The following is a 57,671-nucleotide window of genomic DNA, read 5'->3' on the forward strand; positions in this document are numbered from 1 at the left end:
GCGGGCCGCAAATAATAAAATATGAAACTGACAATCATAATAGAGAAAGGCGATAACGAGCTGTGGGGACGAATTGAAAACGTTCCAAACTATCTGCCCGTAACCAGTGGCAGCACATTAGAAGAGATTACGGAAAATTTGAAAGATTTACTGGAAGACTTCATTCAACACGAAGGACAGGAATATGAAATATGGAGAAATCTAAAAAACTCGGACTTCGCTTTTGATTACGCTTATGACCTGAGCGCCTTTTTTGAATTGTTTGATGACATTAAAGTTGGAGCATTAGCAAAACGAGCTGGCTTAAATCCTTCATTGGTTAGACATTACGTTGCCGGAACCAAGTTTCCATCTGAACAGCAAGCAAAAAAGTTAGAAGATGCAATTCATGACCTTGGGGAAAAGTTGAAAGAGGTTGTCTTGGCTTGACTATTTTTCTCCCAATCATCAGGAATTCCGCCGCGGTAATGCTCTGCGACCTCCCCATTCTCATCTAAATAACCGATTTCTTTTAAATGGTCAATAGACGCTTGGCGAGGATCGGGAGAATTGTCTATTTGATCCCGCCTGGCCTTAACATACGCTCTAACTTTATCAACAAGTTCCTGAGTCATAGTTACAAGTGTTTATGTATAGAATCCCAATTTCAAAACTTCCCAACACATTCACAACTCAAATGTCCCTCCGGTAGCCATCATAAATTTTCCGGCTGCAGCGCTACGTGCTTCCACCAATCCGTAAACACATTGTCTCCCTTCAAATTAACCTTCTGCCCGATCATAGGCGTTACAAGCGGCATATCCTGCTTCTTAGCTTCGATTGTGGCCCTTTGAATTGGTTCGTTCCAGTCGTGGAGGGCTAGGGAGAATTTGGACCAGTGGACGGGCATTAGTTTGGTGGCTTTCAGCTCGCGGGCTGCTGTTACGGTTTCTTCGGGCATCATATGGATGTATTTCCAGGCTTCGTTGTATTGGCCGCATTCCAGGATTGCGAGGTCGAATGGGCCGAATTTTTCGCCGATTCTTTTGAAATGCTGGTCATAACCCGAGTCACCGCCAATGAAGATTTTCATGGTGGGTGTTTGTAATACAAATGAAACCCAAAGTGCCTTATTGCGGCTGAGGCCACGGCCCGAAAAATGCCTTCCTGGCGTCATATCGACCCTAAATCCGCCGCCAAGGTCTGCTCCCTGGTTCCAATCTTTTTCAATCAACATGTTTTTGTTATAGCCCCAATGTTCAAAATGCTCGCCTGTTCCGAGGCCGGTTAACACGGTTTTGACTTTTGATTTCAGCTTCAAAATGGTCGTGTAATCCAAATGGTCCCAGTGATCGTGCGAAATCATGAGATAATCAATGGCAGGGAAATCTTCGACGGTGTAAACATCGGTTCCTTTGAAACTAGGCGTTGTGAAATGCACCGGAGAAGCGCTGCCGCTGAAAACGGGATCGACGAGGAATGTTTTGCCATCGATTTGCATGAAGTAAGAAGAATGTCCAAACCATACTAAAACATTCTCACTGGGGTCTAAATGCAGTAAATCGGTCTTTTGAGAAGGAATGGTTGCGCCTGGAATGTTGTATTTGCTTTTGCCAAAAAAGAACTTCACCAGCACTTTTGAATAACTGGAACCTTCTGCCAAATCGGGCGTATAACTTTCGTTTTGAAACTTGCCGTCTTTGTAGTTCGGGGAATTTTTGATGAGCTCCAATCTTTCGCCCGAAGGTTGTCTCCCAAACTGTGGGCGCTGCAAAAAAATGTAACCGGCCATGACGAGCAAGGCCAGCAAAATAAATAATATCATAAGGGATTTTTTAAGAATTCGGATCATTCAAAATGTGGAAATGCAAATGTTCGGGAAGGTAAAAAGTTTTATGTTTGACAAACACTTTCTTCTGTATTTTTGGTCAGTAAATTTTCATTATCAACAGCCAGCCATGCATAAACGTTTTCTATTGCTCATTTTGTTGCTTTCCACCTGCGTTTGTCAGGCCCAAAATACGGCAGCGCCCGACACGAATTGGATCAGGGAAAATTACATTAAAACGGAACAATACATCACAATGCGCGATGGCGTAAAGCTTTTTACTGCCATTTACTCCCCCAAAGATTCGTCTCAAACTTACCCGATCCTCATGCAGCGGACGCCTTATTCGGTGCGGCCATATGGGGTGAATAAATATCGCCGCAGTATTGGTCCGAACGTTTATTTAATGCGTGAAAAATACATTTTTGTTTACCAGGATGCGCGTGGCCGTTATAAAAGCGAAGGGAATTTTAGAGAAATGACGCCTGCGATCGAGAAGAAGTCGGGTAACAAGGACGTCGACGAGTCGAGCGACACTTATGATACGATTGAATGGCTTTTGAAAAACACTAAAAACAATGGTAAGGTGGGCCAGTCGGGCATTTCGTTTCCTGGATTTTATTCCTCCGCCGCATTGCCTGATGCACACCCTGCATTGAAAGCCGTTTCGCCGCAAGCGCCTATGTCAGACGAATTTATTGGCGACGATTGTTATCACAATGGCGCGTTTTTCCTGATGGATAATTTCGGTTTTTACAGTGGTTTTGATGGACCCAAGAGCGCGGATGGAGAAAATTATAAGTCGTTTTTCAACGCGGAATATAAGGATGCCTACAAATATTTTCTAGACTTCGGCCCTTTAAAAAAGGCAAATACGGATGATTATTTTTCCGATCCCAACAGCATTTGGAGGCAAACTGTGGCGCATCCGGTTTATGATGAATTTTGGGAAATCAGGAACATTAAGAAGCATTTAAAAAACATCAAACCCGCCGTGCTGGTCGTTGGCGGGTGGTTTGATGCGGAGGATTTGTATGGAGCGTTGAAAACGTATGCGGCCATTGAAAAGCAGACGCCGGGGAATAATAACCGCCTTGTAATGGGCCCTTGGACGCATGGCGGTTGGGCGGCGCCGCAATGGAAGTCGTTTGCGCAATATCATTTTGGCGGCGATTTGAACAAATATTTTCAGGAAGAGATCGAGACGAAGTTTTTCAATTTTTATCTCAAAGGAAAAGGCAGCTTTGACCAGCCTGAGGTGACGGTTTATGAAACGGGCTCCAATCAGTGGAAAAACTATGATGTTTGGCCTCCTAAGAACAGTCAGCCAACGCCTTATTATTTGAATGTGAATGGCTCATTAACAACAGCTAACCCAAATGAAAAAAAGGGCGAAACAGCTTACGAAAGCGACCCTGCAAACCCGGTTCCTTACACGAGCGTAACAGGCTCTCATAGGAATAACGCATACATGGCCGAAGATCAGCGGTTTGCATCCAAACGGGCCGATGTGCTAAGTTTTCAAACCGATTCTTTGACGGCCGACGTCACATTAACCGGTGAGATCATTGCCAATCTGATGGTTTCCACGACAGGCTCAGATGCCGATTTTATTGTTAAAGTGATTGATGTCTGGCCTGCCAATACGACGGTTCCGGGTGCAAAAGAAGGTGATAAACCGGTGGATATGAGCGGTTACCAGCAAATGGTTCGTGCGGAAGTGCTTCGCGGCAAGTTCCGGAACAGCTTTTCAAAGCCGGAGCCATTTACAAAAGATAAAGTGGAAAAAGTAACTGTTAAGCTCAATGAAACGGCACATACATTTAAAAAGGGACATCGCATTATGGTGCAGATCCAGAGCAGCTGGTTTCCGCTGGTGGACCGGAATCCGCAGAAGTTTCTGAACATTTTTGAAGCCAATGAATCCGATTTTCAAAAATCGAAAATCACGATCCACCATGATGCCCAATATAGCAGCAGCATAACATTGCCCGTCCTGAAATAAGGACGGTTTTATTATTCCTAAACACTTGAAACTCATGAAAATCTTCACCGGGAAACTTCCCGTTTATTTGCTTGCGTGCTTACTTTTCTGCACCTCAGAAACCGCATTTGCTCAAACAAAAAATCCGCAATTCAAAGTTTTAGCAATGGCCGAGCCGGGCGGGCATCACATTGAATATTCAAAGCGGGCGCGGATTTGGCTGGATTCATTGGCCGCGAAGGAGAATTTTGCCATTGACTACATTGATAAAACTGATCCGATCAATGAAGCTTACTTGGCTAACTATCAACTCATTATTCAGCTCGATTATGTTCCATATGCCTGGAAACCGGAAGCTTCGGCCGCATTTGAAAAATACATGAATGAAGGAAAAGGCGGCTGGATTGGGTTTCATCATGCTACATTGCTAGGCGAGTTTGACGGTTACAAAATCTGGCCTTGGTTTGCGGATTTTATGGGCGGCATTCGTTACAAAAATTACATTGCTGACTTTGCAGCGGGGACTGTGAATGTTGAGAAGAAAAATCATCCCGTTATGAAGGGCGTTCCGGCTTCTTTTCTCGTCAAAAAAGAGGAATGGTATATTTATAACAAGAGCCCGCGGCCGAATGTGGATGTAATTGCGAGCGTCGATGAATCAACCTATTCGCCTGATTCTAAGGTCAAAATGGGCGATCACCCTGTCATTTGGTCCAATCCGAAAATGAAGGCAAAGAACATTTACATTTTCATGGGGCATTCACCGATTTTGTTTGAAAGTGATGTTTATAAAACCATTTTCAAAAACGCCATTTTCTGGGGTGTTAAGAAATAATCGCAAGCTTATGATTAACAAAATATTTGCTCTTTTTCTGCTCGTGATGATGTGTGTTATTTCAGCCCTTTCCTTTTTTTGTATTCCTGAAAACGCTCATTATAATGCCTTAAATCAGCCTCTTTAAATGTTTTCAGATAACGCTCCGGCAATTCCAATCGCTCCTTCATTTGCAATGTTCCTTCCAATTCAACCAGCGTATTTTTGCCCTTATCATCCTTATTAAGCTCAAAGGAATCGTACAAATCACCATTGACTGTGAACGCCTTAAATGTTAGTTTGCTCGAATCAATCGTGATCACTTGATATAATTGTGTATTGGAAGCAGCTCGGTCCATCCAGTCTTGCAAACCAATGTCATACATTTTCGGGCCACTCACTGAAACGACGTAAATCGGCCCGTCCGGCGTTTGGCGGCTTTCGCCGACTGGCATGTTTAAGCCGCGACCATAAGAATGATCATGCCCTTGCAGCACGATATCCACATTGTATTTCTTGTAAAGCGGCTCCATTTTCCTGCGCCAGCGATCATTGCTGCGGCCTTGTTTTGTAGAATAAACAGGATGGTGATGCACTACGACCGTCCAGCGGTTTGGATTGTTTTTTACAACATCCTCAAACCATTCGGCTTGCCGGTTCATGGCCCGAATGCTGTTGTCAGCTTCTTCGGAATTTAAAAAAATGAATCTATTATTTTGATAATCAATATAATAAGCTGTTTCTGTTAGTCCTTCCGGGCCATTCTCAGGCAATGCAAATTGAGGCCGCCAATGGAGGGAAACTTTGTAATCGTGGTCTGTATCTTTAAAATATTCATGGTTTCCAGGCGTCGAAAGGTTCGGAATCATACCATTGATCCAGCCGCCTGCCTCAAACCATTCGCCCCATTCGTGATCCGCATTGGAACGGTTGATCAAATCGCCCGCATGAATCATGAAATCGGCTTTGGGCAAAGTCGAGTAAGCGCCCCGGATCGCCCGCGACCAAAGCGAACGCACTTCCGTTTGCGCATCTCCAAAATAAAGGAAAGAAACCGGCTCATTCTTATCCGAAGCTGTCGTAAAATGAAACCACTCACTCCAATTTTCCCCATCCCCAACCCGGTAAACATATTGCGTCGAAGCCTTCAAATCCGTAAAATTCACTTCGTGATAATGCACTTCCTTGCCATCCAACTTAACCGACTGCGTCAACGCATTCACAATCTTAGCATTAGGCACAAAATCAGGCGAAGGATCAGCCTCATGAATGGCAGCGATTCCCTTTGCAACCGTTGAATCTGTGCGCCAGTTAACGGCCTGAGAAGTAGCAGGAGCGCCCTTGTAGCCGAGAATGATGCGGTCGGGGAATTGGGATGGGGGATAGAGTTTATTCTTTTGCGCAAAGACAGCAGAAGTGCTGATTATGAAAAGTGATAAGAGAAATTTCAAAAAATAGCTCGAAAAAGCAGCACGCATGTGAAAGTTGAATGGTTGAGACATTTAAAATACTGGATGGGAAAAGAATCGGGCTATTATGATTTAATGGCACGCGGCAACATTGACAAAAACGGCATTGCCTGTCCATAATCCAGCTGATCGTAAAAAACGCCGAGGCGATTCAAATTCTTATAATATTGATCAACATGCTGATAATAGTATTTTTCTGATTGAATAAACCACGCCGTTTCCCCCAGGTTATCTGCCAAAAACCATTTTTCCAGTAATCTTCCTGCGCGTCCGTTTCCATCATTAAATGGATGTATCGCAACAAAAACCATGTGAATGAAGGATGCGTAGTAAAATGTTTCTGCAATCGATAAAGTCTTTCTCGATAGTGATTCAATGTCAGTCCATAGTTTGTCCATTTCCAGCTCGACTTGCTGATATTGGACAGCTTCAAACTGAATTTTCCCTGTATTATGCTCCATCACAAGCATATTATTTTGCCTAAGAACGCCTCGCCATTTCACAGGCAGCAAATGCTCCGAAATAAGTTTGTGGCTTTGCAGAAAGTTGGAGCGGGTCAGTTTGTTTTCTTTGGCAAACAGATATGCGCGAAACAGATCGTTTGGTTTTTCCGTCAGCTCTGGCAAATATTCGATGTGCTGAACTTTATGTTTTACATAACTGTCAACTTCAAGCTGTTCGCCCTCAATTTTTGAAGAAGAGATGACCGCAACGGAAGTGTAAAAATCAAAAGCGCTTGTTGTAAATGGCGTGTTGGTAATTGCTTCCAAATCATGATCGAGATCAGATTTATTTTGATCCAAATATTGTTGAAACAGAACGTCCGAGAGAATTTGCATAAATGGTTGCGCCAATGATGGCCGAACTTACGGAAACTATCAGGGATGCGCAACAAATCCTGAACGGTGCGATTTTTCTGTAACAGTCGTACCTTTGCATTAACAAATAATACTTCACCTTGCACCAGAAAACACTTTTCATCACGCCGCCTTTTACCCAGCTTAACACGCCTTACCCGGCTACGGCTTATTTGAAGGGGTTTTTGAATACGCTTGGGAGGGAATCTTATCAGGCGGATTTGGGGATTGATGTGATTTTGAAATTGTTTTCTTCGAAGGGGTTAAGGACGCTTTTTGCGCAGTTGGACGAGTCGGATATTGAGCTTTCCGAAAATAGTTTTCGGATTTATTCGCTGAAAGACGATTATATCACGACCATTGATCCGGTTATCCGTTTTCTTAAAAATCAGAATCCAACATTAGCCCACAGCATTTGCGACCGGAGTTATTTGCCGGAAGCAGGGCGTTTTCAGCAGTTGGAGGATATGGATTGGGCTTTTGGGACGATGGGGATTCATGATAAGGCGCGGCATTTTGCGACGCTTTACCTCGAAGATCTGGGTGATTTGATTCAGGAAGCCGTTGATCCGCATTTTGGATTTAGTCGTTATGCGGAGCGACTGGGAAGGTCGGCAACGAGTTTTGATGAAATGGAGGCGGCGTTGGAATCGCCTGATACGCTCTTATCTCAGACATTAAAGGATGTTTTAGAACAAAAAATACAAAAATATCAGCCTAACATTGTCTGTATTTCAGTTCCTTTTCCGGGAAACTTATATGGCGGTTTCAAATGTGGGCAGTATTTGAAAACGCATTATCCCAACATTAAAATTGTCATGGGCGGCGGCTTTCCTAACACGGAATTGCGCACGTTGAAAGAGCCACGCGTTTTTAATTATATTGATTTTATTTGCTTGGATGACGGCGAAGCGCCTTTGCTTTCACTTCTGGAATATCTGGATGGAGAAAGGGAGATTACGCAACTCAAACGCGTTTACTCGCGCGTGAATGGTGCGGTGATTTATCACAACGGCGCGAAGGAAAAGGATGTGCCACAGCGCGATACGGGCACGCCGGATTACAGCGATTTACCTTTACACGATTACTTGTCGGTGATTGAAATTGTCAATCCCATGCACCGGCTTTGGAGCGATGGCCGCTGGAATAAGCTGACATTGGCGCATGGTTGTTACTGGGGTAAATGCTCGTTTTGCGACATTTCACTGGATTATATCAGGCGTTATGAGCCCATGACCGCCGCATTGCTCTGTGATCGCATTGAAGAAATCATTGCGCAAACGCAGCAAAACGGCTTTCACTTTGTTGACGAAGCTGCGCCGCCAGCATTGCTGAGGGATTTGGCGTTGGAAATCATTCGAAGGAAGTTGACTGTCGTTTGGTGGACCAACATTCGGTTTGAAAAGAATTTTACGCATGACCTTTGTCTGTTATTAAAAGCATCCGGCTGCATTGCGATTTCTGGCGGTCTTGAAGTGGCGTCTGATCGGCTTTTGGAGCGTATGAAAAAGGGTGTGACGGTTGCACAAGTGGCGCGCGTGGCGGATGCATTTACGCAGGCGGGCATTATGGTGCATGCGTATTTAATGTATGGTTTTCCGACGCAGACCGCCCAGGAAACGATTGATTCACTGGAAATGGTGCGGCAATTGTTTCAGGCTGGCATTGTGCAGTCGGGCTTTTGGCACCGGTTTGCGATGACGGCGCATAGCCCTGTTGGATTGCATCCGGAGGAATTTGATGTGATGCGGATCGGGCCTGTTGATGGGACATTTGCTAATAATGATTTGGAACATCAGGACCCGACGGGCGCAAACCATGACCTTTTTGCGGAGGGTTTGCGGAAGTCGCTGTTCAATTACATGCACGGCGTTTGCCTGGATTTTCCGCATTCGCGATGGTTTGATTTTAAAGTGCCGCCGACTTCTATTCCACCGAATTATATTGAAAAGAGCATTAGCGAATTGCCGGATCTGGCAAACAGGTCAAATGCAGTTGTGACCTGGCTCGGAAGCTTGCCTGAAATGTCTGTTTTTGAAGAGCAAAAAGGCCGAAAGGTTTACGAAATCGCCGAATTGGTTTTTTATAATAAGAAAAAAGAATGGGCAGTTGAAACGGATGTGGCTGTGGGCGAATGGCTTGTGGAGATTATGCCTAAACTGCTGTCTTCCAACGCAGAAGCTTATCCTTTGGAAAAACTGAGAAGTGATTTCGAAGCCGCCGGATTGGGCAGCTTCGAAACTTTTATGACTTCCATGACCTGGACGCAGCTTCGTGCAGGCGGAATGTTGGTTTTGTAATTACATTTTCAAAACCGAGAAATTGTCAAGGTTATCGTCAAATGTGGTGAATGTTGCGGGGTAGCCGATGGCAATGCTGCCGATCTGCTTTTCCAATCCCAATGCTCTCGCAGGCCTGATCGTGGCCATTTCAATCGCTTCTTGTAAAGGAATACCAATTACATTGACTGCATTACGAACCGCATCTGGCAAAGAAATGGTGGCTCCGGCCAGGTTACCATCCGAGTTTGTGTATCGGCCATCTTTCAGATAAGCATCAAATTCTCCCCATTTAAATTCCGTCACTTTTTCTCCCAAAAACAACGCGTCTGAAATCAGGAACAGCTTGTCTTTCTTGATCTTATAAGCCACGCTGGCCGCTCCGAAGTCACAATGCACACCGTCGATGATTAGAGGCGCATATACATTTTCATTGTCGAATGTGGCTCCAACCAACCCTGGCGCGCGGTGGCCGAATGCTGACATAGCATTGTATAAATGCGTTACGAGCTGAATTCCCTGTTTAAATGCCGCCATCGCTTCATCATAAGTAGCGTTGGAATGGCCTGCTGACACGGTAATGCCGGATTCAAGCAGCATTTGGATCTGCTCGGTCGTGAACATTTCCGGGGCAATGGTGATGAGCTTGATAATGTCTTTTCCGTGGGTAATAATCTCTTCTAAATCAGCATTTGTCGGCTTGCGGACATAACCTGCCAAATGTGCGCCTCGTTTGATTGGATTCAAGAACGGGCCTTCCAAATGCATCCCCAAAACGCCAGATTGCGGGTTTTTTTGAATGTAGTTGCGTGTAGCTTCAATGCCTTTCAGGATATTTTCTTGGGGAGAAGTGATGAGCGTAGGCAGCACGTAGGCTGTTCCGGTTTTTACGCTGGCTTGATAAATGTCGTCAATGGTCTCTTCGTCAGCGCGTTCGGTGAAATAAAACTTCTCGCCGCCGTTAATATGGCTATCGAAAAGGCCGGGTGCGAGGTTGGCAACACGCGTGACAGCTGGATCCGGTTCTGTATATTCCATTCCAGCAATTTGGCCATCTATGACTTGTATAAGCTGGTTTCTAAGGATTTCCTGACCGGTGTAAACGGTTTCGGCAAACAATTGAAGTGACATAATTGAAAAGGTAGATTTAGACGCGCCAAGAAACGAAAAATGCGCAGGCGTTCAAAATGCTACTTGATAATAATGTCAAATTTGGTCAGCAAACCAGCCAGATCAGAAGAGAGAAATTTGGCTTTGCGAATGTTGTTGCTGGTTGGGTCAATGGTGAAATTCTTGCTGTTTGAGAAATCTACGCCAGCCAGATTGGTGTTGGCAAAAACGGCGTCCCAGAAGTCGCAATTGTAGAACTTGGACTTAGATAAATCGGCTTGTGTGAAGTCTGCACCATGAATTTTGCAATTGTTGAATGCTGATTTGTTTAACTTCTTTTGTTCAAAAATGGCATAATCCAATATGCAGCTTTCAAACTTAGCGGCGAAAGCGAAGTCTTTGGTCTCGGAAAAATTGATGCCTAAGAGCTTGCAATTGATAAATTCTATGTCGGAAATCTTACAATTTTTAACACTGGCATTGCTCATATTACAATCCTGAAAAACGCAGTCGATGAAGTCAATGCCTGAAAGATCGGAGAATGTGCAGCTGAAGAATTTGACCTGTTCATAACTGGTTTCAGTCAGATCTTCAATGCTAAAATCTTTGTTTTCAATGACGTCTAAATTGCTGCTTCTCAAAACTGCCTGGTTTAATGTACTTAAATGTATTTCTGAATAATGGATTTCAGCTGATCTGCCTGGACAACGCCTGATTGTCTCCACATCGGTTTGCCGTGTTTGAAAACGATCAATGTAGGCACGCCCTGGATTTTATAGGCATTAGCTGCTGATTTGTTCTTGTCAACGTCCACTTTAATGATCGTTGCGGAATCTCCCAGTTCTGATTTTACCTTTTCCAAAATAGGTTTCATCATTTTACAAGGTCCGCACCATTCTGCTGAAAAGTCGACTAACACGGGCTTATTGCCCTGGATAAGTTCTGAAAATGTGGCCATGATTTCTGCTTTGGTTCGTTAAGATAACCATTCAAAACTGTGAAAGGTTTATCCGATTTCATCAAATTTCATTCCAACATTTTCTTCAAAAGCTTTCCCGCCCTTTTCTCGATAAATTCATAAGTGAAGTGAGAATAAAGAATGGTCAGGGATATGGATATCACCAGGGAAATAGCGATCATACCCTCGTTAACGGGCGATTTCAATGCGCGAAAAAGGATCACATTAACCAGAATCAGGACAATGGCATGGTTTAGATAAATGGAATAGGAGATTTTACCCAAATATTGAAAGGTCTCACTTTTAAGTAGTTGCGTGACAATGCCCTTGGAGCTGGCGAAGATAATGATGCCCGCTGCGAAGATGAACGGAAAAATGAGTTTCCATAAATTCATCTCCCAATGATGGACTATGTACATGGCAGCAATCAGGATTATTAGAAATGGAATTTCGAATGCAGACAAGCTGAATGTGCGCTTACTAAGCACCAGATTCGTGAAAATGCCCAGTGAAAAGCACAGCAATCCCCGAACAAAACCGTACTCATAGGCCAGCAGATATTCCCCTTTTGAAATTATAAAAAGGCCTGACAGCAAAGCAATTACAGCAAAGGAAATGTATTTGATTTTTGGTAACAACAAAATAACAAGCCCAAAGACCGCATAGGAGATCATTTCCGACGATATGGACCACGCCGGATAGTTGTTGCTGACCCAGGAGCCGAAAACAGGTGCGGAACCCATAAAAGTAAGCGTATCAAACGCGGTATAAGCGTAATAGCGCAGACCAAGCTCGCCCACATTCTTCATCGGACTGTTTTCACCGATCAGACTGGCGATGATGAAGACGATTTCTGTATAAAAAAGCAGCGGAAACAGCCTGATGAAGCGCTTTTTTAGGAATGTACCGAAATCTTGCGCTGTACTGATCCTACCCACGTAGTTCATCGCGATAACGAACCCACTTAATACGAAGAAAAAATCGACAAACAGGCTGGAATTGATGACGAAAAAGTTATTATAAAAAACCGATTCCTTGAACGCATTGTGATGGTGGGCGATTACCAGAATGGAAAAAATGCCTCTTAGTCCATCTAATTGTTCAACGCGGTCTCTCATGAGCAGGGTTTCTCGCCAAATAGCGCTCGTACAGCAGCGTGACGATTTGTTGTAAAAAAGGAATTAGCTGGTAACCGTTGTAAGTTGGGCTGCAACCGGCTTTCTGGAAATGTTGTCGAGATATTTGATTCCCAAAAACCGGATCATGACCAAATAGGGGAACCAGAATGCAATGTCGAAAGGCCTGCCGCCGGTGAAGAGCAACACCATTAAAGACAAAAAGAAATAAGCCAGGAATGTCGTTAATGGATTGGTATATCTTCTGATTTCCCTCATGGCGTAGATGAACAGGAAAAAATTAAATCCTGCGAAAAATACAAACCCGAAAATCCCATGGCTTACCCAGGATTCAAGAATTGGAATATCCAGATAATCTGATTTAAAGCCTCGGCCGAGGAAAACATCCCAGGAGAAAAAGGTTTCTGTAAACTCAGCAAAACCGCCCACACGCCCCATTGCAGACGCATCCGTATCGGCCGTATCAGTAATCCGAACCCCGGTTGAGGTAAAAATCACGTCCATAATCCTGTTCTGGAACATGTCCCAATAACCCAGGAGCATATCCAGAATATTGCCGTAACGGATTAAAAAATAACGGAGCCCAACCAAGATCAGCGCAATGAAGGCCATATTCCGCAGCTTGAAGGCGCTTCCAACGGCACTATAGACACTGGAAATCTTAAAATGCAGAATAAAATAAGCGCCTACCATTAAGCCCACAGCCAGATAGCTGGATTTGGCGAGTGAAATGACAATTACACCAAGGCTGAAAAGGACGGAAAAGAAAAGAAATAATTTCGTAATGATCCCGGGTGTCCGGTTTAGCATGACTATGCCGGTGAGCATGCAAATGATCCCGTTTCGGGCCGTAATATGTGGATTTCCGCCAGGTTGTGCGCCTTCGTTGGCGAAATTTACGGCCGCACGCATCCCGGGCGTCCAGTTCGGGTCGGTCAGGATGGAATAAACCAGGGTTATGTTGGTGAATAATGACATTAAGAACAGGATCATCACCAGCGTATCTTTCACATCATTAGGGACGTGCAGCAAGAGCACGAGGAAGCCGAAAATGAACACGTAGTTTCCAATATCCGCAACCGCTTTACCCTGTTTATTAATGAAAAAGAAATAATATAATGTGAGCAGAAGAAAGCCAAGACCCAGATTGAACAATATCACATTAGGCTTGTAGAGTCTTTTGAAAAGGTGCATAGGCACCATTAATGTGAGTGCCAACGAGAAAAAGATGGCGGTAAATACGCTACTCGCCGGCCCAATTCCCAAAGTATCCCGGATAAAAAATATCAGCGGAAAACCGTTGAACATCATAGCGATGCCAACGGAATATCTGAGATTGTTAAAGTTTGTGGCTATGTTTAATAGACTCCAATTCATCTGGAAAATCTGAAACGGATATATTGTAAATCTAGTCGCACCGCGAAATAGAGAATTTTACGAACTCGGCACCAAAGATACCTTATTTTGTTGAGAGCTGCTGAACCATTCGTTGAAATGTACAATTTCTGAATTTTCGCATGCTCCTCTTTTCCGATCGACGCAATTGTGGACGACTTTGCATCGGGATGAACCCGCAGTGCGCCGCCTAAGCCTTCCACTTTCCGTACTTTCGTCGATTTCTGATATGTATAACGCGTTATAAATTCATAATCAAAGGCAAACCGGTATGACTCATCGAATTTGCCATATTTTTCTACCAATGCCCTTTTGAAAAAAAGTGTTTGATTATGAATCTGCATTCCTTCCAGGATCTGGCAATCAAAGCTGTATGATGTTGTTTTCAGGATTTCTGTTACTTCATCATCCGGCGTGATCATATAGAGGTCACCATAAATAATGTCGTCTTCCTGGCTCATCGCTGCTTTTCCAAAACGAGCAAAAGTGTCCGGAAAATATACATCATCAGAATTTTGGAAGCCAATGTAGTCTCCCGTTGCTCTTTCCAGCCCTTTGTTAATAGCGTGAACCTGTCCTCTGTCCTTTTCAGAAACCCACCAGGAAAGGTATTTTTCGTATTTTTTGATGATCTCAACGCTATGATCTGTGGAGCCACCATCGACGATAATGTATTCGAGATTGGGATAATTTTGGTTTAAAACACTCAAAATCGTCCTTTCCAGGTAATCTGCCTGATTGTAGGAAGGCGTTATAATGGTCAATTTGGGGTAATCCTGCTGATCAGCCGTGTTCTGAGCGCCGTTGATTTTTAGTTCAGATATAAAACTCCGCAAGTCCTGCGTATTTTTTTCTAGGAAGTGCATATAGTCCTGTTTCGGCTGTTTAATTAAAATTGGTCGATGAATGCAGTAATTGACTTCAATTTTGCTGCAATGTTATTTCTTAAAATCCTGTTTTCCCTGATTTTTGCTGGTTTACCATAACCAGGGGCGCGGTTGGCAGGAATTGAATTCTTGTATTTGATCAGCGTTTTTTTATAACTGCTAAACAACGCTTGAAATGCAGTGTTAGCCGGCAACAGACCAACATGATCAGACCATACGGGATCAAAATAATCCAGTCCTGCAAAATCGAGTGATATCAATGGTTTCCCATCAATGTAGTAATCTCCGTTTTTCATTTGAAGATCATGATTAAGGATAGCATGCAGTCCGTAATGCCATCCCGGATGTGCTATCTGCGTTGTTTCAGGAATCCAGACCAATGTATAATTGAGCCATAACTGATCCATATTCTTTCCGTTGCAAAGATCAAATTCGGCCCGGTCAATGGTCCTTTCAGCCCACCATTTCAGCATTTTTAATGTTTTCTCGCCTGGTTTCAACATCCAGCTGCCCGAATGGAACATGCCAATGTTCAATATCCGCTTATCATCCAGCACCATTGAAGGAGCAAGCGGCTTTCTGATGTTCGGGGTCAAATGAATGTCCGAAGCCGGATTGATAACTTCTTCAAAGGATTTTACTAAAAGGACCGTTGGGGCCAGGAAAACGAGATTTGTGCAATCCTTATGCAGGCTGAGCAGCGCTAATGCAAACCAGGGACGGCAGGCGGCCGGTAATTCGAAATGATAATATCTGGCCTCCATACTTTTCCAGGATGGAATTTCTGCTTGCTCAATGGTCAGTAACTTAATGTGCGCTGGAACCTCTATGGGCGTATTGTCGACCCAGCAAAGGTAAAAAGTGTAGTTCGGCTGGTGAAGCAGAACCGAATCCGCCAAAGCAAGTGCATGGGCAAGGTTGATTCTGTTACAAACCGTATAAATGATATTCATGTGCAATTAATCCGCTTCCGGCAATGATTTGAAATAAGGCAAATGATGAATATTTTCCTTCAATATGCCGGTTAATGCAAAAGGTAACGTTTTGTTTAAATTGATATTGGCTGCGTCCATTGCAAAATGATTGCGAACGATGGCAGTAGGCTTCCTTAAATGTGGCCAGAAACGATTTGCTTCCATGTCCCAGAAAACAGAATCGGCATGCAGAAAATCTTCGCTGTGCCGATAAGTGTAAACCTCCTTTTGCTTTGCTTTTATTGTATTGATCATGCGTTCAATGCGGCAAAGATAAATCCCATTATTCGCATATGCTTGACCAAAAGCTCGTTTTTCATCTTCCTTCAATCCGGAGATCCGGGAAACGACTCCCGCCAGCCTCTTGATATTATCGTCTTCGAGTGGTCCGGCTTTTAAATAATCATAACCTTGTTTGCACCAGTAATAAAGCTCATCGCGCACAACCCAGCTGTTCAGTTCATGGATCAGCAGAAAGTCGCACCAGCTGAAACGGTCGTAAAAATCTTCCATTAATAGCAATCCCGCGAGCGCAGCTCTGGATTGGAAATATTTTTTTGGAAAATAAATGACATCGATATCCTCGTTGTGCTCCTTTACAATGGACAGATCGGCCCCTTCGAAAGTGATAAAAATGACCGGGTATTTATCAAGCATATTGAGGCAGTGATGCAAGAGCCGCTCCTCTGTGGGATTGATCTCTGGATCCAGAATGGGCACAATAACAGATACAAGCTCTTTCATTAAATGGTTTCCAGCTGATCAATGACATAATTAAAAGGCATTTTCAGCAATTTGCGTACCCGCTGATAACGACGGACAGGAGTAGGCTTAATGTATGCGCAATGAAACTGGCGATAGTACGCATTGCCATTCGTTAGCAAACAATTCCGGTATAAATCGAACAATGCCGTAAGATCCGGGCGGGCCGATAATTCAAAGCGATCCTGGTATTTGGACAAAACGGCAGGTTTCTGAGGATCATAGCCGCTGTAATGGAAGAAAATCAAAGGGTTGGATTCGTTAACGTAGAATGTGCCGTTGGATTCAGAAAACAGTCTTTCGTGCAGGTTCCAATATGCTGCATTATAGCCTGAGTTTCGTTCCAAATGCGTATCAGGAACAAAAACCGGCAGGAAGTTCATCCAGTTTTGATCTACAAAAAGACCGTTACACAGATCAATCAGGCATTCATACCGCAATTTTTCTTCCCACCAATTGATAAATGCTGTGATTTCGGCGGATCTGCTGAAAGCCACAAAGCCCAGGTTATAAACGCCTGTATTCAAATGGTGAAGCTCATTCGGCGTAAGCTGGTCTTCGATGGGCGTATTAATGTGCGGTGTCAAAACAGCTTTATGCGCTGATAATGAAGACAGTAATCCCGATAATGGCTGAAATACAATAATGTCGGGATCGAAATAAATGACATTATCTGCTTCGGGGTAATGTTTGAAAAAGTAGGTAAAATAAAAAGGCTTTACGGCCGTGTTTAGCTCCGTAATGTTGTATCTGTCAGCCATTTCCTGAAAATCCCGGATCTCGATCTTATCGATTTCGATCATTGGAAAATCAGTGTTGTATCCTTTTTCAAAAACCACACCTTGTAAGGAATCAACGAGACCGATGAAGAAAAGGACGTCGGGATTGGTGGATTTAAGTGAATCGCCTAATGTCCTGGCCTGCGCTAAATAATTGATGGAGCAAATGGTGAAGGCAATTGTCATTGATTTTGCTTTTCCGAAACCGGTAAGGGTAAATATTTTTGAATAATGGCTTCGACGCTCGCAATGCTTTTGTCTGTATTATGCCTTTCCAACACTTTCTTTCTGCCGACACGGCCCATTGATTCGCGAAGTGAAGGATCGAGGGCCAACTGTATGATTGCCTCGGAAGCCGCAGATATATCCATATAAGGAACTACGAATCCGGCGTCAGATTCGATCAATTCAGGTGCGCCACCGGCGTCTTCAAAACACACCACAGGAATTTCCTGTAAAGCGGCTTCCAGAACGACAAGCGGATATGGGTCTTCCCGGGAGCTTAGTAGCAATACGTCAAATCGGTTGATATAATCCAGTGCACGCGGCGTCGGAGGAATGAGAATGATCCTGTCACTCAGCCCCATTAAGCGAATGTCGCTTTCAATAAGCTCGTAAATTTCGTGCTGAGGCCCTGCGCCAACCCATACAAAATAAACGGGCAGCGGACTTGTTTTATGGATTACGCGCTTCGCGATCCAGTTAAAAATGTCATTTCCCTTGCGCCATTCGGCATTTCCACATCCGCCGATTACAATAGCATCTTTGGGAACATTATAGGTTTTTTCAAGAATATCATGCTGCACAGATTTCAGTTTGCGATCAATGTGCTCATGATCAATCAAAGTGAATGTGCTGACCTGACTTTCTGGATAGTTGTATTTTCCAATATAATAATTGGCAACTGCATTTGAAACCGCAATAAGATGTCCGGTCTTTTTCAGCATGAAATTCAATTGCTTTTCATGCGAATAAAGCTTCACGGCCATGCCCAGCTCATGCACAAACGTCACAAGCGGTAAGTGATGCAGGAATTTCAGGAAATCGCAGTAAACCGCGGAATTAGCAATAGAATTGACGAAAACCAGCCCAATGTTCTGATGCGAGAGCTCGGCAGCAATTCTTTCATTAATTTTTTGGGCTGAATGCTGCTGATAATATTTGTATAAAGGGACTTTTTTAAGCAGCTTTCCGGTAAGTGGAGTAGGGGTTACACTGATGTTTTGATAAAGTCGTGTGGTGCTGACAACCGCCTCAAACTCTTTTTCCAGCTCTCCGCCGCTGCAAAGCAGCAAATGCATGGGAACGCCCCGCTCTTTCAATAGTCTAAGCAGTTGCAGCAGCAATAACTGGCTTCCTGCCCGATTGGCGTCATGACTCACAAATAAGATTTTCTTCTGCTCCATTGCCCAGTAAATTACTGTCTCAAATTCGGTTTACCCGATTACATTCCTCTCCCGCTCAATAAGCCTCGAAACTTTTCTTTCCAGGCACTTTCTTAGCCGGATTTCCAATGTAAATGCCCCATTCTTCGGTTTCGCGGGTTATAGCAGAAGCCATTCCCACCAAAGTTCCCTGTGCGATCGTCGTATAATCACGGATTGTGCTGTTAACGCCAAAGAAAGAATAGGGTTCAACAACGCAATGGCCGGAAAGCACTACATGAGAAGTAAAGAATACATGGTCTTTGATCTGGCCGTGGTGGCCGATATGGTTTCCGCTCCACATCACCACATTATTTCCAACCGTCGTAAATGGCTGGATGGTGTTGTCTTCCAGGATAAAGCAGTTATCACCGATTAAGCTCCTGTCGAAAATGGTGGCGTGTGAACTGATATATGAGATGAATTGGTAGCCTTTGGATTTGGCCTCATTGTAAATCCCTTCCCGGTTCCGGTTCATATTTCTGCCGGTCATAGGCGCGAAAAAAGCGTGATCGGCAGGTGGGAAAAGGGTGGCAACATCTTCAAAGGCTACAACGGGCAGGCCTTTAAATGATTCATCCTGAATATATTGCCGATTGATAGTGAAAGCGACTATTTCATGTTCTGAGTCGTGAGTCAGATAATAGTGTGCCAGTTCTGCTGTGTCGAGTATTCCAAAAACGATAACCTTAGCCATCTTAAATCAGTTCGTAAGCTTTTAAATGTTCCTTAATGTCCGCGGGGTCGTTAAACATCAGGATATCTATAATTGACAGCCAAGGTACGAAAGCATTTTTAAATTGGGGATAAGGGCTCGAAACACTTTTAATGAAGTCAAGTTTTATCCCCTCCTTTTCAAATTTCTCTTTATCATACAATTCCATTCCTCCGATCGGATTAATGTAATGGCTGGCGTTTTCCTGTTTACAGATATCCAAAATTCTTTCCTGACCTTTCAAATGTGTGTTTTGGTAAATCGTTGACGAGGGAACAATCTCCGTCGTGATTTCCATGTACGCACAAGTTCGTTTTAAGGCCTGAAAGGTCAGTTCGTATATGGTTTGAACATCTAAATTTACAATTTCTTCTATCAGAACAAAAACCTTCTGATAATTGGGGGCCTTTTGGTATGATTGCTGAAGGGTTTTCAGGAATTTCTTCTGCCAGGGTTCGCTTTTCGAAAGTTCGACCTCGTTGATGAGCTTATTTTGGCTTGCATCTTTCAGGGGAATTGTAAAAAGATGGGGCTGACCGGACACCAGGACATTATTTCTGTTGATCCAGCCTTTGTTAATAAAATTCACATCATCATAAATAATGAATTTATCAACGGCGTTGATCAGCTGAAAATAGCCTATATACGGAAATATATAGGGCTGCATAATGGCGATGGTCATGGATGGCTATTTAAGCTTTCTGAGATAATAATCTTCTCCCCGGACTGCCACGTTGGTGATCGTCGTATCGCTTCCTAAACGAATGTCTGTGGGTAAAGATTTGATGCGGCTGGTGTCATTAATCACGCTTTTGGCATAAAAAAGATAATCTGCATTCTTTGGAATAGGTTTTAGGCCCTGTTCAAAAGGGTTAATGGTGATCAATTTGCGAGAAAGATCTTCACCATAAAGCGGATATTCAAAATCATCATTAATAGTAGCCAATGCCACCGTCGCATCCTTCGGAACGATGGAATCAAATGTCTGGTAAGCCTTCGTAATGTCCGGACGGGCGAATGTTTGCAACTGGATTCGCTCCGTTTGCAATGCTGATTTATATCCATAAGCCGCGATAGGAAGACAGCGGATATTAAGATAAACCGACATGATTGCCGAGATACAGGCCAGTCCTGCCACAACCATAATATATCCTTTCCAAACATTCCTGCGTGGTTTAAGGATCGATAAGCGATGGTTTGAAAACAAAAGCAAAAGGAAAAGGACGCCGAATAAGCCGGTTTCTATAAAATATCTTCCTTTGAAAGGGTCATAAACGGCAGAGTAGGAAATTGCTGCAAAGTGCAAACAGAATGCAATTGCCAGAAACCAGTGCACGCGTGAGCGAAAAACACGGATTAATGTTAAAAAAATTAATGGCAATATCAGCGCAAAACCAAATACGCCCCAGTAAGGATTCGCATTGAAATTATCAAAACGGCGTTGAAAGGAAAACGGGACGATCGCATACTCAGTCTCTTCATCCAGTCGCATGCGTAATTTATCTTCCAGAACCACAAGTGGTTTTCGGATAAATGTATTCAAATCATATCCCCACTGCGCATTACGGATGCCATCCAGGTTGCAAAACTCATAAGTATAGCGCACCACGTTACGGCTTCCCTGCTCAAAAAGGTTCGGTAACGACCCAAAACGCTCCACAGACTGATGTTTTAATGCAGTAGGCGGGCCTATCGGGTGCCCGAAGACCATGATGTTCTTAATGTAGCCTGTCGGGAATGTATAAACGAGCATAGCAACAGAAATCGCAACTGCGAGTTTTACGAACCGGTTGAAAAATACTTTCAGGTCCGGCGCCAGGAACACCGTGTAAAGCATGATGACAAAAACGGATGGCAGTAACAAAGCAAATGTCACCTTATGACCAAACACAATGCCGAATGCGAGCCCTGACAAATAAAGATATTTGTTGTTTCGCGTGCTGTAATAAGTGAAAAGGAAATAAAGCAGACAGCTCAGGTAAGCTGTCAGAACGATGTCCGTTTCGGTTGTCACCGCCTGCATCAGGAAGTTCAGGAACATCCCGTAAGCCAGTGCGCAGAAGAAGCTGGCCGATAAATTCCGGCCAATGCGTTGCGCAATTCCAAATACGCAAACAAGCGTAATATAGTAGGAAGTATGGTGAATCAGTTTGAATGCATTCTCGATTTTTCCGCTGATCAGATAACTGTAAATCTGAATGGTGGTGAGACTTTTGGGATACGTATCCATATTCCAGTTCGTTCCTCCGAAATGCGCCATCGTGCCGTTCTGAATGTATCGGATGGCGCGATTCAAATGCCCTGTCATGCTATCCCACTCATTAGGAGCTGTAAAAAGCACGAGAATGAGGTTGGTCATTGCAATCACTGCAATGGTCCCAAACATGAAAAAGAATATCGTTTTAAGGTAAACAGAAAGTTCTTTTGACCAGGATCTGAAAGTGTCTGCCCGGCTGGAAATGACCGCGCGGATGGAGTAGGAGGGCTGTGACTGTATTAACGAAGTCCAAATGAAATAGTGCAAGCCCAAAGCAACGAATGTGGCGACAATCCATGCCCAGGTTTGTGCAGTCAGGTCTAATGCTGAAAGTACAAAACCTGCCGGTATGATACTTCCTACGAACAGCATGAAACAAACGATAAGCCACTCTGCCAGTGAAGGCTGGGCTATTCTTTTTGCAACAAAACTGATGCTGTATAAAAACAGCAGGAAGGCAAGCCAGTAAACAAAACTCATGCTACTCTGGTGATAAATGACCATTAATGATGCGGGAAATCCGTTCGATGTCCGAATACGGAAGGCCGACATATAAAGGCAAACTTAACACTCTTAACGCGATATCTTCCGAAACCGGGCAGGCAATTTGCCTTGGCATGAAGGACAGCGTGTTCAATGAAGGATAAAAATAACGCCGCGGAATAACATCTTCCTCACGCAATGCATCCATAACGCGGAACATAACCTGCTCAGAAGGAAATACAACCGGGTAATAAGCATAATTATATTCAATGTCCTTACTGATGACCGGCTTATATAATACGTCCCAATTTAGCAAACTATCATAAGCATCAAAAACTTCCTTGCGGGCAGCAATAATGTCTTTCACAAGCGGAAGATTGACCAATCCCATGGCTGCATGGAATTCGGAATTCTTGCCGTTGATCCCTGCATAGAGATAATGTTCGTCGCCCTGATGTCCGAATGCACGCAGGAGGTGCAATTTTTTGTCAAGCTCTGGATGATTGGAAATCAATGCGCCGCCTTCTATCGTGTGGAAAACCTTGGTCGCATGAAAGCTGCAAGTGCTCAGATCTCCGAACGACAGCAACGATTTGCCCTTATAGGTAACGCCGAATGCGTGCGCCGCATCGTAAATGACTTTCAGATTATGCTTTTTAGCAATCACTTCAATGGCCTCGATATCACATGGATTGCCATAAACGTGTGTTGCCAGTATTCCGGTGGTTGCAGGCGTAATGGATGCCTCGATCAGCGCCGGATTTATATTGAATGTTTGAGAATCAATGTCAACGAAAACGGGCGTGCAATTTTCCCAAAGGATTGCATTCGATGTTGCAACGTAGGAAAATGGCGTTGTGATCACCTCACCGGTGATTTCAAGCGCTTTGATCGCAATTTGAAGAACGATCGTTCCGTTACCGCAAAAATAGAGGTGTTCAACCCCCAGGTATTTTTTTAGTTCTGCTTCGAGCTCCTGAAGGACCGGGCCGTTATTGGTAAGATATCCGCGTTCCCAAATTTCCCGAACATATTGCAGATATTTCTCCTGGTCTGGTAAAAAGGTTTTAGTGACGTTAATCATTCACTACATGTTCAGTTTGGCGAATGGAAAAATTAAGTTGAGGGCGAATATAACCGGGCCATTTGCCATACCAGGTCACATTTTCACGATAATCCTCAATATCAAAAATAAGGGCTTCTTCCATATTGTAAAGAACAGTGCTGGTGTCCTTCACGATCATCATCGAAACCACATAGGAGCCATCATTAAGGAAATGGCCGGGAATCTCACATACGCCGCTCACAAGGCCTTTCGAAAAAGTTTCTGCTTGCGTGCCCACATTAAATATACATTCACCTGTAAACGTATACAAATGCATGCTCAGGTTCAGGCTCGCACCTTCCACAAGGTTCCAGAATTCAAATTGGAAATTGATGGGCGTCCGAACGTCGATGTGGTTCAGATCATCCTGATATTCAGGGAAAAGCTTGAACCTTTTCACGCGAACCTGGTCATTGCCGGGGGCACTCTCAATGTTGTCCCAATGCTTCTCGAGACTTTTGTGAGAAACCTTGCTCAGGTAATTTGTAACAATATGTGTAGTCTCGCCCTGATCGATCAACATCCCTTTTTCAAAATAAAAGGACTTGTTGCAAAGCGCCTGAATGGCGGTGAGGTTATGACTTACAAAAAGCAATGTTCTTCCGCTTTCGGAAACATCGCGCATTTTGCCCAGACATTTTTTCTGAAATTCGGTATCGCCAACTGCTAAAACTTCGTCTACGATCAGGATTTCAGGGTTAAGGTGCGCTGCGATGGCAAAACCAAGCCGCACATACATCCCCGAAGAATATCTTTTAACAGGTGTATCCAGGAATTTTTCAACGCCTGCAAAATCAACAATCGCGTCAAATGACTGCCGGATCTCGCTTTTGGCCATACCCAATATCGCTCCGTTCAGGAAGATGTTTTCGCGGCCTGTGAGTTCCGGGTGAAAACCAGTCCCTACTTCCAGCAAGCTGGCAATACGGCCGTCGATTTTGATCTGGCCTGTTGTAGGTTCTGTAATGCGGCTGAGAATTTTCAATAAAGTCGACTTTCCCGCGCCGTTATGGCCAACTATGCCGATGCGGTCGCCCTGATCGATCGAAAAATTTACATCCCTTAATGCCCAAAACTCTTCTTTCTCGGCAAAGTCGGAATTGTCCTGCTTGCGTGAAAATAATTTGTCAACCTTTTCGGAGACAATATCACGCAGGCTTGGAGAACCACTTTTACGTTGATGGTCTATTATATATTTCTTGCTGATGTTTTCAGCTACGATTACAGGCATGCCTAAAGGTAATTATTTCAGATATGATCGACGAAAGTTTTTTCTTTTTTACGGAAATAAATCAAAGACAATATCATTATAACAAAGGAAATGATTGTTGTTGAGTAAAGACTTTGGGGATTGAAATACGCTTTGTCACCAAGCAGGCACCAACGAAAACCATCGATGATACCAACCAGCGGGTTCAAATTATAATATTTTTCAAACCACGTTCCTTTTGCAAGCGTACTGCTGTAAGCAACCGGCACCGCGTACATCCCAACTTGTACTAAAAATGGAATTAACTGACCGATATCCCGAAAACGCACATTCAACACCGCAAAGAACAGGCCAAAACCCAAAGAAGTAATAAATGTAAGTAAAATGAAGCAAGGAAGAAATATGATGTTCCAGCTTATAGGATGCTTAAAGAAAATGGTCATTACCAGGAATATCCCGAAAGCGATCATAAAGTCCACAAAACCGACTGCTATGGAGCTTAACGGCATCAGCAACCTGGGAAAGTAAACCTTCGAGACCAAATTGGAATTGATCAGGATACTGTTGCTGATCTGGGTGAATGTGTTCGCGAAAAATGTCCAGATCGTCAGTCCGCTCAAAACCATCAACGGATACGGAACACCCGGATCACTTTTGATTTTTGCAAGATAACTGAAAACAAAAACCATGACGGTCATGGTCATAATTGGCCTTAATACGCTCCACGCAACACCTAACAGGGTTTGTTTGTAACGAACTGAAATGTCTCTTTTTGATAAAATCCAGAGTAACTGCCTGTTGAGCCAGAGATCTTTCCAGTAATCCTTCTCGGATCCGCCTGCCTTAATGGTAATTGAGTGCTGAGATGCCATTTTATTGCTTAACTACTACTACTGTTGGCGTTGCAAACACCGTTCTGAAATAGGTAAAGATCAACGCGAGCATTACGCCTACTAATGCGCCGATTTTTGCATTCCTCTTATCTTCTGCTTTTATATCCAAAGGGACTTTAATGCCTTCAATTTCTGTAAATAATGGAGCTTCACGAACCATTGTAACACGCATTTTTTCAGCACTTCCCATTGCTTCATAGTAAAGCGTTTGGAGAAAGGACGATTTTCTTTCCATGCTGTTAGCCGAAATCTTCGCTTCCGGCAGCATGATCTGCGCACTGTAATCCAATTGTCTTGCAAGCTTGTGTTCCGCAATGCCAAGTACAGCAGCCAGAGAGTCGGCGCGGTGTTGAAGTAAATTTAATGTTTTACGGGACTTTTGGGTCTGGTTTTCCGTGTACATTTCTTCAACGGTCTCCAAAAGTTTCGTCACCCAAAGTCCTGCCAATGTGCCGTTTTCCATGCTGGTTGACAGCGAAATGAAAGAAGATTTCCGGTCCAGAGAAGCGATTTCAGTCGAGGCCGCTGCTTTGATCACCAGCTCATTCAAAATTCTTCTCGACCGCATGTCAAGCTTCTTAATGTCGCGACTGGCAAAATGGAAGTTCTGGTTCTGCGGAATTTCTTCCCATTCCTTTTTCTTAATCCCGCTTGAATCAATGAAGAAGTTCGCCAGGATCATTTTCTGACCGTTCACATCAACTTCTTTCATCAGGTTCCTTTCCAGAACCGGACGAGATTTTACGAAATAGAAGAAGTTTTCGCCGGTGAAGATGTTCGCATCGGGTGCATTTCCCAGTCCCAATAACCCAGCCATATCGCCAAAACCTGACGATTGCTGACCTGTTCCAAGGTTAAAAACAACCTCAGCCTCGTACATATTTGGTTTATCAATGAACGTGTCCAGACCATATCCAATCCCAAAACCAAGGATAGGCAATAGCACCAGCATTTTCCAGTTACGGATAAGTGCCGTTTTAACAACCAGAACCTTTTCGATAACCTCTTTCGGGGTCAACTCATCTTCTGGCACTTCTTGTTGCGGATGTAGCGTCGTTGTTGACATTAGTTGATTGATCGGAAAGCGAGTACTGCTAAAATTAAACTCATTACGGAACCCAAAATTCCTGTTGCGGTCTGAAGTGCCTGCTGCGGATTCAATGCAGGGGCAGCTCTCAGGGGAACGAAAATTTCGGAGCCAGGTTCAACTTTCGGGTATACGTTGAAAAACAGGAATCTCCTTGTTCTATCAACATTTCCGTTTGGATATTTGATATAAGAGCTTTTTTTCAATGACTGCGTTGTGAATCCGCCGGATTGTGAAATGTAATCAGAGAATGCCATTCCCTTGCCATATTTAACCGTTGTCGGATAAAGCACAGCGCCGTTAACCTGGACTGTTTCCAGTCGTTTCGGAATGCGGATAATGTCACCTTCCTGAACGATAAGATCCTCAAATGAACCAGGGCTTTTCAGGATGTTTTTCAATTTAATCCCGATCGACTCTTCTTTTACGTTTGGAACATCACCAATGATTGTTCCTGATTTAATGCTCTTTTCAGTTTGTTCCGCCTGATCAAAGTCAGTAGGTTCATCAAGCTCTCTTACCAATGTTCTTCTCAGTAATGTTGCTCCTTCAGGATAAGCCAGTTCGGTTAAACCACCAGCTCTTTTGATCACATCACTGATCTTATCATTTTTGTTAACAATCGTATAAGGACCGGCGATAAGCACTTCCCCTTCCACAAACACACTTTGTTGCTCCACGTAGTTCGGCGATTTGCGAACAGTAACCTGGTCGAATGGCATCAATGTGAAATTGCTTCCTTTGCTGTTCAGCGACAGATCACGGTCAACATCAAATTTGAAAACCTCTGATATTTGTGCGTTTGCAGCACCTGCAATGCTATTTCTTTTTCTTCTGATTACTTCGATTTCCGATGTGTAAGCAGATTCTTTAAGTCCACCAGCCTGAACCAGAAGATCTTCGAGGGTCATATTCACCGTATAAGGGAATTTACCTTCGTTTTCACCAATCTTGGTGTTGTTGACTTCGCCGTTCACACTTACGTAAGCTTGTTCGGCCATATCAAATTTAGAGGGGACAATGACCCTGTCGAGCCTGGTCAGGATCAGGTCCGGGGTAACATTGTTTAAAATATCTGTATAGTTGATAGAAATGCTTTCCAAAACCAGGTCCTGGCGTGTTCTCAAAACGCTTACACGTCCTACGAACGCATCTTCGCGCAGGCCTTGCGCATTTTCAATCAATTGCTTCAATGACGGGCTGTTGTCCAAAGCATAATCTCCCGGACGCATCACAGCGCCTTCCACTGTTACAATGTTTTCAAAGCGGTCTAAAACAGTTTCAACATTAACAGAGTCACCTGTTACGATTTCAAAAGAGTCATAATTCGTTTCTGCAACGTCCAGGATCTTACGTTCCTTCGAAGTAATCCTTTGCACTTTAAGTCTTGCCCGGTATGCTTTGTCATTGAAGCCACCCGAATAACGAAGCATATCACCTAATTTCTCTTCCGGTTTAAGCTCGTAAATCCCGGGACGTTTAACCATTCCCGCTATTTCAGCCCTTTTCAGATAGTAACCAACAACAACATTATCGTTGTCCTGAACCCTGATATCACCGTCGATTTTACCATTAACAAGGTAATCGTAGATGTCAATATGCGATACAACTTTCCCAGCCCGCACTACACGAACATCACGGAAAGATCCAATTTCGTTAGGCCCGCCAGCTTGGTAAAGCGCATTAAATGCAGACGATAATGAGGACACCTGATAGGTTCCGGGATTGATCACTTCTCCTGTTACAAAGACCTTTACCGTGCGTACATCACCCAGGGTTACCATCAGTTTGGTACGCGCAGTTTCGCCTCCGCTGCCGATCAGGCCGGGTGTGAACTTCGAAAACTTGTCAATCAATATCTTACGGACTTCTTCTATTGTACGTCCGGCTACATACACATTACCCACCCGAAGCAGCGAAATGAAGCCGTCTTTTGTAACGGTGACCTCGTAAGTGCTTTCTGCGTAGTTATAGATGAAGATTTTAAGCTCATCACCAGGGCCAACAATGTAGTTGGTAGGCGTTGCAACCTGCAAATTTGGAATAGGATCAAGACTTTTATTTGCAAAAAGAGAATATCCGTAGATTTTTTGGCGAAATGCCTCTTTTTCCTGTTCAGCGGGTGAAAGCTGAGCAGATGTCGTGTCATTTACCTTGCTCTGATCACCCTGATCGGCGTTCTGACCATTCTGGTCACCAAGAACTTTTCCCTTGTTATCGCGTTGAATATCAGCTTTTTGCTGGTTCGCTTGCTGCTGTTGCTGCTGTTGTTGCTGAACATTAGCGCCCTGCTGATTCCCTTGCTGGTTTGTGGTGCTGCCTGGATTCGCTGCGTTACCAGTATTACCAGTTGTTCCCCTTGGCGCTCCTGATGTGCTGCCGCTTTGAGGTACACCGCTTGTGGGAGCCGTAGGGAAGGATTGTGGGATTACCTGGGACAGGGATGGTAAGGAAATGAATAAACAGAGGAGATAAGGAAGTATACTTTTATAACTTTTTGCCAATTTGAATCTGTTCATATGAAGTAATATTGTACTATTGAAATGCCTGCAATTCATTAAAACTATGTATAAGACTAGTGTTTCTGAATTTTGGATATGAGCATACTTAATATTTGCACGTGTATAACATGGCAAAGTAAATTAGATTTTTCCTATTTTTAAAGAATTTCTATTAATCGTGCCCAAGCTATTTTCGTGTAAAGTTATAACAGGGTAACGACAAATGTCTTAAATTATTAAAATACAATATTTAAAATCAACAATAGCCTCCAAAGGGATCATAATTTATGGAAAGTACCAACGTGCAGTATGATGAGGATAGTATAAGGTCACTCGATTGGAAAGAACATATCAGGTTAAGGCCAGGGATGTATATTGGCAAGTTAGGCGACGGGTCTTCGGTGGACGACGGGATCTATGTTTTAGTAAAAGAAATCGTCGATAATTCCATCGACGAACATATGATGGGCAACGGAAAAACCATAGAAATCAAGATTTCCGAGCATCGCGTTGAGGTAAGGGATTATGGTCGTGGAATTCCGCTTGGAAAGGTTGTAGACTGCGTTTCCAAGATCAATACAGGTGGAAAATATGATTCCGGCGCGTTTCAGAAATCGGTGGGTTTGAATGGGGTAGGGACAAAAGCAGTCAATGCACTTTCGCAATATTTCAAGGTTCAGTCGTTCCGGGATGGGAAGAGTAAGAATGCAGAATTTGCGCAAGGCGCGCTTGTGAACGAATCGAAAGAAATCCAGACAAATCAGCGCAACGGGACACACATTGCTTTCGAGCCGGACGGGGTGATTTTTAAGAACTTTCGTTACATTCCTCAGTATCTGGATAATATGATCTGGAATTACTGCTATTTGAATGCGGGCCTCACCATCAATTTCAACGGACAAAAATACATTTCGCAAAATGGCCTGCTGGACCTGCTGCAAAGCAAATCGGATGCGGAGTCGCTGCGTTATTCCATTATACATTTAAAGGGAGAGGACATTGAATTTGCTATGACCCACGGCAATCAATACGGGGAAGAGTACTATTCTTTTGTCAACGGGCAGTACACAACGCAAGGCGGAACACACCTGGCGGCTTTTCGGGAAGCTATTGTAAAGGCGGTCAGGGAGCATTTTAATAAGGATTACGCGCCGGAAGACATTCGTTCGTCTATCATTGCCGCAGTTGCCATCCGGGTGCAGGAGCCAGTTTTTGAGTCTCAAACCAAAACCAAATTAGGCTCAAATACCATCACACCGGACCCGAACAGCACCACGGTGCGCACGTTCGTCAATGATTTTGTAAAAGAAAGACTGGACAATTACTTGCATATGCACCCGGAAGCAAGGGATGCATTGAAAAAACGGATCGAACAATCTGAGCGGGAGCGGAAAGAGCTGGCGGGCATTAAAAAGCTGGCCAATGACCGTGCAAAGAAGGCCAATTTGCATAATAAGAAGCTGAGAGACTGCCGTTTGCATTTGACAGACCTTAAAAACGAATTCCGTTATGAAAGTACATTGTTCATCACGGAAGGGGATTCCGCCAGCGGTTCGATCACGAAATCGAGGAACATTCAAACGCAGGCTGTTTTCAGTTTGAGGGGTAAACCATTGAATTGCTTTGGCCTGACTAAAAAAATCGTTTACGAAAACGAGGAATTTAACCTGCTACAACACGCATTGGACATTGAAAACGGGGTCGAAAACCTACGTTTCAACAGGATCGTGATCGCAACAGATGCGGACGTGGATGGCATGCACATTCGTCTCCTGCTGATGACCTTTTTCCTTCAATTTTTCCCGGATCTGGTTCGTAACGGGCACCTTTTTGTATTGGAAACACCGCTTTTCAGGGTTAGGAATAAAAAAGAGACCATTTACTGTTACAGCGAAGAAGAAAAGCAGAATGCCGTGAATAAGCTGGGCAGCAAACCGGAGATTACCCGCTTCAAGGGACTGGGTGAAATATCGCCTGACGAGTTTGGCAAATTCATTGGCGAAGACATGCGTGTTGAGCCCGTTATCCTGCAAAAGGAAACTTCGATTCAGAAATTATTAAGCTATTTCATGGGTAAAAACACCCCTGAACGCCAGCGTTTTATCATTGATAACCTTAAAACCGAAAAGAACATCGAAGAGCTGGCACTCGCAGTGTAGGCGTCTCTTTATTTATCTTTGAGAACATAAAAGTAATATTTGGAGGGTCGGGTCTTTGAATTCTGACTCGACCTTCCGATACATATTAATCACGATTTAGTGGAATTACAAGACCTAAGAAACAGAATAGACACGCTTGATGATCAGCTGCTTAGCATTTTGAATGAGCGTATGGAGCTCGTCAAAAAAGTAGGTGACCTGAAACGTTCGTCCCAATCCATCATTTACCGTCCGGAACGGGAAAAGCAGATTCTGGACCGCCTTGAAAAACGCAACGACGGCCTGCTTACCCGGCAAGCGATCGATGCCATTTTTTTTGAGATCTTCGCCGTTTCCCGTAACCTGGAACTGCCGGAAAGAGTGGCTTACCTGGGACCGGAAGGCAGTTTTACGCATCAGGCAGCCGAAGGGCGTTTTGGTGGAATGAGCGAATATCTGGTGTTGCCTACCATTCATTCTGTTTTTGAAAGTGTCGAAACGGGACGGGCCAAATTCGGGGTCGTGCCTATCGAAAATAACCAGGAGGGAATTGTCATTGAGACCGTTGATTTTCTGCGCGAAAAAAACCTTTCCATTGTGGCCGAAGTGCTGTTACAGGTACATTTCACATTCGCATCGCAGTCCGATTCGCTGAAAAATATCAGGCGCATTTATTCCAAAGACATTGCTTTCCGGCAATGCGGGAAGTTTATCAGCGAATATCTGGAAGGAATGGATATTGAATTGATCCCGGTCGAATCGACTTCCAAAGCGGCAAAAATGGCTGCGCAGGAAGAAGATGCCGCAGCGATCTGTTCATCAATCTCCGCCAGGCTCTTCGGCGTTCCGATCCTTTATGATAACATTGAAGACAGCGACCAGAACCGGACCCGGTTTTTAATTTTGGCCAAAGATTTTGTAAATATTAAAAGTGATGATGATAAAACGACCATCATTGCCAATCTGCCCAACACAAACCGACCGGGTGTTTTATACGAGTTTTTGAAAGACTTTAACGACCGCGGAATTAACCTGACCAAGATCGAAAGCCGTCCGTTAAGAGGAACCTCCACATTCAGGGCGTGGTTCCTAGTGGAGTTCCTGGGACACGTCGACGATCCACCGGTGCAGGAAGTGATGCATAAATACGGGTCGCACCTGAAATGGCTGGGAAGCTATATCAGAGTTTCATAACCAAAAAAACAAACAATTGCCGGGGGCTTAAGCCCCCGGCAATTGTTTGTTTTTGTTTTATTTTAATGTCCCTCTGTAAAGCGAAGGCCAGTTTCCATACAGCTCAATATTAGTTTCGGAGCCATCCGGCAGCTTCACTTTTACCATGCGGCTGGCAGTAGGAGATTGAAACGAATCGACACCCAGAACAACGATCTGATTTCCTTTTACGATGGAAGTTATAAATGGCTCTTTTCTGTCAATGGCCAGTAGAACCTGTTCTTTCTTAGGCTCGACCCAATTTCCATTCAGCTGAAAAGCGAGATCCTGGGTTTTACCGCCTACAATAACATCTTCCACCTGCTTTGCCATCCAGTTTCCGAGGGAATAAAACTCAGTAGGATAATCCCAATAGTAAGCAGCATCGCCATCACGGGGTTTTTTCCCGATTTCCGTGACGGGAGTTTTACCATTGGCCGGATACCATTCAAATCCCCAGGGCGAAGCATCTCCTCCCACTTTATATCCATTTGGATCATTACCGCTCGGGCCGCTGTCGTGCCATAAATAGTAACCGTCAAAAAGGATCAGCGAAAAAAGCGACATGCTCAATGCCTGGCTTGCTGGCATCGTTTCAAGTTGGTTCATTACCAATTCACCTTTGGGCTCCGTCAATTGGAAGTTCCAGGGGACAATCGGGTCATGGTGGAGCGGCATGTAGCGGTTCCAACCGTAAAAGATAAATTTATTGTCCTTCTGATAAGGGATAAGCTTGTTGATCCGCAATGAATGTATCGCTGATAACAGCACAAAATTGTTCGGCGTGTTTCCTGTCTCATCTTTTGCGAACATTGGTTTTGGATAAACGTCAATGGGTGTAGCATTGAAGATATTATGGAAACTTTCACCGTTTGGCAGGGGCTCGAAGTTTGAATTGTTAGGCTTCGGATCATTGTAATCGCCCATCAGCTCTTTCGGACTTTTTCCGCCCATGGTGTTGATATGCGGATTGGTGTAAGCGCCGCCGCCCCAGTAATCCAGTAAATACATGTTGGGATTACGTTCACGGATCGCTTTGGCCAGCCATATAAGCCGTTGTTTTACTTCCGGCAGATAATGTTGGTTCCAAAATTCAAAATCCAGCGCATAGAGGCCGAAACTCGGGACACCCGCGTAGACTTCCACATCTGTTTTGGATAAAGTGGAAAACCATTTTTCATCACGATCGGCAAAATAATTCGGTGTAACAGTATAATGCATCCGCTGAGGAGGCGTGTTCTTGCCGCCGTAAAGAAAAGTGATGCCGCGTTTGAAATAATTTTCGTCAGGAACATAATTATTCAGACGATACTGGCTCACCAATTTCCCCTTAATAGGCTCAAATTCAGGGAATTTTGTATCAAAGTCAACATTCATTGTCCGGGAAGGTGAGAACCATTCCGGAATCTCTACACGCGTTAGTCTGGTATCTTCTTTCAGATTTGATTTGCCCGAAATCCATATATTTTGTTGCCTTAATGACCGGTTTCGCATCTTGTTCCACCAGTCATTATACGGCGCATCAATCCAGCGTGCAGTGATCGAGTACAAATATCCGGGCTTTACTTCAATCCCATTTTCCAGGCCTTTCACTTCAATGCCGTCGATCATAATCACTTTCGTGCGGCCGTCTTCATAATTGCCAAAGTCTTTCAACAGAATTTTTCCATTGGCAACAACCGGGCGCACATCCAGCCAATTGTCCTGACTTCCACGCCGGATCCAGTTATTCGCGTCCAGGATCTCCACTTTTTTGGCTTTATCAAACTCGAAAGAAGCCGTAGTTTCACAGCCCGGCTGCCCCAGACTGATAATTTTAATGGTTGCCGGACCGGTTTCCAGATCAAGCTGCTGGATCGAAAGCCATATTCCCAGGCGGTGAGGCACTTCCTTGAATTGCCGAACCTTCCCTTTTTGTGTTATCTCAACATTGTAAGGAGAGAGCCCGCCCACATTGGCCGCAAGTTCAAACTGCATCTCGTTTCCGATCTGCTTGTAGCGCCTTATCACCAGGTCGCAGGCCGAAGAAGAGGAATCGATTGTTTGGGCAACAGGATATGCTTCAACTTTCTGAGGGTAATCACGGCTGGTTGACGGGCCGAAGCGGTTCCAGAGCCAAAGGCCGGATCCCGTCAGAAAAACTAATATTGCGGTAATCCAGAAGAACGATGTTTTTGACAAAATGCTGTTGTTATTGGGCACAGATTATTCAGGATTGATGAAAAGGATCGGGCAAACTTACCACCACCGATAGAATAAACCAATTGACCCGTTCACAGAGGAAATCCCTTTATCAATATATTCATGCTTATAAGAAACGCCATCATACTTAACACGAACGTCCACACCGAACGCTCCATCCCGTTTGAAAAGGAATTTTGAACCTACCCCAATGCCATATTTCGGCCGGACTTTCTGATCCTGAGACGCCAGATTCCCGTAAAACAAAGTATAATCCAGAATGCTCACACCGCCGCTTAACTGCACATAGGGCTGAATGCTGGATGTTCTGGGTAAAATGTGATAATTCCCGAAAATTTCGACCGGATATTGTGAAACGGTGCGTGTCTGTACGGCTGAAAGTGCTTCGTCACCATTTTGATACAATGCTCTCGGAATCCGTTTTTCAAAATACGTAGACCCTATTTCGCCGCCGACAGAGATCGGTGAATTCCTTAAAACCCATTCAATGGAGATCGAATAGTTTTGAAAAGATGCCTTATCAATGTAATTGTTAGAGAATGATCCCAATGGCACTGCGCCCATGAGCCTGGCAGTGGCCAGGTAATGCGTGTAGCGTTCAAAAGGAGAGGGGAGTGTATAAAGCTTCGGCGCCGGTTCCTGCGCGTATGATGTAAGCGCACCCATGACGAAAAGGGCAATAATGATGATTTTCTTCATTTTAATTAATTTTTAAATAACCTGACTGACCAAAAATCGAGTCAACCATTGTGTCCACAAATTGTCTGTCACCGATTCCTGCACCGCGGATCTGCGCGTCCCACACCACCTTAAATGTCTTGTCCACGGTGTTCGGGTTTTTGAAATCGAGCATGGAAATAAGCCAGTAACTTTCACTGGTTTGGTAATACTGGTAATAATTCGGGTAACCGTAACCATATCCGCCGCCGCCCCAGTAACCGCCATAATAAGAGGATACAGGTTGTGAAACCACATTTAGGTAGGTGTTCGTGATCCAGCTGGCATTGATGCCGATATCCGGCTTGCTTTTGGGGCTTACATACTTATAACCCAGCTTTTCCATGTTGGAGATAATGCGGATCAAAACGTCCCTGTCCAGCTCGCTCAATGCGGTTCCCGCCTGCCCGTTTTCCACAACCAGGACCGAATCCACAATGCTGAATGTCTTATATTGATTGAAATTAGCGGCTTTATCGTGATTGGTTATGTAAACGAGGGTTTCTTCCGTTGATAAATCACTGATAGGATCTTTGGAGCAGGACATCATTCCAAATCCTGCCATGAGTATGAATAATGAAGCTTTCTTTAACATGTTTCTTTCTTATATTTAAATATGATAATTAAACGAATTTTGAAATTGAAGATTTTATTTTTGGTAATTTCTTAGCTCAATTTTTTAGTTTTATTCGTTGCAGATATCTTTCAGGACTATTAAAAAACTAAATTGGTTGTAGCAAACCGGAAATCATTTAACATCGCACAAACTCACTCATTTTATATGGAAACAAAAGAAGAAATTTTAAGGATCATAGATGTACTGAACGATTCCTACGAAAGTGAAGAGGCATGGTATGGGCCGTCTGTGGTGGAAGCATTGCGTGACGTAACACCGAAAATGGCGGAAGTCAGGTTGAGCACCAATACACATTCAATTGCCGAGATCGTATATCACATGACCACATGGCGCATCTTTGCCGTGCGGAAAATTCAGGGCGATGCCGAGTTCGACATTAAAACGCAGGATAAGGACTGGAAGAAATTTCCTTTGGTGGACGAGTTTGAGTGGGAAGCCATCCAAATGGAACTTAGCCTTTCACAGGAAGAATTGATCTCAGAGCTTGAAAAAATCGAAAGTGACAGCTTTCTGGAAGAATTTGTGCCGGGCCGGGATTATAGCTATTATACTCTTATTCATGGTGTTATCCAGCACGATGTTTATCATGCAGGTCAGATAGGGTTGATCAAAAAGGCGGTGAAAGGAATGCGCCTGGCCGAAGACGATTTCGGTGCTTTTGACGAGCGGTCTGAGTTTGATAATGGAACTGACTATTACTGAAATACTTGCATTTAATTTTGCATTATTGGCCAATTGCCTATGTTTTATAATAAGTAATTTGTATTTTGCATTATAATAGAACGAAACGCACATTGTTGCAGCCGTTCTAATGGTGTGGATATAGACGAAAAGGCTGCCCGATATTTTCGGACAGCCTTTTTTTAAGAGAAATTCTGTGCAACATTTGGCAAATAAATTTGCTCACCACTCATATGAAGATTTTAATTGTCGAAGACGAACCCAAGCTCGCCGGGTTTCTGAAACGAGGCCTTGAAGAACAATCTTGGGAAGTCGAATTGGCATATGATGGGCAGGTAGGAAAGAAAATGGCTTCAAACTATCGTTTTGATGTGATCATTCTGGACGTTAACCTGCCTTTACTGAACGGATATGACCTCGCCCGCCAGCTTCGCAATGATGGCCTGGCCACTCCAATCCTCTTCCTGACCGCATTAGGAACCATTGATGACAAGCTTGACGGCTTTGAGGCGGGCGGGGATGACTATCTTGTTAAACCATTCGAATTCAGGGAATTGATTGCGCGTATCAAGGTTTTGTCACAACGAAACAGCAACCGAGAACAGTCCAATCAAATTCTCAGCCTGGCCGATCTGGAACTCAATCTGGACGAGAAAGTGGCCCGCCGCGGCGGAAACCGCATCGATCTTACCGCCAAAGAATTTGCCCTGCTGGAATATCTGATGCGGAACAAAGGCCGCGTGGTTTCGCGTGTAGACATTGCCGAACAGGTCTGGGACATACGCTTTGATACAGGGACCAATGTGATTGATGTTTATATTAATTTTTTAAGAAAAAAAGTGGATAAGGATTATCCCAATAAGCTGATCCATACCGTAGTAGGAATGGGTTACATCTTCAAGGAAGAATGAACATCAAGTCCCGCCTGACATTGCTTTTTACCATGCTGGTAGGTTCCATCATGGCGCTGTTCTGTATTGCCATTTACTTTTTTTACGACCAGTACAGGGAAAAGCAATTCTATTCTTTTCTGAACGAACGCGGGCAGACCATTGCCCAGTTGGTGGAAGCGAGCCAGGACATTAGCAAAGCGGACATTGAAAAAATTGAAGAAGCAAATAATACGAGTCTGCTCAACGAAGAAATCACGATCTACGACGGCGCCGATTCGCTGATATTTACGAGTGGGGACGAGAAATTTACGCTTTCGAAAACTATATTGGCAGAGGCGCGAAGCGGCCGGGAAATCCGCACCAAGCATGATAATATGGAAGCCATCATTATCAGGCACGTGTTACAGGATCACAGAAAACCCTGGGTCGTCATGGCTGTTGCTAACGATTTCCCCGGGATGAACCAGTTGAAGAGGCTTCGCGAGATTCTTTTAATCGGGTGGCTCTTATCGCTTATTCTCGTGGGCGTGGCTGGCTGGCAGTTTGCCAATGATGCCATTAAACCCGTTTCCGACATCATTTCACAGGTTAACAACATTTCGGCAGGTAACCTGCATGAAAAAGTTACGGTAGGACGCGAAAAAGACGAACTCGCAACACTCGCGCAAACATTTAACCAAATGCTTGGCCGGCTCGAGATCGCATTCATTGCCCAAAAGAACTTTGTTTCCCACGCATCGCACGAGCTGCGGACGCCGCTTGCATTGATCATGAGCGAGGCCGAACTCAGCCTGATGAAGGACCGCGCTACGGAAGAATATAAGGTTGCATTGAAGGGAATCTGGTCGGAGGCCCGGGAAATGAATGAGCTCGTCAGCAGGCTGCTGGAACTGGCCAGGACAGAAGAACATGCATTTCGGGTAACATTCTCAAAGATCAGGGTGGACGAAGTGCTCTGGCAGGCCAAAGCATCCGTACAACAGAAAAACCCTGGCTATGAAGTCCATATACATTACGATAATATTCCTGAGGATGAGGAGCAGTTGAAGCGATATGGCGATGAAAGCCTGCTGAAAACGGCTTTTATGAACCTGATGGACAATGCCTGCAAATATTCCAGCGACGGAACAGTAAATGTGTTTCTTGAAATACAAAAAGACCTCATTAAGATCTACTTCAAGGACGTGGGCATCGGCATCGCGCCTGATGAGCTGCCTTATATTTTTGATACATTCTATCGGAGCGCCACCACCATCAGCAAGGCCGGTTATGGCATAGGGCTCGCATTGACCAAACGCATTATTAACATGCAGGGCGCCAGCATTGAAGTTGAGTCGGTGATGGGCGCGGGAACAACCTTCATTTTGAAATTTCCTCCTTTTTAACACTTATTTAATTCGGTATTAATGTGCGTTTAACACCCTTAAATGTCATTTGCAACAGAAACTTCAACTGGCTATTCCGCGAGTGGGATGTTAAATTGAGTTAGGTGAGTAGTAAGAAAAAAATGGCCTCCGGATATTCCGGGGGCCATTCTTTTATCTGTTAAGCTTCGTTTCGGGTAGCATATTATCCTGCTTATGGGCTTCTTCGATCCGGTGACTGGGCAATGCTTCCGGATATTCCTGTGAAATAAATTCGATCATTTTCTCACGCACCAGGCAGCGCAGGTCAAATGTTTGGGATGAATTTCTTGCTGACATTATAGCCCTCACAACCATTAGTTGTCCCTGTGTATCAGTTACTTGCAATGCCCACGAACGACCATCCCAAAGGGGTGTCGCTTCCAGGATCTCTTTCAGTTTTTCCCTGAGTTTGGCAACGGGCGTCAGATAATTGAGCTGAAAAAAAGCAGTCCCAATCAGCGCGCTGTCATTGCGCGTCCAGTTTTGGAATGGTGTTTCAATAAAGTAAGTGATCGGCAGTACAATCCTTCGCAGATCCCAGATGTTGACCACCACATAGGTTAAGTTTATCTCTTCAATGCGTCCCCATTCGCCTTCCACAATCACAACGTCATCGATTTTAATGGGCTGAGTGAATGCGATCTGGATTCCGGCCATGAGATTTGCCAAAGACTTTTGTGCTGCAAAACCAATGATCACACTGAAAATTCCCGCAGAAGTAAGGATGCCGACACCATATTGCCGCACGCTTTCGAAGCTCAGTAACAGGATCGAAATACCAATGATAATGATCAGGATAATCACAATGCGCTTCACAAACTTGATCTTCGTGAACATGCGCCGCGCCTGGTTATTGTCCGGTGAGGTGAAATCCAGCTGGTCTATCAGGACTTTTTCGACAATAATGACAATGCGCGTCATAAGCCATGTGGTCACTGCGATCAACAGCACTTTGCTGATCGTGAATGTCCAGTAGTAATCTTTATTTCCGAAAGAATAGGTTTTGAGCGCTGCTGTAACTAAAACAAGCGGGATGAAGAAGTAGAGGACACTGGTCAGATTTTCCCGAATGGCCCTCACAGCTCGCCATTCCTTTTTTGAAGCTGTAATTTTGATAAGATTAATAACTATTGCACTTGTTATCAGACCGATGACAGTCGCCAGTAGCACGATTAGCCATGGCAGGTTCCGATAATCGAGCATATTAAAAAATTCATTCATTGGATCAGATATCGTTGAGTCGCGCCACGATCATTCCCGTATGCTTGGGGACCGAAGCCACATATTCAGCAAGCGGAACGCTCGTCATTATCACCTTTTTGCCGGTAGACGACGCGTGGATCAGATAAGCGCGGCTGCCCATTTTTGAAATGATCCCCATATGGTTAACGTCGAGCCCTTCCACCGAAGAAGTAAATGCTACAATATCGCCGTCGTGCAGCATGGGCTCAGCTTTGTGAATGCCAGATTTGGGAATGTAGGTGTGTTCACGCGTATTAATGATACTTTCCTGCTCGCGTACTTTTTCCCAAACCGCAGTTTCAGCCATAGACGGATACAGGTTCGCGTGATTGGACATAAAGTTGATTTCCTTTCTGAAGGGAATGCCGCCCACTTTGGTGGTAATGTTTTCCAGCCTTCCACGCTTTTCATTTTCATACATCCAATCCAGCACATAATGCAGCCTGGATGGATAGCCGTCTATAACACCCTCGCGGTAACGCAACTTGGTAAGCTCATGTTTGAAGCCTTCGTAAGTAGGATTTTCATTTTTGGCAATGGCCAGTGCCACAGCGCTTTCCACCAGTGTAGTGCAATCCAGGCCATCGAATTTGCAGACAAGCCGTTCTGTTGGATTTCCTTCCAATGTTCCGCCAACATAAGGCGTTCCCAGAAACGATTCCCCCATACGCAGGACCTGTGTGCCAATGTCCCTGCTCTCCGGTAAATCCATTTTTTGTGAAAACACCTTCTGAACAGCCAGTTGCGCAAATGAACCGGTTGACGAAAGAAGATAAATGGATAGAACAATAACTCTGATCATGCTGAAATTCCTTTTTTTGCGTAAAGTTTACGCTTTATAACTGTCAATTAAACATTTGCCTGAACCAAATTTAAGCATTCCGAATCTGATCATGCTCATTTTGCTTCAATTTCATAGACCGAAACCGAGTTGGGCAGCAGCCCCACCTGCACACCTGTTGATGTGATCTCGTTGGTCCTAAGGCTGGGAGAAGGAAGAAGTGCCGGGAAAACCGGTTTCAATCTGTAAGCCGCCGTGTTATCTAATTTCAAAAAGTTTGTCCACGCATCCTGTGGGATTTTTACGGTTGTTTCAACGGTTTTTTCTTTATCAAAATTGTAGATAAAAAGCAGCTTTTGGTTTTCTGTAAAGCGCAAATAGCTGTATTGCAACCGCTTATCGTAATTTTGAGACTGGCCGTCAATATTCGCGTATTGCAGGTCATAAAACGATCCGGCATAAACGGCCTCGTTTTCGCGGACGAACCGGTTCAGTGTTTCGTAAAATGTGCGTAATTTTTTCTGATCTGCATCTAGTTTTTCCAGGTCAAACTTCCCGCCATTTACCCACTGCTGAAATTCTGTAACGCCCCAGTAATCAAAAATCGTGGTCCGCCCGTCATCGCCTTGGAAGCCTTCTGGCTCTACCGGATTTACGCCCAGCTCCTGCCCGAAATAGATCATCACCGGGCCCGTATGTAACGTCGCACTCAATGTCATGGCCGGAACCGCCGCCCACGGGTCGCCTGCAAAATATCGGGATGCAATGCGCTGCTCATCGTGATTTTCAAGAAACCGGAGCATATTTTCACTGATATCTCCCGATTCCTGCTGCCAGATGCGGGTAATGTCCTCCACCGTCCCATGTCCTTCGATCAGGCTTCGCAACGAATTGTATAGGCCGACTTTATCATACAGGTAATCAAACTTTCCTGTTTTGATATACTGATGATATTGGGTAGGATTGTAAATTTCGGCAATAAAAATTACGCTGTCTTTCAGCTCCTTAATCTTCGGGATCACCCACGCCCAGAACTCCGCCGGCACCATTTCCGCCATATCACACCGAAAACCATCCACGCCTTTTTCAGTCCAGAACCGAAGGATATCATACATTTTCAGCCAAGTCGAAGGAATCGGATCAAAGTAGCGCAAGCCGCCGTTTTGATAATCCACCCCATAGTTCAGCTTAATGGTCTCATACCAGTCATACTGGCTTGGCTGTGCCTGGAAAACGTCGTTGCCGGTTGCTTTGGCAGGCCTTTCGTGATACGGTGCAGTAATTTCAACAGGCGGCTTATGACCTTCCGGAACCACAAAATCGTGGTTAGGGATATAGTAAAAATTGTTTTTTGGGTTAAAAGCCACAGTGTTATCATCATCCTCACCAAAATCCCGGACGTCGGAAGGCTTCGCATCGGAAAGATATTGTCTGGCAACATGATTAGGAATGAAGTCAATAATCACTTTCAAGCCCTTCTCATGCGTGCGCTGCACAAGCTGCTCAAACTCATGCATGCGGTTGTTCACATCCACAGCCAGATCCGGATCCACATCATAATAGTCCTTCACTGCATAGGGCGAACCGGCTTTTCCTTTAACGATCAGCGGATGGTCGGTGTTTATTCCAAATTGGCTGTAATCGGTTAATGTTGCATGTTCGAGCACGCCGGTGTACCATACGTGCGTAATGCCAAAATCACTCAGTGCAGCAAGGGCAGTTTCGGTAACATCATTGAACTTTCCGCAGCCATTTTCTTCGATGGAGCCGTATAGTTTATTCGTCGAGCACTGGTTCCCGAATAAGCGGGTAAAGACCTGATATACTATGAATTTATCTTTATTAACCGGGGGCATATCAAGTTGAATTATTTATAAAAATCGTTTGTACCAAACCCTTCCTTGTGCAGTCCTAGGCAGTTTATAAGAATGGGTCTGGCGAAATTTAGTATTTGCAAGATATTAATTTTGAAATAATATGCCCCTAATCGAAGCAAGGCTTTTTGATCCGGCTTGGAGCAAGCGTTGGCACACTTGAAAAACATTACATCTTTTACAAACAGAACAGGATTAACTGTGTAAAAATAGTTCTGGTTTCCATAATCTTATTTATTGAAAAAATTATATTTTTAGCGGATTCTATTAATCGGCTACCGGAATTATTGTAAATCTGAAACATTACTTGTAGGTTCGGTCTTTTGAGCCATCTTTTTTCGGTAATGGTACAAAAGATCCGCCTGGTTTTTATTTTAGGTATGTTGCTCATGTTGACGCTCTTAACTCCCAGGGCAACATCAGCACAAGATTTCAATGAATGCCAGCGAATAGTCAAAGAACTCCTTCCCGTTTTCAACCGCTCCTTCGAAGAAAATAATCCTGCACTGCTCCGCGAAGACACTTACCAAAGAGGCATCCGTAATCTGCAAGCCACCTACGCATTGTATCACAAACAGGCTTTTCAAGCTTCCGATTCCGTGCAGCGCATGAACAATGAGGCCGTCATCCTGGCACTGCTCGGTAACTATCAGAAGGCGCATCACATTATGGAAGAACTGGACCTGAGCAGCCAGGAACCGCATCTACATTATAACAGGGGTCTTTTTAGTATGTTGTCCGGCAACTATGCCGCAGCAAGAAATGACTTTTCAGACGCACCGGGCGGCACGCAAGCTATATTGAACACATTGGTTTCTTACGGCAAGCAGAAAAAATACGGCGAAGCTTTGGGCTATGCACAAGGCAACAGTGCAAAAAATTCCAGCGGAAAATGGAATTACAATCTTGGGATGATTTACAAATACAATGGTAAGCTTCCCGAAGCCGTGGACGAAATGGCAACGGCCATCCGCCAAAAAGACGAAATGGCTTACCGGCTGCAAAGAGGCGACATGCTTATGCGCACGGGCAATGAGAAAAGGGCCGTAAAGGATTTTGAAAAGGTTTCCCGAACTCATCTGAAAGCACAGATCCGCTACGCCAATGCATTGTTATCACTCAATCAGTTCGGCGAGGCAAAGGCGGTTTTTGAAAAATATCTCGAAACCGACGACCGCACATTCCGGGGCGACGCTTACCTGGGAATGGCGCATTCATTCTATGGTTTGAAACAGATCAGCGAGGCGCAGCGCTATTATAAGCTGGCCTCCACATTAAAGCGCGAAACGCCTGCGCTGCAATCCGGGATTGGTAATACGCACTTGTCAAAACATGAATATCAGACAGCATTCACCTTTTTTGACCGCGTTATTAAAAAGGATTCAACCTATTTGTCGGCCTATCTGGGCCGCGCCGTTTCCTATTACGGGCAAAAAAAGTATGATCTGGCATTGAAAGATTTCAAGAAGGCCGAAAGTGCCCTGAATGAGGATAATAAGTTTTTTGCAGATCTTTTTGTTACCAAAGCCTTTTCAGAATATTATCTCAAACAAACCAATCCTGCCCAGGACGATTTTAAAAAAGCGATCAAGCTGGACCCTACGCGCTATGAGGCGCTTGCGGGCCTGAGTGGCATTATGATCGACCAGAAGCGCTATTCAGAAGCGGGCCAGTTTTTGTCGAAAGCCCTGGTATATGAGCAAGGTTATGACTTAATGTGGAGCAATTACGGAAACCTGCTCATGCATTTTGACATGTATAAAAAAGGTTATCAGGTGTTCAAAAAAGCGGTTTCGCTCAATCCGGCCAATGTGAACGCACAGAACGGATGGGGAATCGTGTTGCTGGAAAATGACCAGCTCGATAAATCCATGGCCTTGTTTGACAGCTTGGTGAAAGAAAAGCCCGACCTGCCTTTTCTGCATAATAATCATGGGATCATTCAGGCGTATATAGGAAACAGGCATGAGCAGCGGCACCAGGTGAATGAGGCAAATGCAAGATATGACGGGGCTTACAATGATTTTAAAACAGCACTTGACAATGCGCCTTCACGGAAATTCTACAATGTGAACCAGGGCAATGTATATCGCTATCTGGACAAATTTGATCAGGCTAAAATAAGCTATCAGGCTTATCAGGATAAAAGCGCATTGAACAATACGGCGGTAATGTATGCGGGCAAAGACAAAATGAAAGAGGCCAAATACTATCTGGGAGTCGCCCTGCAGATTGACTCGCTGCATCGCGTCTTTCAATACAACATGACCATTCTGGCAAAAGGAAAACAAAAGGAAATGATGCGGCTCGTGGCGTCATCGGATGAAAACAGCCCTTTCTCTGATATTGGGATCAAATACAGCCGCGATGGTTTTGTGACGATATATCTCTACGACTATGAGTATGATGTGCTGACATTCCCGGGAAGACATTACATGCCCTTACCCGTTGCGGAATACCAGGAAGATTATTTCATTCCTGAGTATGATTTCAAACTGATCCCTTATGAAAAGAAAAAGGGTGTCAGGGACAAGAAAAAGCACGTTCGTTATAAAAGTCAGAAAGTAAAACTGCCAGGCTCGCGGGGGAAATCAGGGACGAAATGCCCGGTTTTATTTTAGGTCAGCGTAATTGCAGGCAACCGTTAAACTGCTGTCTGAGAATTAATTTCTACGGATCAAAGGGCCTAATCCACATTAGAAGCAATATTCTCTACTGTTAATTCGCTCGAAGCTTAGTGCCGGATATTGCTATTGGTGAATATGTTTTTGACTTCTACGAAGCTTATCGGTTTATCAAGAAAGTAATCCGCGCCTCTTTTGAAAGCTTCCTCACGCAGATTCGTCATAGCGCTCATCATGACGATCTTGGTTCCTTTCGATGTCTCGGCAATCTTAATGCGCTGAATTTCATCAATCCCTTTTCCATCCGGTAAGTTATTGTCTATGAATATCCAATCCGGTTTTAGCTCGCTGATACATTGAAAGCCCTCAGCAAGCGTAACAGCCACTTTTATGGAAGCATCCGGGGATTTAATATTTAATTGTCTTACTAGAAAATTGCGCATCAACACACCCAGGTCCCTTTCATCTTCAATTATTACAATCCTCATAGCGATGTGTCAGAAATAAAATTTTTAGTCATTTAAAGGAAGGTAGTTTTAAAAATATTCCAAATCGTTTCAAAACGCACATACACGGGCTCATTTACAATAATCCTGCCATTCGTCGTGCGGACAAGCCTTTTGAATTGCAGCATCGGAAAATTGGGGACAGCCATTTAAAATTTGATGTGTAGAACGATTATCCCGTTTATCGGGCAATCGGTCACTGGTATAGGATTTGGGGATGAGCGGATGTAAATGAAATTTTCACATTAAAAGCAGAACATCATGAATGGTAATAAAGCATTTTGGGGAATCGTAACAGCAGCAGCGGTTGGAGCAGTAATCGGGTTACTATTTGCGCCCGAAGAAGGTAACAAGACCAGAACAAAAATCAAAAAGAAAACGAATAGCCTCGCCACTGACCTGATCGAAGCACTTGAAAAAAGCAAAGAAAAAGCTTCGGACGTAGCCGGCCAGATCAAAGAGGAAGGCGAAGAATATAAAAATGCAGCGCTTGACAAGGCAGAAGAGTATTCTAACACTGCCAAAGAAGAAATTAACAAATATCAATAGCTTGTTTCCGGCAGCATTACAGCTGCCGGAAATCTTTATCACTTCATCATACATACCATGAAATCGTCAACAACAAATCCCGGAAAAGCGGAAATATCTACACCCATTGAAAGCACGGTCGACTATGTAAAGAACATGTTTTTTTCAGGATCTGCCAGCGGTTCTGGCAAGGGTATTGAAATGGGCGTGAACGCCATTCTTGCCAAGACCGTATTGCGTCGCCTGCCACCGCCACTCAATTTTGTGGTGCCGCTGATTGTTAAAAAAGTAATTGTGAAACATGGGGTGCCGGAAGGCAGAGAATTGCTGCTCAAAGGGCTTCGCTGGGTAAAAAAGAATACAGAAGATAAGCCTGTTAACGTGGCTTGATCATAGATCTTCAACGTCAATATCAGGAACCTTTCAGCAATGAAAGGTTTTTTTGTGGAATCAGGTGCGGCAAGAAATTTGTTAATAGGGATGGTATGCCTCTTCGCGATTGCAATGTTCAGTCGTTGGCTATCCGTTCTTTTCTTTAGGTTCAAGTCTGAGTTCCCGGAAGTCTGATCTGATTTTCCACTCAGTTTTCAAAGTAACTAAATGAAAAAAAGGAAGTTATAGATTTCAATCTAAACATGAACAGGTGGTGATATTTGACCTGACCAAGTCTGTTCAACACGGCAAAACCGGTCTTCTGAAAATAGTAAGAAGCATAAATGTTCGTCTGTTCGCCAGGCATTCTGAATAATTGTACTCAGAATGTGGAAATAAGTACGCAATGTTCATTATCGGGCCGTACGTTGCAGATAGATTGAATAAAGAGTCGTAAATTTAAACTTTAAGAATTCTAATTATTTACCCTAGGTTGCTATATGCAAAGACAAACGCAGACGCAAAGACAGACCCTGAAATATTCTCCGTTGCAAATTCAGATGCTGAATTTACTGCATTTGACAACAATGGAGCTGGAACAAAGAATTAAGGAGGAGCTTGAAGAAAATCCTATTTTAGAGGAGGGTAAGGATGATAATGCTTCGGAAGATACTGTTGATGATTTTCAGGATCCTGCCGACACCGGGACTGGCGATGATAATACAATGCAGGACTATTACGACTGGGATGAGTTCAGGGACGATGATGTTCCCGATTATAAGACTTATGCCAATAACCAGTCGCCGGATAATGAGCTTTATACACGTCCCATGGTGGAAACAATTTCTTTCCGGGACGATCTTAAACAGCAGGTGCATTTCCTGCGGCTGGACGAAAGGCAGCAGCTGATCGCCGATTTTATCCTTGATTCACTGGACGAAGACGGGTTCCTGAGACGTGAAAGCGATGTGATCGCAGACGATATCTCGTTCGCCAACAGCATGTTTATTGACACAGAGGAAGTCAATTGGATGCTCAAAATCATTCAGCAGCTTGATCCGGCCGGGATCGCGGCCAGCGACCTTCGGGAATGTTTGCAAATTCAGCTAGGCCGCATCGAAAACCAGGACGATACCTGGAAATGGGCTTGCAAGATTGTTACCGACGCTTTTGATGAGCTAGGTTCAAGAAACTACGACAAGATCATGCGCATTACCGGCCTGGACGAGGAATCGTTGAAGAAAGCCATAGCGCTGATCACCACATTGAATCCAAAACCAGCATCCGGCCTCCGCAATGATTCCATCGTGAATGAAAGCATTAAGCCTGATTTCATGCTGCGGTATACTGAGGACGGTGAGATAGAAGTGCAGCTAACCTGGGGAAACAGCCCGGCATTAAGGTTAAACAAATTGTTTACCCAAATGGCTGAGCAAAAGAACGATAAGGCCACAAACCAGTTCCTGAAAAACAAGATGAATTCGGCGAAATGGTTTATCGATGCGATCAAGCAACGGGAAAATACCATGCTGAGCACGTTGAGGGCCATCGTTAAGTTGCAATATGATTATTTTCAAACGGGCGACATCAAGAAGTTACGCCCTATGATCCTGAAAGACGTTGCAGAGATCATTAATATGGACATTTCGACAGTGTCGAGGGTTACAACGAACAAATATGTTCAAACACCTTTCGGGATTGTGCTACTGAAAGACCTTTTCACAGAAGGCGTTACCAACGAGGACGGCACCGAAGTTTCCAACCGCGAAATTCAGGAAGCGATCCGGGAGATCGTAGGGGCGGAGGACAAAAGACATCCATACAACGACCAGCAAATTACAGATATGCTCTCCGAAAAAGGCTATTCTGTGGCAAGAAGGACCGTTGCCAAATACCGGGAGCAATTAAATATCCCAACTGCAAGATTAAGAGTAACCATTTAAGCAGCTTACAAAACGAACTGGATTTAGCCCTAAAAACCTGGCATGAAAAAAATTGTTGTTGTTGATGATGAGGCAGATATCTGCTTCTTGTTGAAGAGATTTTTATCAAAGAATGACTTTATAGTAGAGACTGCGCAAAATGGTAAAGACGGCCTCGCCCTGATTGATTCCATCTCGCCTGATTTGGTTATGACCGACTTCCGTTTGGGAGACATTACGGGAACGGAGCTGCTCACTGCGATCAAAGCAAAACGTCCGAATGTTCCCGTGCTCATCATAACAGGCTATTCCGATATAAAGGTGGCCGTTAGCGTGATGAAACTTGGCGCATATGACTACATCACCAAGCCATTGTTTCCGGATGAAATATTGGTCACAGTGAAAAAAGCCATTGCGGACGCGGAATCGAGGGAGAATGAGGAGTTTGAATATACTGCGGTTGCTTCCGGAGCAAGCAGCGGCACGACCGAGACCACAAAACCTGCCCGTAAGCTTAGTTCACGGACCAAAGCTGGCTATGTAATGGGTCAAAGTGACGTCTCTGATAATCTATTCCGCCAGGTGGATCTTGTTGCGCCGACCAATTTCAGCGTGATCATTTACGGAGAAAGCGGATCCGGAAAAGAGGCCATTGCAGCGGAAATCCATAACCGGTCGAAAAGACGGGATATGCCTTTTGTAGCGATGGACTGCGGTGCCATATCCAAGGAACTGGCTGGTAGCGAGCTTTTTGGTCACGAAAAAGGATCATTTACCGGTGCATTAAATACCAAAATCGGTCATTTTGAAATGGCTAATGGTGGGACATTGTTCCTGGATGAGGTTTCCAATTTGTCTTATGAAATACAGGTTGCATTGCTGCGTGTAGTGCAGGAGCGTAAGATGCGCCGCATTGGCGGTTCAAAAGAAATTGATCTGGACGTAAGGATCATTGTAGCCAGTAACGAAAGGCTGCTGGAATCTGCTAAAAACGGCAAATTCAGAGAAGACCTTTACTATCGTTTCAACGAATTCACGATTGAGGTGCCTGCATTGAGAAACAGGAAAGATGATCTCATGCTGTTTGCTAACACATTTCTGGATACAACAAATGTGGAACTGAATAAGAATGTCAGCGGATTTTCGGAAGACGTGAAGAACGATTTCCTGAACTATTCATGGCCTGGGAATTTGAGAGAGCTGAAAAACGTCATCAAACGTGCCACGCTGCTTTCCGATGGTGATCTGATCGAGGAGAAATCACTGCCATTTGAAATCGTCAATTACAGAAAGCTGAAAGACCTGGACGAAGAGCCTGTAACATTGGCAGCAACGACTATCACAGCACCTGTTATGGAGACATTGGATGGCGACGACTCGAAGCCAAGCCTTAAAACAGTTGCGAATGAAGCTGAGTACGACATGATCATGCAAGTGCTCAGGGACGTGAATTTCAATAAAAGCAAAGCAGCCCGCCTGTTGAACATTGACAGAAAGACACTCTACAATAAGATGAAACAGTTTGACATTTAATTGTTGAGTTACGCTGAGCTATAAAACAGAATGAATACAAAATTAATACGGGTCCTCCTTGTTGATGATGACGAGGATGACTACTTCCTCACACGTGAATATTTTCAGGAACTGGTCAATTGGAAGTTTGATATTACCTGGTGTTCGACCTTCCGGGACGCGCAGCAGCATCTCAAAGACCATAAATACGATCTTTATCTGTTTGATTATCTGCTAGGTGAAAGCACGGGGATAGACCTGATTGAGTTAGCCTGCCAGTTTGAATGTGAAGAACCGATCATTCTGCTGACAGGGAAAGGGGATACCAAAATTGCCGTAGAAGCATTGCGGCTCGGTGCGGCAGATTACCTAATCAAAAGTGAGCTGGACTCAGAAAAGCTTGAAAGGAGCATTCGGTATGCATTGGAAAGAACTTCCGTGCTGAAAGCTTTGAAACACAGCGAGCGACGTTACCGACGGATTTTTGAAGAATCCAATGACTTCCTCTTTATCAGCGATCTCGCTGGTAACATTATCGACCTGAACACGTCCGCCAGTGTATTGACTGGATATAGCGAAGACGATCTAAGGTTAAAAAATATCCTCGAATTGCTCGAAGACGCGCAGTTTGATTCATTATGGCAAAACATAAAAGACCATCCGATCCACGATCAGGAAGTAAGGCTGCTTACAAAAGACGGTGATAAAAAATATTGTCTCTTTTCGGCCACATTGGAAGTGGACGATGACCATCCGTATATACAAGGCAGGCTACATGATATGACGGCTCGCAAGCAGTCGGAGAGAGAGCGGTTGTTTTCTGAAAAAATGGCTGTAACAGGTCGTTTAGTGAGAATGCTGGCCCATGAGGTCAGAAATCCGCTTACTAATGTGAACCTTTCGGCCGAACAGCTTGAAATGGAGCTTGTTGATGAAGATCAGAGGTTTTATACACAGATCATTAAAAGGAATTGTAACCGGATTAATGACCTCATATCACAGCTTCTACAACCGTCCAATTCAGCGGATATAGAGCTTGTTACTAGCTCGGTCCATACGGTTCTTATTCAAGCCATCGGAGCAGCGCTGGACCGGGTTCAGCTGAAACGCATCCAGATCGTCAACCAGTTTGCGGAAGAGGAAATGGCCTTGCCGCTAGACCCTGTTTCGTTGCAAATGGCTTTCCTGAACATCATTACCAATGCCATTGAGGCCATGGAAGAGGATAAGGGCATTCTGAGGATCACAACCAAAAGCCAGGGAGAGAACATTCAGGTGATCTTCACCGACAACGGCTGCGGCATCAGCGAAGAGCACATGGAGAAAATTTTCGAGCCCTATTTCACAGGAAAAATGAATGGCATGGGCATCGGCTTATCCACAACCATGAGCATCATCCACGCCCACCACGGCCGCATAGACGTAGAATCAGAGATAGGAACCGGGACGACTTTCACGATCACGTTTCAGAATCAGAAGTAGGGTAAGAATGTAAGCATGCAAAGCGTGCTATGTCCCCTGCCTGTCCCCTGTGACCTGTTGGCCTGGCGCCTGTCACCCTGAGCGTAGTCGAAGGGGCGTCACTGCTTGGTGGTAACGCCCCTTCGACTACGCTCAGGGTGACAGGCAGAGGAGTAAACCTCTAACCAGCCCTCACCACCCCGCTTTTCCTATTGAAGAACCCATATATAATCGGGAAGATCAGCAAGGTTAGCACGGTGGCGGTAATCAAGCCTCCTATTACCACGATCGCCAATGGTTTCTGTGTCTCTGAGCCGATTCCGGTGGACGTTGCAGCAGGTAATAAACCGATTGCAGCCATTAATGCGGTCATAATCACTGGCCTGATCCGGGATTTTACCCCTTCTCGTATGGCTTCATCCAGCGACATTCTTGCTGATAGGTTTTTGTTAAAGACTGAGATCAGGATCACGCCATTCTGGACGCATAACCCGAATAGTGCAATAAATCCAACGCCTGCAGATATCCCGAAATTCATGTGCGTGACGTGCAAGGCCAGGATCCCGCCGATCAATGCAAAGGGCACATTAATCAGCACCAAACCTGCATCTTTTGCATTATTGAACATGATGAACAGGAGGATAAATATTCCGATCAAACTGATAGGAACCACTTGTCCCAGCCGCGCAGTTGCCCGCACCTGATTTTCAAATTCTCCCGACCAGTTGACGGAGTAACCTTTTGGCAAGGTTTTCAACAATGGCTTTACACGATTTTGGGCATCCGCAATCGTGCTGCCCAGGTCGCGTTCACGCACGGAGAATTTGACACCGATGAAACGTTTGTTATTATCGCGATACACAAATGCAGGCCCGGTTACCGTGCGGATTGATGATATTTCTTTCAATGGAATTTTCCCACCGGTTAATGTAGGCACCATCAACTGCTGAATGTCGTCGACCGTTTTGCGATATTGTTCCTCGTAACGCAGACGAATGTCAAATTTCCGTTCACCTTCATACAAGATCGAAGCAGTCTTTCCGCCAATGGCCATTTCGATAACCGCCTGCGCATCCGCTGTACTTACCCCGTATTGTGCCATTTTGTGATCATGTAAAATCACGCTGATCTCAGGCTGGCCAATGTTCCGCAAAATGCCGACATCCTTAATCCCGGGCACGTCTTTGATCGCTTGCAGCACCTGATCTGCTTTCGCATTCAGCGTTTCCAGGTCATCACCATAGATTTTTACCGCATTACTGGCATTCATCCCCGCCACTGCTTCGGCCACATTGTCGATAATGGGTTGGGAATAATTGTAGTTAATGCCCTGGAATTGTTTCAGTTTTTTATCCATTTCCTCGATCAGCTGATCCTGCGTGATCTTCCGTTTCCATTCGTCTTTGGGTTTAAGGTTGACCTGCATTTGAACATAATAAAATCCAGACGGGTCGGTTCCGTCGTTGGAACGGCCTGTTTGGGATAATACGCCATTTACTTCCGGAAATTCATTCAGTTTGGCACGGAGGGTCGTCACCATCTTGATTGTTTCGTTCAGCGAGCTGCTCATTGGCATTTTTGCTTCCACCCAAAGTGCTCCCTCATTCAATGTAGGCAGGAATTCTGTTCCCAGAAATTTGGCAGAAAACAGGCTCAGCCCCAGGAAAGCCGTGGCGAGCACCAGGCTTAATTTTTTTCGCTTATAGCACCATTCAAAACCATTGGTCACCGTGTTGTCAAAGAAACGAACGACCGGATTACTCTTCTCCCTGACATTTTTATTTAACAACAACGAGCACAGAACCGGAACGAGCGTCAATGTATAGAGCAACGCGCCCAGTAATGCGAAACCGAGCGTATAGGCCAGTGGGGTGAACATTTTCCCTTCCACTTTTTGGAAACTGAAAATGGGGATCAGTGCCGTGATAATGATCAGTTTGGAGAAGAAAATAGCCTTGCCAAGCTCGCCGCCCGTCTTTTTAATTAAACCTAGCTTCGATAGTTTGTTAAACCGGTCCATTCCATTCCGATGCGCCAAATGATCCAGCGCCACAAAAATCCCCTCAACCATCACAACAGCGCCATCGATAATGATACCGAAATCTATCGCCCCCATCGAAAGCAGGTTAGCAGACATTCCCTTCAATTTCAGGCACATAAATGCGAACAAAAGCGCAAGCGGAATGATAATGGACACAATGACCGTCGTGCGCCAGTCGGCCATGAAAAGGAAAACGATCACAGTAACCAGCACAATTCCTTCAATGAGGTTATGCTTTACGGTATGCGCGCAAAACTCGATCAGGTTGTCGCGGTCGTAAAAGGTGACCATTTTCACATCCGGCGGAAGGATTTTAGTGTTCAATTCCTCAACCTTATCCTTTATACGCGCGAGCACTTCACTCGGATTTTCGCCTTTTCGCTGCACGACGATTCCCTCCACAACATCATCATTGCCATCCAGCCCGACCTGGCCAACACGCGGCATATCCGATTCTTTTACATCCGCGACGTCTTTTACCAAAACGGGATTATCCTTTACAAACTCAACGATAATGTTCTGAATGTCAGGGATTGAATTGAGCAAGCCGATTCCACGCACCACATATGCCTGTCCGTTTTTCTCGATCACATCACCGCCTACATTAACATTGCTTTTGGTCACAGCCTGATAAACTTCCAGCGGTGTAATGTTGTATTTGACGAGTTTGGTAGGGTTAACCTGTACTTCGTAGATCTTCTCTCTTCCTCCAAACGCAACCACATCCGCAACACCCGGAATGCTCCGTAACTGCCTGTCAATAATCCAGTTGTGCAATGTAAGCAGCTCACGACTGTCGCGGTCTTTGCTTTTTAATGTAAACCTGAATATTTCACCGGTCGGTCCATACGGAGGCTGGACGTCCGGCTCGACGCCGTCGGGGAGCGAGATGTTACGAAGCTGATTATTAACTTGTTGCCGCGCAAAGAAATCCTCTACATTGTCATCAAAAATGATCTTGATAATGCTCAGACCAAACATTGTTGTGCTACGCACATTCGTTTTTTGCTGCACCGAATTCATCGCAACTTCAATCGGCACCGTCACGAACCGCTCAATCTCCTCTGCGCTTCGTCCGTTCCATTGCGTAACGATAATGATCTGTGTATTAGTAACATCCGGAAACGCTTCCAGCGGCGTATCCCGATAGCTGACAATCCCCGCGATGATCAGCAGGCCTGTCATAAAGAATATGAAAAAGCGGTTTTTCAAAGAAAAGCCCACAATTCCCCGAATGAATTTGTTCATTTTTGATGAGTGAATGAGTGAATTTTGAATGAGTGAATGAGTGAATGACTGAATTATTTTTTCTATTCACTCATTCACTCATTCAGCATTAATCATTAAGCGCGTCGTAGACGAGCAGTTGGTTTTTGCTGATGATGGCTTCGCCGGGTTTCAGGCCGCTGGTGATGTAGGCGCGATTGGCCAGGGAGCGGTAGATTTCTACGGGGCGGGTTTCGATGTTGGACCGGCTGTGATAGACCATGACCCAATTTTTGCTGCGGTCAAAAATAACTGCCTGTGATGGAATGGCCTGCATTTCTCCGCCTTCTTCGAAGTTCAGGTTTACCGTTGCGTGCATTTCAGGTTTTAGTTTTAAACCCACATTTTGCAGCTGAATACGAATTTTCATGGCTTTTGTATCCGGGTCCAGAACATTATAAATCTTGTCCACTTTCCCTTTAAAAACTTCATCGGAAAAGCTGATCGTGCGCACATCGGCAGGCATTCCGAGCTTGATCCTTGGAATGTCGCTTTCGTTCACATTGGCCATTACCCACACATCTGCAATCTGCCCGACTGTGAAAAGACTTTCTGCATTGTCCGAGCGCAGCTGCATGCCGCGGTTCACGCTTTTGTCAATGATAAAACCGTTAATAGGCGATTTAACCGTGTAATTTGTAGATTTCCCCAAACCATAAATCGAGAAAATTTCCTTCACTCGGCTCACATCCGCTTGTGCTTTGTCTACAACCTGGCGCGCCGTAATCACGTCCCGTTCCGGCACAAGCTTGCTTTCAAAAAGATCCTCGGTAGACGACAAATTCTTTTGGGCAATGAGCAAATCGGATTGTGCCTGAATCATTTGTCTTTCAAAATCAGCAACTTCACCCGAACGGATCGTAGCCAGTTTCTGGCCTTTGCGAACATTGTCGCCCAATTCCACGTCGACTTCTTCCACATTGCCGCCTACCAAGGGGTAGATCTTAATCACCTGATTTTCATCAGGAACCACTTTCCCGACCAGCGTCAGCTCGTTACGCACCGGCTCGGTCTTTACCGTATCCAGCATAATGCGGCTCATCATGGTGTCCGAAAGCATAAACGCCTTGGATTCTTCGGGATCTTCTTTTTTCGTATCGCAACCGGTCAGCCATAAGGCCATAGCGGCCAGCACAACCATGCTCAGAGAGTTTTTCATTGGGAAAATATTAGTGGCAAAAGCCATGATGTGATAAATTCGATTAGTTGAAAAGTTCTTCGCCGACTACGAAATTGAGTTCTTCGTAAACCTTGATGCGGTCGGCTTGGAGGCGGTTAAATTCCTTAATGCTCTCGTTGTAGGTCTCTATAAAATCGATGAATTCGAGGAGGGTAATGTTCCTTTTTTGAAAATTATCGTAAACCCCTTTGCTAAGGAGCTGGAATTGATCTGAAAACTGGCTTTCGACGCCTTGATAAGCTTCTTCAGCCACATTAACCTTTTGCAATGCAGCCTCAACCTGGTTGTTAATGCTGTTCGCTTTGGCCGTTTCCACCGTTTTGAAATAACTGATATTACTTTTGGCAGCCTTAATGTTGCCCTGGTTCCTGTTGAAAAAAGGGAGGTCCATCGTTGCCGAAATGCCCACATAGTTGTTTACATAATTACTCGCCTGATCGTACACCGCGCCAAGCTGAATGTTGGGCACTGCCAATGCTTTTTGGAGCGTGTAGTTCAATTCAGCCTGTTTCACTTCCGATTGCGAGACTTTAAGGTCGGCGCGGCTTTCCATCGCTTTGGCTTTCAACGCTTCCGCATTATATTGGTTGAGCTGATAACGACGGACATCTGCTGAATCTACAATTGACTTTACAGGCCGGTCGGCATTTAGTAATGTGCGCAGATCACGCTGGTTATCATGCAGTTCAAACAAAATGTCTGCACGATCATTGGTTAATTGAAAGAGGAGGGCTTTGAGACGGACAACTTCTTTGAGAGAAATATTTTTGCGATTGTATTCTTTATCAAATGCACTTACGGTTGTATTAAGCGAAGCAATTTGGGTGTCATATAACGCAATGGTCTGTTCCAGATAATAGGATTCAAAAAAGATCTGGCGCAGGTCAAATTTTAATGTTCTGATAAGATCAAAAAACTGATATTCGCTTTTCCGGGTTGATTCCACATCCAATGCCACCTGCTTATTGCGTTTGCCTGCGCGCGTAATGAGCTGCTGAATGGTGAATGCTTTCTGGCCCTTATTCCCTACGTCCAGAAACCCTCGCGAAGGATTATAAGCGCTGATCTCGACGCCAAAAGTGGGGTTATTCCAAAGCTTGTCCTGGATTTCAATAGATTTGGCAATATCGATCTGATATTTTTCGGCTAGAATTTCAAGGTTATTTTGAAGAAAAAGGCTGTCGGCCTGCTTGATCGAAAGCCTCAATGTGTCCTGTGCGTGCAGCTGGACTGCCAGGAATAGGAGGATCGTCGTGAAATAAGTTCGCATGTTCTCTGTGTTAGAATAATGCGATATTCCGACGCCAGTATTACAGGAGCCTTAAAATAAAGTTAGAAAAAAATTAGAATGGTCAAATCAGGCTCATACGTGGTTTAAACGCACCTGAAACTCGCTTCCACGACCCAGCTCGCTGGTCACGGAGATCATTCCATGGTGCAGATCGACTATGCGCTGACAAATAGAAAGGCCGATTCCAAAGCCGGGAACAGGCGTTGCATCCGATGACCGGTAAAAAGGATTGAAGATATGGGGCATATCCTCCGGGCTGATTCCGATGCCACGGTCTTTAAACTTCACAATGCAGGATT

General features: G+C 44.4%; 48 protein-coding genes (2 of these 48 cut by a window edge). 16 read left to right on the top strand and 32 right to left on the bottom strand.

Annotation, left to right across the window (positions count from 1 at the left end; genetic code table 11):
• Together L0659_RS02275 and L0659_RS02280 are read left to right on the top strand one after the other, a co-directional pair.
• A protein-coding gene (locus tag L0659_RS02275) for a type II toxin-antitoxin system HicA family toxin (protein ID WP_235123957.1) crosses the window boundary here: on the top strand, positions 1–15 show its 3' portion. Its footprint begins 171 nt before the window's first position; only the last 15 of its 186 coding nucleotides appear in the window; its start codon lies beyond the left edge, outside the window; it ends in the stop codon at positions 13–15.
• Positions 16–21: 6 nt separating this feature from the next.
• Entirely contained in the window at positions 22–429 is a 408-nt protein-coding gene (locus tag L0659_RS02280; protein ID WP_235123959.1) for a hypothetical protein, read from the top strand.
• Positions 430–694: 265 nt separating this feature from the next.
• Here L0659_RS02280 and L0659_RS02285 read toward each other — a convergent pair whose 3' ends face one another.
• Positions 695–1,804, bottom strand: a complete 1,110-nt coding sequence (locus tag L0659_RS02285; RefSeq protein ID WP_235123960.1) for an MBL fold metallo-hydrolase — start codon at positions 1,802–1,804, stop codon at positions 695–697.
• Between the two features lie 133 nt (positions 1,805–1,937).
• On the opposite strand from L0659_RS02285, the gene L0659_RS02290 reads away from it, so the two are divergent.
• Together L0659_RS02290 and L0659_RS02295 are read left to right on the top strand one after the other, a co-directional pair.
• Positions 1,938–3,812 carry a CocE/NonD family hydrolase gene (locus tag L0659_RS02290; RefSeq protein ID WP_235123962.1) on the top strand — a complete coding sequence of 625 codons (1,875 nt, stop codon included), beginning with the start codon at positions 1,938–1,940 and terminating at the stop codon, positions 3,810–3,812.
• A 34-nt stretch (positions 3,813–3,846) separates the two neighbouring features.
• On the top strand, positions 3,847–4,626 hold the full coding sequence (locus L0659_RS02295) for a ThuA domain-containing protein (RefSeq protein WP_235123964.1): 780 nt from the start codon (positions 3,847–3,849) through the stop codon (positions 4,624–4,626).
• A 56-nt stretch (positions 4,627–4,682) separates the two neighbouring features.
• Here L0659_RS02295 and L0659_RS02300 read toward each other — a convergent pair whose 3' ends face one another.
• On the bottom strand, positions 4,683–6,107 hold the full coding sequence (locus L0659_RS02300) for an FN3 domain-containing metallophosphoesterase family protein (RefSeq protein WP_235123965.1): 1,425 nt from the start codon (positions 6,105–6,107) through the stop codon (positions 4,683–4,685).
• Between the two features lie 32 nt (positions 6,108–6,139).
• Positions 6,140–6,913, bottom strand: a complete 774-nt coding sequence (locus tag L0659_RS02305) for a Fic family protein (protein WP_235123967.1) — start codon at positions 6,911–6,913, stop codon at positions 6,140–6,142.
• 119 nt (positions 6,914–7,032) lie between these two features.
• Here L0659_RS02305 and L0659_RS02310 point away from each other — a divergent pair, with 119 nt between their 5' ends.
• The gene (locus L0659_RS02310; protein WP_235123968.1) at positions 7,033–9,231 is read left to right on the top strand and encodes a radical SAM protein; all 2,199 of its coding nucleotides are present in this window, start codon (positions 7,033–7,035) and stop codon (positions 9,229–9,231) included.
• Here L0659_RS02310 and nagA read toward each other — a convergent pair whose 3' ends face one another.
• From nagA to L0659_RS02400, 18 genes are all read right to left on the bottom strand, one after another.
• Entirely contained in the window at positions 9,232–10,341 is a 1,110-nt protein-coding gene (gene nagA / locus L0659_RS02315; RefSeq protein ID WP_235123970.1) for an N-acetylglucosamine-6-phosphate deacetylase, read from the bottom strand.
• Positions 10,342–10,400: 59 nt separating this feature from the next.
• Positions 10,401–10,961, bottom strand: a complete 561-nt coding sequence (locus L0659_RS02320) for a pentapeptide repeat-containing protein (protein WP_235123971.1) — start codon at positions 10,959–10,961, stop codon at positions 10,401–10,403.
• A 20-nt stretch (positions 10,962–10,981) separates the two neighbouring features.
• Positions 10,982–11,278, bottom strand: coding sequence for a thioredoxin (gene trxA, locus L0659_RS02325; RefSeq protein WP_026628332.1), 297 nt, complete (start codon positions 11,276–11,278; stop codon positions 10,982–10,984).
• A 68-nt stretch (positions 11,279–11,346) separates the two neighbouring features.
• Positions 11,347–12,396: an acyltransferase gene (locus L0659_RS02330; RefSeq protein ID WP_235123973.1), complete on the bottom strand. Its 1,050-nt coding sequence runs from the start codon at positions 12,394–12,396 to the stop codon at positions 11,347–11,349.
• Positions 12,397–12,459: 63 nt separating this feature from the next.
• Positions 12,460–13,725, bottom strand: coding sequence for a hypothetical protein (locus L0659_RS02335; protein WP_235123974.1), 1,266 nt, complete (start codon positions 13,723–13,725; stop codon positions 12,460–12,462).
• Positions 13,726–13,787: 62 nt separating this feature from the next.
• A complete protein-coding gene (locus L0659_RS02340) occupies positions 13,788–14,675 on the bottom strand; it encodes a glycosyltransferase family 2 protein (protein ID WP_235123975.1) in 888 nt (295 codons plus the stop codon).
• Positions 14,676–14,698: 23 nt separating this feature from the next.
• Positions 14,699–15,649: a hypothetical protein gene (locus L0659_RS02345; RefSeq protein WP_235123976.1), complete on the bottom strand. Its 951-nt coding sequence runs from the start codon at positions 15,647–15,649 to the stop codon at positions 14,699–14,701.
• A gap of 6 nt (positions 15,650–15,655) precedes the next feature.
• Entirely contained in the window at positions 15,656–16,414 is a 759-nt protein-coding gene (locus L0659_RS02350) for a DUF5672 family protein (protein ID WP_235123977.1), read from the bottom strand.
• Positions 16,414–17,397, bottom strand: a complete 984-nt coding sequence (locus L0659_RS02355; protein WP_235123978.1) for a glycosyl transferase — start codon at positions 17,395–17,397, stop codon at positions 16,414–16,416. Before L0659_RS02355 ends, L0659_RS02350 begins: the two co-directional genes overlap by 1 nt.
• Positions 17,394–18,617 (bottom strand): glycosyltransferase family 4 protein, encoded by a 1,224-nt coding sequence (locus L0659_RS02360; RefSeq protein ID WP_235123979.1) that lies wholly within the window; start codon positions 18,615–18,617, stop codon positions 17,394–17,396. Before L0659_RS02360 ends, L0659_RS02355 begins: the two co-directional genes overlap by 4 nt.
• Positions 18,618–18,672: 55 nt before the next feature.
• The gene (locus L0659_RS02365) at positions 18,673–19,332 is read right to left on the bottom strand and encodes an acetyltransferase (protein ID WP_235123980.1); all 660 of its coding nucleotides are present in this window, start codon (positions 19,330–19,332) and stop codon (positions 18,673–18,675) included.
• A 1-nt stretch (position 19,333) separates the two neighbouring features.
• Positions 19,334–20,032, bottom strand: a complete 699-nt coding sequence (locus L0659_RS02370; protein WP_235123981.1) for a WbqC family protein — start codon at positions 20,030–20,032, stop codon at positions 19,334–19,336.
• 6 nt (positions 20,033–20,038) lie between these two features.
• A complete protein-coding gene (locus L0659_RS02375; RefSeq protein WP_235123982.1) occupies positions 20,039–22,087 on the bottom strand; it encodes a glycosyltransferase family 39 protein in 2,049 nt (682 codons plus the stop codon).
• Position 22,088: 1 nt separating this feature from the next.
• The gene (locus tag L0659_RS02380) at positions 22,089–23,174 is read right to left on the bottom strand and encodes a DegT/DnrJ/EryC1/StrS aminotransferase family protein (RefSeq protein WP_235123983.1); all 1,086 of its coding nucleotides are present in this window, start codon (positions 23,172–23,174) and stop codon (positions 22,089–22,091) included.
• Positions 23,167–24,426 carry an ABC transporter ATP-binding protein gene (locus tag L0659_RS02385; RefSeq protein WP_235123984.1) on the bottom strand — a complete coding sequence of 420 codons (1,260 nt, stop codon included), beginning with the start codon at positions 24,424–24,426 and terminating at the stop codon, positions 23,167–23,169. Before L0659_RS02385 ends, L0659_RS02380 begins: the two co-directional genes overlap by 8 nt.
• A 17-nt stretch (positions 24,427–24,443) precedes the next feature.
• On the bottom strand, positions 24,444–25,277 hold the full coding sequence (locus tag L0659_RS02390; RefSeq protein WP_235123985.1) for an ABC transporter permease: 834 nt from the start codon (positions 25,275–25,277) through the stop codon (positions 24,444–24,446).
• A gap of 1 nt (position 25,278) precedes the next feature.
• A complete protein-coding gene (locus tag L0659_RS02395) occupies positions 25,279–26,364 on the bottom strand; it encodes a hypothetical protein (RefSeq protein ID WP_235123986.1) in 1,086 nt (361 codons plus the stop codon).
• Positions 26,364–28,904 carry an SLBB domain-containing protein gene (locus L0659_RS02400; RefSeq protein WP_235123987.1) on the bottom strand — a complete coding sequence of 847 codons (2,541 nt, stop codon included), beginning with the start codon at positions 28,902–28,904 and terminating at the stop codon, positions 26,364–26,366. Before L0659_RS02400 ends, L0659_RS02395 begins: the two co-directional genes overlap by 1 nt.
• Positions 28,905–29,173: 269 nt before the next feature.
• Here L0659_RS02400 and L0659_RS02405 point away from each other — a divergent pair, with 269 nt between their 5' ends.
• Both L0659_RS02405 and pheA read left to right on the top strand, forming a co-directional pair.
• On the top strand, positions 29,174–31,045 hold the full coding sequence (locus L0659_RS02405) for a DNA topoisomerase IV subunit B (RefSeq protein WP_235123989.1): 1,872 nt from the start codon (positions 29,174–29,176) through the stop codon (positions 31,043–31,045).
• 99 nt (positions 31,046–31,144) lie between these two features.
• Entirely contained in the window at positions 31,145–32,218 is a 1,074-nt protein-coding gene (gene pheA, locus L0659_RS02410) for a prephenate dehydratase (RefSeq protein ID WP_235123990.1), read from the top strand.
• A gap of 57 nt (positions 32,219–32,275) precedes the next feature.
• On the opposite strand, the gene L0659_RS02415 is transcribed toward pheA, so the two are convergent.
• Genes L0659_RS02415 through L0659_RS02425 form a run of 3 tightly spaced genes read right to left on the bottom strand, consistent with a single transcriptional unit; the run spans position 32,276 to position 35,750 of the window.
• Complete coding sequence (locus L0659_RS02415; RefSeq protein WP_235123991.1) at positions 32,276–34,417, bottom strand: hypothetical protein; 2,142 nt, start codon at positions 34,415–34,417, stop codon at positions 32,276–32,278.
• A 57-nt stretch (positions 34,418–34,474) separates the two neighbouring features.
• On the bottom strand, positions 34,475–35,137 hold the full coding sequence (locus L0659_RS02420; RefSeq protein ID WP_235123992.1) for a hypothetical protein: 663 nt from the start codon (positions 35,135–35,137) through the stop codon (positions 34,475–34,477).
• A 1-nt stretch (position 35,138) separates the two neighbouring features.
• A complete protein-coding gene (locus L0659_RS02425) occupies positions 35,139–35,750 on the bottom strand; it encodes a DUF4136 domain-containing protein (protein ID WP_235123993.1) in 612 nt (203 codons plus the stop codon).
• A gap of 186 nt (positions 35,751–35,936) precedes the next feature.
• On the opposite strand from L0659_RS02425, the gene L0659_RS02430 reads away from it, so the two are divergent.
• The 3 genes from L0659_RS02430 (at position 35,937) to L0659_RS02440 (ending at position 38,751) form a co-directional block, all read left to right on the top strand.
• Positions 35,937–36,494: a DinB family protein gene (locus L0659_RS02430; protein ID WP_235123994.1), complete on the top strand. Its 558-nt coding sequence runs from the start codon at positions 35,937–35,939 to the stop codon at positions 36,492–36,494.
• 212 nt (positions 36,495–36,706) lie between these two features.
• Positions 36,707–37,384, top strand: coding sequence for a response regulator transcription factor (locus tag L0659_RS02435; RefSeq protein ID WP_235123995.1), 678 nt, complete (start codon positions 36,707–36,709; stop codon positions 37,382–37,384).
• Complete coding sequence (locus L0659_RS02440) at positions 37,381–38,751, top strand: HAMP domain-containing sensor histidine kinase (protein ID WP_235123996.1); 1,371 nt, start codon at positions 37,381–37,383, stop codon at positions 38,749–38,751. The genes L0659_RS02435 and L0659_RS02440 overlap by 4 nt, the downstream gene beginning before the upstream one ends.
• 153 nt (positions 38,752–38,904) lie before the next feature.
• Here L0659_RS02440 and L0659_RS02445 read toward each other — a convergent pair whose 3' ends face one another.
• The 3 genes from L0659_RS02445 to L0659_RS02455 all read right to left on the bottom strand — a co-directional run bounded on the left by L0659_RS02445 (position 38,905) and on the right by L0659_RS02455 (position 42,651).
• Positions 38,905–39,993 carry a mechanosensitive ion channel family protein gene (locus L0659_RS02445; protein WP_235123998.1) on the bottom strand — a complete coding sequence of 363 codons (1,089 nt, stop codon included), beginning with the start codon at positions 39,991–39,993 and terminating at the stop codon, positions 38,905–38,907.
• A 4-nt stretch (positions 39,994–39,997) separates the two neighbouring features.
• Positions 39,998–40,816: an N-acetylmuramoyl-L-alanine amidase-like domain-containing protein gene (locus L0659_RS02450; protein WP_235124000.1), complete on the bottom strand. Its 819-nt coding sequence runs from the start codon at positions 40,814–40,816 to the stop codon at positions 39,998–40,000.
• A gap of 95 nt (positions 40,817–40,911) precedes the next feature.
• Entirely contained in the window at positions 40,912–42,651 is a 1,740-nt protein-coding gene (locus L0659_RS02455) for an alpha-amylase family protein (protein ID WP_235124001.1), read from the bottom strand.
• Between the two features lie 362 nt (positions 42,652–43,013).
• On the opposite strand from L0659_RS02455, the gene L0659_RS02460 reads away from it, so the two are divergent.
• On the top strand, positions 43,014–45,290 hold the full coding sequence (locus L0659_RS02460) for a hypothetical protein (protein WP_235124003.1): 2,277 nt from the start codon (positions 43,014–43,016) through the stop codon (positions 45,288–45,290).
• Positions 45,291–45,403: 113 nt separating this feature from the next.
• Here the strand turns inward: L0659_RS02460 and L0659_RS02465 are convergent, their stop codons facing one another.
• Positions 45,404–45,781, bottom strand: coding sequence for a response regulator (locus L0659_RS02465; protein ID WP_235124004.1), 378 nt, complete (start codon positions 45,779–45,781; stop codon positions 45,404–45,406).
• A 279-nt stretch (positions 45,782–46,060) separates the two neighbouring features.
• Between L0659_RS02465 and L0659_RS02470 the strand changes: the two genes are divergently transcribed.
• From L0659_RS02470 to L0659_RS02490, 5 genes are all read left to right on the top strand, one after another.
• Positions 46,061–46,348 carry a YtxH domain-containing protein gene (locus L0659_RS02470; RefSeq protein ID WP_235124005.1) on the top strand — a complete coding sequence of 96 codons (288 nt, stop codon included), beginning with the start codon at positions 46,061–46,063 and terminating at the stop codon, positions 46,346–46,348.
• Positions 46,349–46,405: 57 nt separating this feature from the next.
• The gene (locus L0659_RS02475; protein WP_235124007.1) at positions 46,406–46,717 is read left to right on the top strand and encodes a hypothetical protein; all 312 of its coding nucleotides are present in this window, start codon (positions 46,406–46,408) and stop codon (positions 46,715–46,717) included.
• Positions 46,718–47,199: 482 nt separating this feature from the next.
• Positions 47,200–48,642: an RNA polymerase factor sigma-54 gene (rpoN, locus tag L0659_RS02480; RefSeq protein ID WP_235124009.1), complete on the top strand. Its 1,443-nt coding sequence runs from the start codon at positions 47,200–47,202 to the stop codon at positions 48,640–48,642.
• A gap of 42 nt (positions 48,643–48,684) precedes the next feature.
• Positions 48,685–50,154 carry a sigma-54 dependent transcriptional regulator gene (locus tag L0659_RS02485; protein WP_235124010.1) on the top strand — a complete coding sequence of 490 codons (1,470 nt, stop codon included), beginning with the start codon at positions 48,685–48,687 and terminating at the stop codon, positions 50,152–50,154.
• A 30-nt stretch (positions 50,155–50,184) separates the two neighbouring features.
• Positions 50,185–51,615: an ATP-binding protein gene (locus tag L0659_RS02490; protein WP_235124011.1), complete on the top strand. Its 1,431-nt coding sequence runs from the start codon at positions 50,185–50,187 to the stop codon at positions 51,613–51,615.
• Between the two features lie 160 nt (positions 51,616–51,775).
• Here L0659_RS02490 and L0659_RS02495 read toward each other — a convergent pair whose 3' ends face one another.
• The 4 genes from L0659_RS02495 to L0659_RS02510 all read right to left on the bottom strand — a co-directional run.
• Positions 51,776–54,883, bottom strand: a complete 3,108-nt coding sequence (locus L0659_RS02495; RefSeq protein ID WP_235124012.1) for an efflux RND transporter permease subunit — start codon at positions 54,881–54,883, stop codon at positions 51,776–51,778.
• 88 nt (positions 54,884–54,971) lie between these two features.
• Positions 54,972–56,060, bottom strand: a complete 1,089-nt coding sequence (locus L0659_RS02500; protein WP_235124013.1) for an efflux RND transporter periplasmic adaptor subunit — start codon at positions 56,058–56,060, stop codon at positions 54,972–54,974.
• Positions 56,061–56,103: 43 nt separating this feature from the next.
• Positions 56,104–57,351 carry a TolC family protein gene (locus tag L0659_RS02505; RefSeq protein WP_235124014.1) on the bottom strand — a complete coding sequence of 416 codons (1,248 nt, stop codon included), beginning with the start codon at positions 57,349–57,351 and terminating at the stop codon, positions 56,104–56,106.
• Between the two features lie 93 nt (positions 57,352–57,444).
• Positions 57,445–57,671, bottom strand: the 3' end of a protein-coding gene (locus L0659_RS02510) for a HAMP domain-containing sensor histidine kinase (protein ID WP_235125232.1). Its footprint extends 1,141 nt past the window's final position; only the last 227 of its 1,368 coding nucleotides appear in the window; its start codon lies off the right edge, out of view — the gene reads right to left on this strand; the stop codon is at positions 57,445–57,447.

This window comes from Dyadobacter sp. CY347 (genome assembly GCF_021502655.1).
Lineage (GTDB): Bacteria > Bacteroidota > Bacteroidia > Cytophagales > Spirosomataceae > Dyadobacter.

What these genes read in the sequence shown, in the direction of transcription:
- L0659_RS02280 (WP_235123959.1), top strand. Translation starts at nt 22, where the DNA reads ATGAAACTGACAATCATAATAGAGAAAGGCGATAACGAGCTGTGGGGA.
- L0659_RS02285 (WP_235123960.1), bottom strand. Translation starts at nt 1,804, where the DNA reads ATGATATTATTTATTTTGCTGGCCTTGCTCGTCATGGCCGGTTACATT.
- L0659_RS02290 (WP_235123962.1), top strand. Translation starts at nt 1,938, where the DNA reads ATGCATAAACGTTTTCTATTGCTCATTTTGTTGCTTTCCACCTGCGTT.
- L0659_RS02295 (WP_235123964.1), top strand. Translation starts at nt 3,847, where the DNA reads ATGAAAATCTTCACCGGGAAACTTCCCGTTTATTTGCTTGCGTGCTTA.
- L0659_RS02300 (WP_235123965.1), bottom strand. Translation starts at nt 6,107, where the DNA reads ATGTCTCAACCATTCAACTTTCACATGCGTGCTGCTTTTTCGAGCTAT.
- L0659_RS02305 (WP_235123967.1), bottom strand. Translation starts at nt 6,913, where the DNA reads ATGCAAATTCTCTCGGACGTTCTGTTTCAACAATATTTGGATCAAAAT.
- nagA (WP_235123970.1), bottom strand. Translation starts at nt 10,341, where the DNA reads ATGTCACTTCAATTGTTTGCCGAAACCGTTTACACCGGTCAGGAAATC.
- trxA (WP_026628332.1), bottom strand. Translation starts at nt 11,278, where the DNA reads ATGGCCACATTTTCAGAACTTATCCAGGGCAATAAGCCCGTGTTAGTC.
- L0659_RS02330 (WP_235123973.1), bottom strand. Translation starts at nt 12,396, where the DNA reads ATGAGAGACCGCGTTGAACAATTAGATGGACTAAGAGGCATTTTTTCC.
- L0659_RS02335 (WP_235123974.1), bottom strand. Translation starts at nt 13,725, where the DNA reads ATGATGTTCAACGGTTTTCCGCTGATATTTTTTATCCGGGATACTTTG.
- L0659_RS02340 (WP_235123975.1), bottom strand. Translation starts at nt 14,675, where the DNA reads ATGCACTTCCTAGAAAAAAATACGCAGGACTTGCGGAGTTTTATATCT.
- L0659_RS02345 (WP_235123976.1), bottom strand. Translation starts at nt 15,649, where the DNA reads ATGAATATCATTTATACGGTTTGTAACAGAATCAACCTTGCCCATGCA.
- L0659_RS02350 (WP_235123977.1), bottom strand. Translation starts at nt 16,414, where the DNA reads ATGAAAGAGCTTGTATCTGTTATTGTGCCCATTCTGGATCCAGAGATC.
- L0659_RS02355 (WP_235123978.1), bottom strand. Translation starts at nt 17,397, where the DNA reads ATGACAATTGCCTTCACCATTTGCTCCATCAATTATTTAGCGCAGGCC.
- L0659_RS02360 (WP_235123979.1), bottom strand. Translation starts at nt 18,617, where the DNA reads ATGGAGCAGAAGAAAATCTTATTTGTGAGTCATGACGCCAATCGGGCA.
- L0659_RS02365 (WP_235123980.1), bottom strand. Translation starts at nt 19,332, where the DNA reads ATGGCTAAGGTTATCGTTTTTGGAATACTCGACACAGCAGAACTGGCA.
- L0659_RS02370 (WP_235123981.1), bottom strand. Translation starts at nt 20,032, where the DNA reads ATGACCATCGCCATTATGCAGCCCTATATATTTCCGTATATAGGCTAT.
- L0659_RS02375 (WP_235123982.1), bottom strand. Translation starts at nt 22,087, where the DNA reads ATGAGTTTTGTTTACTGGCTTGCCTTCCTGCTGTTTTTATACAGCATC.
- L0659_RS02380 (WP_235123983.1), bottom strand. Translation starts at nt 23,174, where the DNA reads ATGATTAACGTCACTAAAACCTTTTTACCAGACCAGGAGAAATATCTG.
- L0659_RS02385 (WP_235123984.1), bottom strand. Translation starts at nt 24,426, where the DNA reads ATGCCTGTAATCGTAGCTGAAAACATCAGCAAGAAATATATAATAGAC.
- L0659_RS02390 (WP_235123985.1), bottom strand. Translation starts at nt 25,277, where the DNA reads ATGGCATCTCAGCACTCAATTACCATTAAGGCAGGCGGATCCGAGAAG.
- L0659_RS02395 (WP_235123986.1), bottom strand. Translation starts at nt 26,364, where the DNA reads ATGTCAACAACGACGCTACATCCGCAACAAGAAGTGCCAGAAGATGAG.
- L0659_RS02400 (WP_235123987.1), bottom strand. Translation starts at nt 28,904, where the DNA reads ATGAACAGATTCAAATTGGCAAAAAGTTATAAAAGTATACTTCCTTAT.
- L0659_RS02405 (WP_235123989.1), top strand. Translation starts at nt 29,174, where the DNA reads ATGGAAAGTACCAACGTGCAGTATGATGAGGATAGTATAAGGTCACTC.
- L0659_RS02420 (WP_235123992.1), bottom strand. Translation starts at nt 35,137, where the DNA reads ATGAAGAAAATCATCATTATTGCCCTTTTCGTCATGGGTGCGCTTACA.
- L0659_RS02425 (WP_235123993.1), bottom strand. Translation starts at nt 35,750, where the DNA reads ATGTTAAAGAAAGCTTCATTATTCATACTCATGGCAGGATTTGGAATG.
- L0659_RS02430 (WP_235123994.1), top strand. Translation starts at nt 35,937, where the DNA reads ATGGAAACAAAAGAAGAAATTTTAAGGATCATAGATGTACTGAACGAT.
- L0659_RS02435 (WP_235123995.1), top strand. Translation starts at nt 36,707, where the DNA reads ATGAAGATTTTAATTGTCGAAGACGAACCCAAGCTCGCCGGGTTTCTG.
- L0659_RS02440 (WP_235123996.1), top strand. Translation starts at nt 37,381, where the DNA reads ATGAACATCAAGTCCCGCCTGACATTGCTTTTTACCATGCTGGTAGGT.
- L0659_RS02445 (WP_235123998.1), bottom strand. Translation starts at nt 39,993, where the DNA reads ATGAATGAATTTTTTAATATGCTCGATTATCGGAACCTGCCATGGCTA.
- L0659_RS02450 (WP_235124000.1), bottom strand. Translation starts at nt 40,816, where the DNA reads ATGATCAGAGTTATTGTTCTATCCATTTATCTTCTTTCGTCAACCGGT.
- L0659_RS02455 (WP_235124001.1), bottom strand. Translation starts at nt 42,651, where the DNA reads ATGCCCCCGGTTAATAAAGATAAATTCATAGTATATCAGGTCTTTACC.
- L0659_RS02460 (WP_235124003.1), top strand. Translation starts at nt 43,014, where the DNA reads ATGGTACAAAAGATCCGCCTGGTTTTTATTTTAGGTATGTTGCTCATG.
- L0659_RS02465 (WP_235124004.1), bottom strand. Translation starts at nt 45,781, where the DNA reads ATGAGGATTGTAATAATTGAAGATGAAAGGGACCTGGGTGTGTTGATG.
- L0659_RS02470 (WP_235124005.1), top strand. Translation starts at nt 46,061, where the DNA reads ATGAATGGTAATAAAGCATTTTGGGGAATCGTAACAGCAGCAGCGGTT.
- L0659_RS02475 (WP_235124007.1), top strand. Translation starts at nt 46,406, where the DNA reads ATGAAATCGTCAACAACAAATCCCGGAAAAGCGGAAATATCTACACCC.
- rpoN (WP_235124009.1), top strand. Translation starts at nt 47,200, where the DNA reads ATGCAAAGACAAACGCAGACGCAAAGACAGACCCTGAAATATTCTCCG.
- L0659_RS02485 (WP_235124010.1), top strand. Translation starts at nt 48,685, where the DNA reads ATGAAAAAAATTGTTGTTGTTGATGATGAGGCAGATATCTGCTTCTTG.
- L0659_RS02490 (WP_235124011.1), top strand. Translation starts at nt 50,185, where the DNA reads ATGAATACAAAATTAATACGGGTCCTCCTTGTTGATGATGACGAGGAT.
- L0659_RS02495 (WP_235124012.1), bottom strand. Translation starts at nt 54,883, where the DNA reads ATGAACAAATTCATTCGGGGAATTGTGGGCTTTTCTTTGAAAAACCGC.
- L0659_RS02500 (WP_235124013.1), bottom strand. Translation starts at nt 56,060, where the DNA reads ATGAAAAACTCTCTGAGCATGGTTGTGCTGGCCGCTATGGCCTTATGG.
- L0659_RS02505 (WP_235124014.1), bottom strand. Translation starts at nt 57,351, where the DNA reads ATGCGAACTTATTTCACGACGATCCTCCTATTCCTGGCAGTCCAGCTG.